We start from the raw sequence: 52,588 nt of genomic DNA, 5'->3' as shown, positions 1-52,588 counted from the left end.
TTTTGCCTCGAACAGCAGAAGCTTGCCAAAGTTGAAATTGGCGCCCGCATCCAGCGCGCGGCCGAAACGCTACATATTTGGGAACTCTTGGAGCGCCGGCCCGGTCAACTCTCGGGCGGGCAGCGCCAGCGCGTCGCTATGGGCCGTGCCATCGTACGCAATCCCAAGGTCTTTCTGTTCGACGAGCCGCTCTCCAACCTCGATGCAAAACTGCGCGTTCAGATGCGCACGGAAATCAAGCGCCTGCATCAACTCCTGCCGACGACAACAGTCTATGTCACGCATGATCAGGTGGAAGCCATGACAATGGCCGATCGGGTCGTCGTGATGAACGGTGGCGTGATCGAACAGGCGGGACCACCACAGGAGCTCTATCATCGCCCCGTCAGYCAGTTCGTCGCCGGCTTCATCGGTTCGCCTGCAATGAATTTCCTTCCGGCACAATTGGCTTCGAGCGGCAAGGGACTCGCYGTTATTCTGGAGGACGGCACTTCCCTTGCCGTTCCRGACGYGCGCGTCAACGAATATGCGCGCCATGCCGGAAAATCGGTCGTTTTCGGCATGCGGCCGGAATCGATCAGCGATCGTCAACAGCGCCCAGGTCTCGCAAACGTTGAGGCCAAGATCGATTTGGTAGAGCCACTTGGTCCGGAAACCATGGTCTATTTTTCTATTGGCGATGCCAACCTATGTGCCTGTATCGATCCGGAGTGCGGGTGTTGATTTCCGCTGAGAACTGACCCGGGCTTTGAGACATGGCTTTTGAGCCGAGGATGGAGTGAACCCTTCGGGCTGGACCACGGGACGCTTCAAACTAAGCCGCCTGCTGGGTCAGTAGTGCGAGGATATTTGCCGGGCTACATGATGTTCCGGTTGCCAGCTCCGCGATCTCATTTGAGTTTGCCAAGATCGGCCTTAAAAAGCCGGACAATCGGAGCAAGCGAGGAAGGATTTCACGGCGTAACAACCTCAAGCCCGGCAGAATCAAAGAGTTCGCTCAGCCTTTCCGGAGGCTGCCCGTCGGTAACGAGCTTTGTAAGCAGCGTCAGAGGTGCTACCTGTGCGAGTGCGCGCCGTTCAAACTTCGATTGGTCGCCAACAATGATGGCCGCGTCGGAGCGACGAATGGCAGCCTGTTTTACCGCGATCTTCTCGAGGTCGTAGTCCATGACACTGCCATCGTCGTCGAAGCCGGAATAGCCAAGAAAAGCCATGTCGAAGCGGATAGCGGAAATTCCGGAGATCGTTGCGGCGCCGGCCAGCGATCCGTCTGCGCCACGGGACCTGCCGCCGAAAACGTGAAGTTCAAGATCCGCCTCTCCTGCGAGGATCATCCCGGTCGCGAGGCTAGTGGTGAACACGCGCAGGTCCGCATGGCGGCCACGCAGGTTTCGAGCCACGGCTTCGACGGTCGAGCCGACATCGAGGAAGATCGTGGCCCCGTCGGGAATGAGCGTCGCAGCAGCCTTCCCGATCCTGGTCTTGGCGTCTGCGGCGCGTAAGCGCTTCTCGCCATAACCTAGCCGGACCTCTGCTTCGGTTGGGCCGGCTCCCCCGTGGAATCTTTGCAGGAGCCGTAACCGGTCCAGATGAATGATGTCGCGCCGGATCGATTGCATCGAAACGTCGAAACGCTGCGACAGCGCCTCGAGCGTTGCATAACCGTGTTCGCCAACAATTTTGACGATATTGGCCTGACGGGGCGTCAACTCATCGCTTTGGTGTATTTCTTCATCTGTCATAAATCTTCCCTCGGTGTCATATAGCTTACAGGACTCGTGGCTGGACGCAACTGGCGAGTGGAGCAGATCACCGGATGATGAAATTGCAGTGGATAGAGCGGGACGGACAATTGATTTGCGGAGAACGTATCTTTGACCCCTCCGGACTGGAGTGGATTTCGGGCGCGATTTCCAACCATAACGCAGAGAATGTGACGCCTTCTCAGGCGCTTCAGAGATTGGCGGTGCGCCAATCTCTGAAGCGCGTTCCGATCGGTATCATCGGCCCGAGAGAGGCAACCCCGGCACAATATGACCTTGCAGAGCAGTTGGGCGCAGCATTGGCGGATCACGGTCTGCAGCTGCTGTGCGGCGGCAAGACCGGTGTCATGGAAGCGGCTTGCAAGGGCCACGCGTCAAAGGGTGGACTGCCTATCGGCATCCTGCCGGACGAGGAATGGCAGGCCGCGAACCCTTATGTCGCTATCCCCATTGCCTCTGGTATCGGCCCGGCCCGGAACGCCATCATCGCCCGGGCTTGTCTCGCTCTGATTGCCATTGGCGGCGGTGTCGGTACGCTTTCGGAAATGGCGCTTGGCTTGCAGTTTAACCGGGTCGTCCTTGCAATGGCCGATGCTCCACCCGTCATTGGCGCGTCCGTGATCGCCACGGTGGACGAGGCACTTGAGCGAATTGCGGCGCACCTCTTCAAGATAATGTAAGATTTCTTCCATATGTCATGAATCTATTACAAGCATTGACTAAAGGAGAGCACGACCTGATCTGAACAAGAGGAAGGGGTGCCGCCTTGCCCGTCATCGCGATCGCCTATTTGATATTCCTGGCCGCCCCGGTGCTGCTGCTTGCGCTCGGTTCCTTTGGCGAAAGCTGGAGCAACACACTTCTACCGACCGGCTTTACTGGACGCTGGTACGAGGAGCTCGCCAGCGACACCAGCTTTCGGCGTGCCTTTATCACCAGTCTTCAGATCGTCGGCACGACCTGCCTTCTGAACATGCTGATCGGCTTGCCGCTCGCTTATGCCATCCAGGCCGGCGCGCGGGGCGGCGTTCGTCTGGCTGCTCGGCTCGTTACGCTGATGCCCGTTGCAGTGCCCGAGCTTGTGCTCGCATTCGGCTTCATTCTCGTCTTTTCCTCCGATGCCTTGCCGTGGCTTGGCAGTTTCTGGCTATTGGCGGCGGGCCACCTTGTCCTCACTTTGCCCTACACGGTGACCGCGCTTGTCGCCGACATGGAGCAATTGCGCCTCGACGAATACGAGCATGCGGCCGCAACGCTCGGCGCTTCCTTTTTCGAGCGTCTGCGTGACGTCACGTTTCCGCTGCTGCAAACGAGCCTGATGTCGTCGATGCTGACGGTGGCGGCTCTTTCGATCGGCGAGTTCCAACTGTCCAACCTCATCTCCGGCTTCCTGTCGCGCACATATCCGGTCGTGCTGCTGCAGGCATTCTACGGCGCAACGGGCTTTGCCTGTGCCGCGACTATCGTTCTTCTCATTCTTGCCGCCTTGGCCTCACTGACCAGCAGCCTGACGGCCCGGTTCGCCGGCTCCACCAAAGCGAGATCCGCATGACCCTCAGATACGAAAACGTGAACTATACCTATCCCGGCGCGGCGACCGGTGTCTTCGACATCTCGCTTGAGATCGGCCGCGGTGAGTTACTCGCGATCATCGGGGCCTCAGGCTCGGGCAAGTCGACCATCCTCAAGCTCCTGGCCGGGTTTGTGAAGCCCGCCAGCGGCCGCATCCTGATCGACGGCAAGGATGTCGGCGACCGGGAACCAGAGGCCCGCAGGCTTGGTGTCGTGTTCCAAAACTACGCCCTCTTCCCGCATATGCGGCTGTGGGAGAATGTCGCCTATCCGCTGAAGGTGCGCGGCATCGCGAAGGCTGACCGCCGCGCGCGGGCGGTCGACATGCTTGGCCGCGTCGGCATGGGCAATCGCACGGACGACCTGCCGACCGCATTGTCGGGCGGACAGCAGCAGCGCGTAGCGCTCGCCCGCGCCCTGGTCTTCGAACCGCAGGGTCTTCTACTCGACGAGCCGCTATCGGCACTCGACGCCGGGCTGCGCGTCGAAATGCGCGACGAGATCCTGCGTGTACAGCGCGCCTCCGGTATCGCGACGCTGCTCGTCACCCACGACCAGGAAGAGGCGCTCTCGATCGCCGACAAGGTGGTGGTGATGCGCGAAGGGCGCCTCATCCAGATCGGCAAGCCGCGCGACCTCTACGAAACGCCGGTCAATGCATATGTCGCTGCCTTCGTCGGTCAGTCCAATCTCTGGCAGGGAAAGATCGCGGCGGACGGCCTTGTCGAGACTGCCATTGGCCCGCTTGCCTGCGAGACGCGAGGCAGGTCGAACGGCGATCAGGTGACAGTCTTTGTGCGTCCGGAGCGGATCGAGCCTGTTTTCGGGTCAACCGGCGGTGGTCTTCCGGGCCAGTTTGACGGAACCATTGCAGCCGACCGCTACCTCGGTCCGATCCGGCGTATCGATTTGGCCGTGTCCGGCGGGCTCATCCGTCTTGAAACCCATCTTCGCGAGCCGGTGACCTCCGTGGCGATCCCGCCCGATGCCGTGCGTCTTCTTCCTGCCAACTGAACCTATCAACCCAGTGAGGACTTTCCATGAACAGACGGCAATTCATCAGCACCGCCGCAGCCGCCGCAATGGCGCTGGGCTTTGCTCAGACAGCTTTCGCATTCGACGGCCCTGAACTCTACTCGGGCGAGAAGGCGCTCTACGAGAACGCTCTCAAGGAAGGGCTTATCGTGTCCTTCGACACAGGCCCGACCTGGGCCAACTGGGCTGGCCAGTTCAAGGCTTTCCAGAAGCGCTACCCGGGAGTCGAAATGGTCTATAACGACCTCGGTTCGGCAGCGACCGTCGTCGCCCTCGACAAATCGCGCAACCGGCTGCAGGCCGACACCGCATATTACTTTGCCGCTTCGGCGCTCGATGCTGCCAAGACCGGTGTTGTCGAGGGCTTCAAGCCGACTAACTTCGACCGCCTGCCCGAGGCGCTGCGAGAAAAGGACGGCCGATGGTTGACGGTTCACACACTGAGCGTCGCTTTCCTCGTCAACACCAAGCTAGTGAAGAACGTGCCGCAGAGCTGGGCTGACCTTTTGAAACCCGAATACAAGAACGCGATTGTCTATCAGGATCCGCGCTCGACAGGTCAGGGACAGGTGGTCACCTTCGCCGCTACCTTTGGCAATGGCGGCAGTATGGACAATATCACCCCTGGCATCGACTATCTCGGCAAGCTGACCAAGGCCGGCAACGTGCTGCGCACCGTCGGCACCACGCCCTATGCCCAGTTCCTCAAGGGCGAGATCCCGATCTGGATCGGCTATGAGAACGATGGTCTGAAGGCGAAGTTCGTCGATGGAATGGGCGACGGCGTCGCAGTCGTTATCCCCAAGGAAGCCTCCGCCGCTGCGCCCTACGCGATTTCGCTGGTCAAGAACGGCCCCAATCCGAATGCCGGCAAACTGTGGCTGAACTTCATCATGAGCGACGAAGGCCAGAAGATCTTCGCCGAAGGCTATGTCCGCCCGGCCGTTACCGGCATTGCTCTGCCAGAGACCGTTGCGGCGAAAATGCCCACGGCGCCGCAGGTGGTTCCGCTCGATATCGCCAATGCGACCGCCAAGAAGGGCGAAATCGACGCGGGCTGGGCCAAGGCCATTCTCGGCCAGTAGGCCGCTGACACCATGGCCGTCCGCGCAGGTTATGCGTGGACGGCGCCTGTTTCTTCATCCGTTCCAACGAGAGACGATCATGAGCACCCGCGCTTCAACATCCACGCTCGCTGCCTTTGCGGCGCCGGGTATAGTCACGCTTTGCCTGTTCTTCCTCGTGCCCGTCTGCGCCGTTCTGGTTGGCGCGGTTTCGGATGGCGGCAGCGCCTTCGTGCGCCTTGCTGCCGATCCGGTCTTCTGGAACGGTCTTCGGGGCACGCTGATCCTCGGAACCGCAGCACCATTGTTTTCTCTCGCCATTGGCTTCTGCGTCGCGCTAACACTATCGCGGTTGGCGCCGGGACTGCGCACCGCCGCCCTCATCGCCATATCGCTACCGTTGACATTCTCCGGCCTGATCGTTGCCTACGGTTTCATTCTGCTTCTCGGCCGCTCCGGCTTTGTAACGCTGCTGCTTGCAGAACTTGGTCTCGATCCGGCCGTCACCGGCGCATTCATCTTCTCGCCGATCGGGCTCGGGCTTGCCTATTCCTACTATCTCGTGCCGCGCGTCGTGCTGATCGTCTTGCCTGCGATCAGCAATTTCGACCGCAACCAGCTCATTGCCGCCCGCTCGCTTGGTGCTGGCGGAACTCGCGCGCTGTTCGACGTCATGCTGCCGCAGATCATGCCGAGTTTGGTCGCCGCTTTCTGCCTGACATCCGCCGTCGCCATCGGCGCCTACGGCACGGCGCTCGCACTCGTCGGCACTCAGGTCAACATCCTGCCACTCGTCCTCTACAGCAAGGTCTCGGAGACCGGCACCGACCTTCCGGCCGCCTCGGCCGCCTCTCTTGTTCTCGTCGCGATCTGCGCGGCTGTTGTCGCGTTGGGTGAGGCGGTGGGTGGCAGGCGGAAAAGCTAAGCCTCGGTGGCTCGCTGCCCACCAGGCATGACATCACCGCCTGCGAACTACGCACCTAGCTGTTTAGTCCGGGGAATTGACGGGTTGGATCGAGCTTGAATTGTTCGGGCTCTTTTGTCCAGCATTTACAGATGTATTCGTAGGGTGTGAGGCCTTGGAGGGTCTTGAGACGGCGACCGAAATTGTATGCGGATACAAAGTCTGTGAGGCGCTTGCGAAGCTGATCATGGCTCTCGTAGTAATAGCGTTTGACCGTAGCATCCTTGATTGTCCGGTTCATTCGCTCGACCTGGCCGTTGGTCCACGAATGTTTTGGCTTGGTCGTTCGGTGTTCGATATCGGCCCTGGCGCCGGAATATTCGAAGGCATGGGCCCGGAATATCTCGCCATTTGCGATTGCTTTCTTGATAAGCGGAACGGCTGAACCGCGGCCCCCGGCGTGGTGAACTGGATGCCGTTGTCGGTGAGAACGGTATGGATCCTGTAGGGGGCAGATTCGATCAGACGTAGCAAGAACTTCCTTTACACGCGCGAAGGCAGGCAATTCGATGTACCTTGTGGCCTTACGTCGTTGCCGCGACATAACTGCGCCATCCGCCATAGTGGGTGATGTCAGTCGCGTCAGCGATGGCGGCGGCTTCGACCAGAAATCCCTTGGCCGAAGTTCCGTCGGATAGGAAGAGGGTGCCGATGCCGAGGGGTGAGGGGATGGCCGCAACAAATTGGCCGAAAGCGGCCGGCGTCATTTGCCAGATCTCGACATCGATTTGACCGCCTGTCGTCTGTTCGACGCGGAGGAGCCCTGGCTTTGCCGGTATCTGGCCCGGCAGGGCATAAAGCCGGTAGCAATCCGTTGTGCGTGCTTTCCGCACAAAGCAACTGCCAAGGGCAAGCAGTTGTGGGTTTAGCGGCATGCCGGAGAGATGAGCACCGACAACCGCGATATCGATCAGCCCGGCCTCGTCAACGCTGATCGTATCTTTCGCCTCCGGCTGCAACCATCCGGTCGCGCCGAGCGTCAAGCCGCTGCTCCCATGAATGTCGAGCGCGAGCGAGGCGGTGAGGCCGTCGCGTCCCGAAGGCGCCAGCAAAGTGATGCTGGCTGGACGACCGTCGCTGCGTGTGCCGGTTGGCACTGCGATGCCGCATAGATCGAGAAGGTTGACGAAGTTGGTGTAGGTCCCGAGACGCGAATTCTCGCGGATCGGTTCGGCCTCGAGATCCGCGCGCGTATAATGCTTTGGGGCAGTCGGCACGCAGAGGAGATCGACCGAAGCGATCAGCGGAGCGACCTTCTGTTTCAGGTCTTGCAGAGCATAGAGGCCTTTAAAGGCGTCTGCGGCCGAAAGCTGTTTGGCGCCGCCGTAGATCTTGCGCGTGACAGGGTGAAAGCTTGCCTCGTTGGCGTCGAAGAAATCCTTCACCGCGGCATAGCGTTCCGCGACCCAGGCGCCTTCATAAAGTAGCTCCGCCACTCGGTAAAAATCGCCGAAGGGAACTTCCACCAGGCGATGGCCCAGTTCCGCCAACATGCGTAAGGCGTCGTCATAGGCTGCTTCCATGACGGCGTCGCCGAAAAAGAGCCGCTCCGCCTTTGTCGGCACACCAATGGTTAAGGCCGATGGCGTTCGGCCGAAGCCATCGGTTGAGACGGCCTTCGAATAAGCGTCCGCGGCGTCATGACGGGCGGCGACCATGAAGACCCGCCAGGCATCTTCGACCGTCAGCGCGAAGATCGATACGCAATCCAGCGTGCGGCAGGCAGGGATGACGCCGCTCGTCGACAATGCGCCGAGGCTCGGTTTCATGCCGACGATATTGTTCAGGCCGGCTGGAATACGACCCGACCCGGCGGTGTCGGTGCCGAGTGCAAAGCTGACGATACCCTGCGCCGTCGCCACGGCCGAGCCGGAACTCGAGCCGCCCGGCACCAGTTCGGCATCGATGGCATTGCGCGGAACAGGATAGGGCGTGCGGACGCCGACGAGGCCGGTTGCGAATTGATCGAGATTGGTCTTGCCGATCACCAGCGCGCCGGCCTCCTTCAGCAGGCGAACGACGGTGGCGTCGGTGTCCGGCATATAGGTGTAGTCGGGGCACGCGGCAGTCGTTGGCATGCCCGCAACATCGATATTGTCCTTGACGGCAAAGGGGATGCCCCAGAGTGGTTTTTCCGTCGGATCAAAGGCCCCGAGAGCGATCGCCTGTTCAAGCAGGCTCTCCTTGTCGGCAAGGTGCAGGAAGATACCGGGATCGTCGACCTCGGCAATGCGCGCAAAGACGGCCTCTATGAGGGCAGCAACCGTGCCGCCGCTCGCATAGAAGGCATGCAGGGAGGAAATGTCGAAGGCGGGGCTGGTCACGCGGTTTCCTCTTCCAATATTCTGACGGGCCGATCCCACTGGATCAGGACGACGCAGCCCGTATCACTCCAGACCGAATGCTCGGTCCCGGCGGCATTGACGATGTAGCAGCCCTTGGCGTAGTCGCCGGCCTCATCCGATTGTATGCCGTCGAGCACGAGAATGGTCTCCAGGCCCTCGTGCCGATGGCGGGGCACAGAAGCGCCGACCTCGTATTTCAGCAGGGCGACTCCCGGTTGGTCGCCCTTGAAGGGCTGAATCCAATGGACGGTAACACCATCCCGGAACGGACCAAAGGTCAGCTCCTTCCAGCCCCCCAGCGTCAACAGTTCGCGTGTCGTTTCAGGCATGGCTGATCGTCTCCAGGATATCGTCGACATGCGCCGTCCAGCCGACGATGGCGCCTTGCGCCCGGATCATCGCGATGGCCGCGGCTTTAAACTCTGGGAAGTAGCTTTCGGTTGCTTCTTCGGCGAGCAAGCATTCATAGCCGCGATCATTGGCCTCGCGCATGGTGGTTTGCACACAGACCTCCGTGGTGACGCCGGCGAAAACGAGCTGCTTGATATCCTTATGGTTCAGGATATCGCCGAGTTCGGTGGCGTAGAAGGCGCCCTTGCCCGGTTTTTCGATGACGATCTCGCCATCGATGGGGGCGAGTTCGGGAAGGATGGCCGTGCCCGGTTCGCCGGCGATGAGAATGCGGCCCATCGGTCCCTTGTCACCGATCCTGAGCGAAGGATTGCCGCGGCTGCGCTTGGCGGGCGGCAGGTCGGAGAGGTCGGGCTTGTGGCATTCCATCGTGTGGATAACCGGCAGGCCGGCATGGCGAAAGCCGGCGATCAGCCGCTTCACGTCAGGGATTATCTTCGTGATGCGGCTGACATCATTGCCGAGACTGGCGCCGAAACCGCCGGGCTCGGCAAAATCGCGCTGCATGTCGATGACGATCAACGCTACGGCCTCGCGTTGCAACGGGAAGGGAAAAGGTTGAGCCTTGATATCTGTCATCAGTGATGCCCCGCCATATGCGCGCCAATCACGGAGATATCCGCGGTCTGCGCCGGTGTTTCGTAGACGAGCTTGCCTTCGGAGATCACCATGATGCGATCTGACATTTCCAGAAGCTCGTCCAGGTCCTCCGACAAAAGCAGCACAGCGGCTCCTGCATTGCGGGCACGCATGATACGGGCGCGGATTTCGGCAACGGCGGAAAAGTCGAGGCCGAAGCAGGGATTGGAGACGATCAGCAGATCGACCTCTCCCGTCAGCTCCCGCGCTAAGACGGCGCGCTGGACGTTGCCGCCGGAAAGCGCCGCAATCGGGGAGGAGGATGAAACTGTCTTCACCTTGAAATCGGAGATCAGCGATATCGCGCGCTTCTTCATCCGGCCCCTGTTCAGCCAGATCGCGTCGGTGCCGTTCTCCTTCAGATCGAAGGTGCGGAAGGCGAGATTTTCGCTGACGGTCATGCGTGGCGCACAGGCATTCTGCAACGGCTCTTCGGGAATGAAGCGGACGTTGTTTTTCCGTGTCTCGGCCCGTGTGGCGCCGTAGATCTCGCCGTTGACACTGACCGATCCCTCCTGGGTCGGCCGCTGCCCGGCAAGGATCTCCGTCAGTTCCTTTTGGCCATTACCGGAAATGCCAGCGATGCCGACGATCTCGCCTGAGTGGACTGTCAGCCTGTCGATTTCGATGGCTTTCAAACCGGATCGGTCGGGCGCTATGACCCGCTCGACCTGCAACACCGCTTTCGCCGTATCCGTGACGGGAACCCGCGTGTCGAGCTCAGCAAGCTTGATGTCGCCAATCATCATCGAGGCCATATCGTCTGTCGAGAGTTCTCCGACTTTACCGCCGCCAACCAGCTTGCCGCGGCGCAGGATGGAGACCGCATCGGCGAATTTCGTCACCTCATGGAATTTGTGGCTGATCATCAACACGGTCAGTTCGCCGCGCTCGGTCATGTCTCGCACAAGGCCGAGCATCTCATCGGCCTCAGCCGGTGTCAGCACCGAGGTCGGTTCGTCGAGTATGAGGAAACTGCGGCCGAGATAAAGCTGCTTGACGATTTCGAGCTTCTGCTTTTCGCCGGCGGCAAGCTCGCTGACCCGCCGATCGAGCGGGATCTTGAAGGGCATTCGTTCCATGAAGACGGCAAGCGCTTTGCGTTCCTTGGCCCAGTTGACGATAGCTGGCACTTCAGCGCGGCTGATGACAAGGTTTTCAGCACCTGTCAGCGACGGCACCAGCGTAAAATGCTGGTAAACCATGCCAAGACCGTAGGTAGCTGCATCCTTCGGGGAGGCAACCGCGACTTCGTGGCCGTCCACCGACAGCGACCCAGAGGTCTGGTGGTAGAAGCCCATGAGGCATTTCACGAGGGTCGACTTGCCGGCGCCGTTCTCGCCGAGCAGCGCGTGAAAAGTACCGGCGGGAATGCTGACGGAGACATGGTCGAGCGCCGTAAAACTGCCAAAACGCATAGTCATTTCGTGCGTCTCGATGCCGACGGCCTTGCCGGCTTGCGGAAGGGGAGTATCGCGGATGACGCTCATGGCAATTGGCTCACAAGGTTCGCGGAATTGGAGACAGAGCCGAAGACGCCGCCCTGCATCTTCACCATCTTGATGGCCGCGAGGTGATTTCCATAATCGGTCGCGCCGCAGCAGTCCTCCAGCAGCAGGCATTCAAAGCCGCGATCGTTCGCCTCGCGCATGGTGGTATGAACGCAGACGTCAGTGGTGATGCCGGTGAGAATGATGTTCTCGATGCGCTTCTGGTTGAGGATCAGCTCCAGGTCGGTAGCACAGAAGGACCCCTTGCCGGGCTTGTCGATGATCGTCTCGCCGTCCATCGGCTTCAGCTCGTCGATGATGTCCCAGCCGGGCTCGCCGCGCACGAGGATGCGACCGCAAGGGCCGGCATCGCCAATGCCGGCATTGATGCGCTTCGAACGCCACCGCTTGTTGGCGGGCAGATCGGCAAGATCGGGTCGATGACCCTCGCGTGTGTGAATGATGTGGTAGTCTTTGGCACGCATGGCGGCCAGAACCCGTTTGATCGGCTCGATCGGCGCGCGCACCAGCGACAGGTCGTAACCCATGTGATCGACATAGCCGCCGGGGCCGCAGAAGTCCGTCTGCATGTCGATGATGATGAGGGCGGTATTGCCAGGTCGCAAGGCGCCATTATAGGGCCAGACATAGGGATCGGCATCGATATAGGCCAGCGTCTGGCTTGCGGGAGCAATGGCAGGATAGTTCATGGCTGACCTTCCTATTTGGTGAGCGAAAGCGCGCCGGGAGCGCCGCTAAGCGTGCGAGTGGGCGAGGACGTGATGATCATGATGACGAGCGTCAGCACGTAGGGAGCGGCGTAGAACAGATAATATCCTTGCGTCACGCCGACGGATTGCAGCGCCGGGCCGAGCGCCCCGGCACCGCCAAAGAGAATTGCGGCCACGAAGCAGCCGATCGGGTTCCAGCGGGCGAAGATCACCAGCGCCACGGCCATCAGGCCCTGGCCTGATGAGATGCGCTCGTTCCAGGAGCCCGGATAATAAAGCGAGAGATAGGCGCCGCCGATTGCCGCCAGCGAGCCGCCGACGGCGGTTGCCAGCAGCCGGACACGGTCGGGATTGATGCCCATGGCGCGCGCCGCATCCGTGCTGTCGCCGACGACGCGCAGCATAAGGCCGATCCTGGTGTTCCCGAATGCCCACCAGAGCACGAGGGCGAGGACCGCACCGAGAATGAAAAGTATATTGATATTCAACGCCGCCTGCACCGGCTGCAGGCTCGACCAGAAACCGAAGGGGATCGCCGGCAGGTGCGGCGCGACCGGCTGGATGAAGGACTTGCCGAGAAAGAAGGCAAGGCCGAGGCCGAATTGCATCATGGCGATGCCTATGGCGATGTCGTTGACCTTCGGCCACTTGCAGATCCAGCCGTGCACCGCGCCGAAGGTCGCCCCGCTCGCCATCGCAGCCAGAACGCCGAGCCAGGCGGAGCCGCTCATCACGGCGACGGCATATGCCGTCATGGCGCCGAAGACGAGCGTGCCCTCAAGGCCGAGATTGATGCGGCCGGAACGCTCGGTGATCGTCTCGCCGAGGCTGACGAAGATGAAGGGCGTCGAGACGCGGATAGCGCCGGCAAGGATGGCAAGGGGTACGCCCCAGAGACCGATTGCTGTATCGTCCATCATGCACTCCTTTTCCAGAGATCAGGATTGAAGATCTTGAAGCGGCCATAGAAGGTTTCGCAGAAGAGGATCACGATGAAGAGCGTGCCCTGTAGGACGAGGACCGTCGCGTCGGGCAGGCCCATGCGGCGCTGGATCAGGCCGCCGGACGCATCGATACCGCCAAGAAGAATGGCGACAGGGATGATCGCCAGCGGATTGTGCCGCGCTAGAAAGGCGACGAGAATGCCGGTATAACCATAGCCGGCGGCAAGTGACGCATTGGCGCTGCCCTGGACCGCGGCGACCTCGATCATACCGGCAAGCCCGGCGAAGCTGCCGGCAATCGCCGTGAAACCGGCGATCAATTGTCCCACAGGCAAACCCTGGATCTGTGCGGCTCGAACATTGCCGCCGGCGATGCGAGCGGCGAAGCCATAGCTGGTCATCTCGAGCAATATCCACGAGACGATACAGGCGATGATACCGATAACGAGGCCCCAGTGCACATCCATGCCTGGGATGTTGCCGAGCATGTAGTCGTGCGGCAGCGGCTTGGTGGAGGGCTTGTTGAGGCTTGCCGGGTCGCGCAGCGCACCTTCGACGAACTGGTTCATCAAAGCGATTGCGATATAGGCGAGTAACAGCGAAGAGATGGTTTCGTTGACGCCGCGATAGTGGCGCAGGAATCCGGCAAGGCCGATCCAGATACCACCCATCACCATGGCGGCAACCGCCATGAGAGCAAGAACGATGATCGGCGGTAACAGGCCGACGATCGGCAGTGCGATCGCCGCTGCCGCCACGCCGCCGAGAACGACGGCGCCTTCGCCGCCGATGATGACGAGACCTAGCCTCGCCGGCAAAGCGACGCAGAGCGCGGTGAGCAGCAGCGGAGAAGCGCGGCTCAGGCTGTTTTGGATGGAAAACCAGCTGCCGAAGCCGCCGGCGTACATGAAGCGATAGAGGTCGGCCGGCGATTTGCCGACCGCCAGGATAAACAGGGAGAACAGTGCCAGGCCGACCAGGATTGCGCCAAGCGTGATCACCAGTGGCTCGGCCCGCCGCGCGATCCATTCGAGGGCGGGACGCAGCAGCATCTGTCTTTGCGCAGCGATGGACAATGCGGACTCGTTGACTTCAACCGTCATGACGCTTCTCCCTCGATGATCAGGCTGTGGAGCCGGCAACGCCTTCGACGAGATAGTTCATGCTTTCGAGTTCGATAGCGTCCTCGGCGAAGCTCTTGTCCGCAGTGATGACGACGTTGCCCTTATTGTCCTTAATCGGGCCCTTGAAGACCGAAAAGCTACCGGCCTTCATCTGAGCCAGAGTCGCCTCGAATTTCTTGCGGGATTCGTCGGAAACGCCAGGTCCGAGCGGGCTCATCTTGACGAAGCCATCCTTCAGCCCGCCGCGGACGAAATTGCCAAGCTTTTCACCGGCCTGCGCCTTCTTGACGAAGTCCGAGTAGACATTGCCCCACGCCCACTCCGCGCCGGTCAGGTACTTGGCCGGAGCAAGGGGGCTCTGGTTGGCGTGATAGCCACAGACGAAGGCACCACGACCGGCGGCGGTTTCGACGACGACCTTCGGGCTATCGACATGGCAGGTAATGACGTCGGCCCCCTGGTCGATCAGCGCGTTGGTGGCCTCGGCCTCCTTGACGGCCAGCGACCATTCGCCGGTGAAGATCACCTGGCAGGTGATGGCCGGATCGACGGAGCGGGCACCGAGCAAAAAGGCGTTGATGTTCTGTAGAACCTGCGGAATCGGCTTGGCGGCAACAAAGCCGATCTTCTTGCTCTTCGTGGCATAACCGGCAGTCACGCCGTTCAGATACTGGCCCTGGAAGATGTAGCCGAAATAGGAGCCGGTATTGGCCGGATTCTTGCCGGCCTGCCAGAGGCCGCCGCAATGGCGAAACTGGATGTTGGGATATTTGGCGGCCATGGCCAGCATATGCGGATCGAAATAGCCGAAGGAGGTCGGGAAGATCAGCGTGGCGCCGTCAAGATTGATCATCGATTCCATCGTCTTTTGAACGTCGACGGTTTCGGGGACGTTTTCCTCTTCAACAACGGTGACGCCGGGAAGTGCCTTGGCGACGGCAGCGCCTTCGGCATGGGCCTGGTTGTAGCCGTAGTCATCTTTCGGACCGACATAGATGAAGCCGACGGTAAGCGCGGTCTGTGCGTAGGCGCGAGATGCCAGAAGGCCCGGCGCGACGCTGACGAGTGCGCCTGCTGCCGATGCCTGGAGAAAGTTGCGGCGATTCATGTGAAGGAGTCTGGTCATGGGAATGCTCCTTGAGGGCGGGAGCCCGGTTCGTGAAGAGAGTTGCATGAAAGTGTATGCAATACCCATGCCAGATAGTAAGATATTGATATTATTGAATTAAGATTTTTGAGAATGTTTGGTGGCAAAAAGTGCATGCAGATTTCATTCGAGCTGTGCTCATAAGTAGGCAATGCACTTTTTTTAATCTGAATTTAGAAAGATGAATGCGTACGAGCTGTGAGCGAGAGTTTCAGCGTGAAAAAATATATTTTAAAAACAAATGATTAACTCGACAATTGACTTTATTATCGGAGTGCATACATCTGTATGCACGAACTAAGGATTCGCGTATTCCTGTGAAGCAGATCAAGCGCAAGGAAATTGTCAGGGCCGGAACGACCGTCGAACAGATGGTGCGGGCCGTTGCGGATATGATTGTAACGGGTGCGCTCCTGCCTGGGGAGAAGCTTGACGAAATAACACTCGCTAGCCGCTTCGAGGTATCGCGGACCCCGGTTCGCGAAGCGCTACGCGAACTTGGCGCGATGGGTCTTGTTGGCCGCGAACCGAATCGTAGCGCTGTCGTGACGAATGTTAGTGGTGCCTATCTGCATTCGATGTTTGAGGCGATGGCGGAGCTGGAAGCCATTTGCGCGCGCCTATCTGCGGAACGAATGACCGTTGATGAACGTCGAACGCTGGAGCTCGAACATCGCGCTTCCGCACGGCTGGTGCGTGCAGGCGCCGAGGAAGATTATGCCACATACAATGTCGAGTTTCATAACCAGCTCTATCGTGGCGCGCACAACGACCATATTTTCGAGCTGGTGACACAGACCCGCGCCCGACTTGCGCCCTTCCGTCGCGCGCAGTTCCGTCTTCCCGGGCGCCTGGCCAAATCCTTCGATGAGCACGACATCATCGTCACCGCGATTATGCGCGCGGACGCTCAGGCGGCCAGGCAGGCCGCCTATTCCCATGTCGCCAACGTCAGCGATGCCAGCGTTGTCTTTGCTGAACACCGGTAGCACCTTTTCGTCTGGACGGCGGAAAAGGCCAAGGTTTAGACTCTAGCGATCGTGGCTCGTTGGGCTATTGGAACAGCGCCTGCAGCGGATCGCAAAACTCTCCATACCTCTTTTGCATCAACGTCATAGCGTGGATCGCGCGTTCGTTTTCCTTCAAGAGCTATAATCTTAATTGATGAACGTGAGTGTTACGCGATCCATATGTCTGTCGAAAACGAGCGTGTGAATCTCTTTGGTCGACCTTTCATATCGAGGGAGGTAGCAACGATTGAAGAATTAGGAGAGCCCAGACCCTCGGCAGGGACAGGGCTGGCAAGATTGACGGTCGCCATGACCGACGAGCTTTTCAACTATACCCGTGATCGTCGGACTGAAGATTTTGTCGTCAGCCCAATTGCCGGTTAACCTGGAGGTCTTGGCTAGCACCGCACCAATGTTGCTTTCTTTCAGAATTTGTAGCTTGCGCCAACGAGGATCTTGTTCTGTGTGGCGCCAAATTTCCCGAACGCCGACCCGAAATCCTTGTTTCCGAAATCCGAATAGCGGTATTCGCCGCGAACGATAACGTTGCCGGTGACGGCGTGCTCGATGCCGCTGCCAGCCGTCCAGCCGATCAGGATGTCGTCTTTCTTGCCGACAGCAGGGACGTCAACCTTGCCGCCGGCGGCAGCGACACCGGCTGTCGCGAAGAACAGCGTTCGATCCAGGGCGTAACCGACGCGAGCGCGGCCGGACGCATCCCACTCGAGATTTGTCTCCTTCTTGTCCTTAAAGCTGTAGTTAAAATCGTTTTCGATACCGTAGACGATGTTGCCGGATTGGAAATTATATCCGGCATGAACTCCGGCCGTGCCGTCGTCGAGATTCCGGCCTGTGCCGAGACCTGTTCCCTTATTCCAGACGTAACCACCCTGCGCACCGAGATAAAAGCCAGACCAGTCATAGGCTGAATAACCCTGCTCGGCGGCTGGCGCAGAATGTTCGTAGGTGAGATCGGCTGCCAAGGCCGGGGCGGCCAGAAATGACGCCAGAGCGCCAACGACGAAGAGTTTGATATGCATAGTGGAAGTGCCTCATGTATTGCACCAACGGAAAGGCGTTCGCGTGTCGCATCGGCCCGGCTCATAAGGTGACTATGCCGTCCGCAAGATTGCTGAGTGTGCTTTCATGTTCAGTTTTGTTGCGGCGGCGAAAACCACGTCTGGGCAGCCATAGAACGCAAGGCCGGCCGGCGGCCGCCGCCAACGTTCGTCCAGAATGTCCATGTGGTACCGGCGCGCATCTGCGCTGATCTTTGTCAGTCTTGGTCATGGACCACACCGACGATCTCGCCCCCGCGCGAGACGCTCACCAGTAGATCATCGCCGTCACGCCAGGCCCTGATCAAAAAGCGCTCGCCGACATCCCTTACGTCTCTGACGCGATAGCCCCGCCGCTCAAGCAGGCGAACCGCATCGTTCGGCCCGAAGTTTGCCCGGTGCGGTGCCCATTTGCTTCGCCGGTCATGATCGCTGTTCCATCGCTGAAGGAAGTCCGCCTCTACCTGGGCATCGTCGTCATAAGATCCCGAATCCTGGCCCTTATGAATGACGACCTGTGCCCTGGCAGGCACCACAGATGAAGCCATCATGATCACGGCAGCGGCCAATGCAGCTTTGCGTAGTCTCATCGTTCGATCCTTTCCGTCGCTAAACCGGTAAACGTCCGAGGGCTCTCAGCCGTCGGTTCGCCGATCCTGGCCCGTTCCGTTTTGTTCTGTGTGCCTTTTGATTGAGAAATGTTGCGAAAAAAATGGGGGTGGGATCAGTAATGATCCGGCCTCGACCGGCTGGACGCCTTAGATGATGGCGTTGGAAGAAAAGCTGTCGATGAACGCGGCCGCGACATCGCAGGCAATCAGCATATGAAGCAAAAAAATCAGAAACGCTCGCCGGGCGGATAGGTTTGCGGCATCGCGCTCTTCGTCCTGTCCCGCGGTTCGGCCTGCGTACCTGACCGCGACTGTCGCAAGGCAGAGAATGTTGAGGATCGCGAATTGCCACGGGCTGGCGACAAGCACACACAACAAGGCGTTTCCAATCAAGCAGATCGGGAAATCCGGAGATTTGCGAGCGTGGAGGATGCGTTTGGCATCTCTCAGCGAGAAGACGGCATCTTTCAATTGCCTATTGTTCGCCATGAGTTTCTCCGGACGCAATTTCATCGCATCCATCGAAACGGATTCTCGGAGGACAGGGTGTTCTTTTGTGTTGCAGCAGATTTCATTTGATGACGAAGGTTCTGATGGTTTGAACGCAATAAGGGCTAACAAACGAAAACACGTTGCTGCGAGCGCAGCTTCAGAATTGGCGGAACCGGTACGGGATCTACCATCAACGCATGCATGGCTGCGAACTTCCGAACTCCAGCCTGATAAAGTGCTGCGAGGACCGAGCCGAGGCTGCCTTGACCGGGAAACGTTGCAAAAGCGCGGATCCCAACATTTCCCAACATTTCAGAACAGAAGATCACGACAGTTTGGCTATTCTAGCCGGAGCATTTTGTCATGTGCGACATAAAGAGCTTAGAGAGCACTATCGAAACAAGGCAGGAAACATTGCCGGCTTCATCGCGACTGTCGCTGGACGGTGATGATTGTGCCAGAGTTCTGGCGTGACACATCCGTACTCGGGTGAGATGATCGTCTTGACGGGTGCTGAGCCCTTGATCACTCGAAAACACATGATGGCCACTTGAATGTCGTTAGTTGAACGAACCGCAAGCATCCCGAATATTCTCATCGTGGAGGACGATTCCGATATCGCCGGCATGCTGGTCGACTTGATGAAGGCCAACGGCTTCGATGCGTATTCCGTTGGCAACGGCGCCGAGATGGATCGGCAGCTCAACCGCCGCAAGTTCGATCTGATCGTGCTCGACGGGATGCTGCCAGGCGAAGACGGATTTAATATCTGCATGCGGTTGCGGGCATCGAGCTCCATTCCTATGCTCATGCTCACTGCCCGCCGAGAAGATATCGACCGGATTCTCGGGCTTGAACTCGGCGCCGACGACTACGTCACCAAGCCGTTCAATTCTCGCGAACTGCTGGCCCGCATAAAAAGTATTTTGCGCCGGAGCTCTCTCTCGCAGCGGAGGGAAGACGTTTCCGCGACAATGACGTTCTCCGGGTGGCGGATTGATGGGAACAGCCGACAACTGTTCGATGCGGACGGCGACGAAGTCTCGATGACCACGGCCGAGTTCGATCTGCTTTGGGCGTTCTGTTGCAATCCCAATAAGGTTCTGACACGCGAACAGCTCTTGTCGATGACCCATGCCGGCTCAGCAGGCCCGATCGAGCGCAGCATAGATCCTCACATCAGCCGCATCCGCCAGAAAATCGAACCCAATCTCAAGGAGCCTGCCTTCATCAAGACAGTGCGCCTCGGCGGTTATTTGTTTGCAGCCACCGTCCGGAGGCTTCCGTGAACAGTCTTCGTACCGCTTCCATCCGGGCACAGATCCTTGTCCTGGCGATCCTCCTGACGCTCCTGGTGTCGGTTATCGCTGCGACTACGGAGCCCTTCATCTTTGGCCGACACGACCAGGGAATAAGGATTGGCCTGCTGGCCGGACATATCGAGCGCGTTGTCGATGAATTCACGCAGGCCCATTCTGCCGATGCCACTGCGAACGTGTCGCGCCTGGCTGAGCAACTGGGCCTTTCGGTGGAGGTTCTGTCTGCGAAAAATCTTCCGGCCGGCGGTTTGACCGTGGCGAGTGCCACCAACGTCTTGCAGGGGGTTCGAAGCGCGCTGGAGGATGGCTTCCTCTATACTGTTGGTCATCTGCCGGATAAGGAAGACAGATCGCGACCGCTAATCGTGAAGATCGATGAGGATAGGGCTCTCCTTTTCCACCTGCCGACGTTTCCTCGGTATTTGTGGTTCTTCCCTGCCGTCGCAAGCGGGATCCTCAAGATCGTTCTTCCTCTGATTATTCTCGCTTATGTGAGCAGTTGGTTGATCACGAAGCCACTCATTCGCTTCGCGGCCGATGCCAAGAGGGCTAGCACCGATGATGGTCTGGAAATGCCGTTCACGGTGACAGGCTCTTCGGAACTGAGAAGCCTCGCAACCTCTCTCAACGTCATGCGCGGCAGGATCTTGGAGATGGCCGAAGCGCGAACCAGAATGCTGAGCGGCATGAGCCATGATTTGCGCACGCCGCTCACGAGGTTGCGCATGCGAGCGGAGCGTTGCGAGCCCGCTGAACTGCAGAAGAAAATGATCGAAGACCTGAGGGTTCTGGATTCGATGATTGACGAAGCTCTCGCATTTCTTTCAAACACAGCCTATTCGGCGCCTTCCCGCAAGGTCGATCTTTCCAGCCTGCTCCAGACGATCGCGACCGATTTCTGCGAAACCGGCGCCAATGTCAGCTTTTCCGGGCCTCGCCGCCTCAAATACGTTTGTCGCCCGCAGGCGATCACTCGCGCGATCTCCAATCTGGTCGAGAATGCGTCTCGCTACGCCACGAAGGTTGATATCGAGCTCAGAGAGGCGGCGGACGGCAGCGTCTCAATCCGCGTTAGCGACAATGGGCCGGGCCTCAGCGACGATCTCAAGGTCAAGGTCTTGCAGCCCTTCTTCAAGGTCGAAACCGCGCGGACCACCGGGACGGGAGGCGGTTTTGGTCTCGGCCTCCCGACCGCCGAAGGAATCATCCGGAAAGGGCATGGCGGAAGTCTCGTGCTCCTGGATGGAAAGCCCAAAGGGCTCGTTGCGGAGATCCGGCTTCCGCCGCGTGGTACGACAGAAAGCCGGGGCCTGACGGCAATCAGCAGTGCCGGCGGCATGCGCAATATCTCCTAACATTAAAGCAAACACTGCAACGCGCGGCCCGATAGAACTCGCTTCCGGTGACGTCCGATACCGTGGAGCCTGATTTGAACAAAACCCATTACGCCAGTATCCTCGCCTCTTTCGCCGTTGTGGTTCTCGCTGGATGCACGACCGCGGATCCGACCGTATATGCGGGTCTTTCATCAGCCGCCGAACTTCGGCCCAACCCTCAGGACAAGACGGGTCGGGTCCCCTATACATATCGGGGCGATGTCAACTGGCAGCGATACGGCAAAATGATGGTAGATCCCGTAACAATCTATAGCGGTAGAGATAACCAGTTCGTCAAACTCGAAGAGGCGGACAAGTTCGAGCTTGCCAGCTACATGCATAATGAATTCACTGAGAAGCTGAGGTCTCGCTTTGCGATCGCCAATACGCCGGGACCCGGAACCCTGAGGCTTCGCCTGACCCTGACAGGCGCCAGAAAAACGACAGCTGTCCTCGGCCCGCTCTCCCACATTGACATAGCAGGCGGCGTTTACAACACCGTGCAGGCAACACGTGGCGGCGAGGGGAGTATGACCGGTTCGGTAAGTTATGCGGTTGAGGTTTACGACACGCAGACCAATCAACTGCTCTATGCCTATATCACCAAGCAGTATCCGAATGCGTTGAATGTTGGCGCCACATTATCTGCGTTGGAAGCATCGAAAGCCGGTATCCGCAAGGGCGCTGACGCTCTGCTTGGCGAGTTGAAATGATACTGACGTCGCCGGTGTGGCGGTCTATCAATCGGCGTCGTAACGGGGTTCTGACTCATATGTGGAACGTATATGGACCCCGCCGTTATCAGAACAGGAATGACGGCATTCGCCAAACGGAGAAGTTCAAGCGCACGCTTCGTTTCGCGTTTGTGATTGTCCTTTGGCATTGGTAGTGGGAAATAAACGCGATGCCCTACACTGCGCAGCGTTGCTTCACTTTCGGCGCTGCACAGCCCAAGCCGGCTCGGACAGACGTTCCGCCAAAAAATCCGCCAATGCCTCGACCTTCGCCGGCCGCGCACGGGCTGAAGGCGTAACGAAGTAAAGCGCGCCTTTTGGGAGCGTCCAGTCCGTCAGGATCGCTTCCATGCGGCCGTCGGTGAGATATTCCGCCGCGATGAACTCCGGCAGTTCGGCGATGCCGATGCCATCTAGTACCGTCGGTATCAGCGCATCGACATTGGTGACGCGCAATGGCCCCGTTGGCGTAACGGTCTCTTCCTCCCCCGCCGCGTTGCTGAAGCGCCAAATATCCTGGCGGGGGCGGTAGGCATAGCCGAGGCAGTGATGGCCGTCGAGTTCGCGGGGATGCGTCGGGCGGCCATGCTCCGCGAGATAGGCCGGCGACGCGACGATAAAGGGCGCGACCGGGCATAGTTTCCTGGCGACGAGCGAGGAATCCGGCAGAACGGCGATGCGCAAGGCGGCGTCGAAGCCGTTTCCGACGAGGTCGACCACGGCATCGCTCAAGTGCAGGTCGACCGCCACCTCCGGATAGAGCCGGAAGAAGGACGGCAGAATTGGCGCGACCCAGCGCAAGCCGAACGACATCGGCACAGCGAGACGAATGAGCCCGCGTGGCCGGCTGGAAAGTTCGCGCGCTGCGTTTTCTACATCCTCCGCTTCGCAATAGATCCGTGTCGCCCGTTCAGCCAAGGTATGCCCGAAATCCGTCAACGCCAGTTGGCGGGACGTGCGATTGAACAGCCGGGCGCCGAGGCGCTCCTCGAGCCGGGTGACGCCACGCGAGACGGTCGCGACCGAAACGCCCATGGTGCGGGCGGCGGCGGCGAAGGATCGCTCCTCCGCTACCTTGGCGAACATCGCCAGTCCCTCGAAATCCGGCATCCTCGACATTGACAATCCTGCAACGATAGTTTGCAGTCATTTCTATTTTAGAAATTGAGACATGTCGATACCTCTGTTGGCGACAGAAACGCCAACGGAGATCATCAGATGGCACAGAAACTCGAAGGTAAGGTCGCGGTCGTCACCGGCGCGACCACAGGTATCGGTCTCGCAACCGCCAAGCAATTCGCGGCGGAAGGCGCGCATGTCTTCATCACCGGCCGGCGCAAAGCCGAACTTGACGCGGCGGTTGCGGCGATCGGCCCAAACGCCACCGGCGTGCAAGCAGACTCTGCCAAGCTCGCCGATCTCGACGCGTTGTTCGAGGCGGTGAAGACCGCAAAGGGCCGCATCGACGTGCTCTTCGTGGCGGCCGGCGGCGGCGCAATGCTGCCGCTCGGGGCGATCACCGAGGAGCATTACGAGGACACCTTCGGCCGCAATGTGAAGGGCCTGATCTTCACCGTGCAGAAGGCATTGCCGCTGCTGGTCGATGGCGCCTCGGTGATCCTGACCGGTTCGACCACCGGAATCACGGGCACCGCGAATTTCAGCGTTTACAGTGCCTCGAAGGCCGCGGTGCGCAATCTCGCGCGGAGCTGGATTCTCGATCTCAAGGAGCGCCGCATCCGGGTCAACGTCGTCAGCCCCGGTCCGACGCGGACGCCGGGTCTCGTCAACCTGGCCGGTCCCGACGAGGCAAACCAGAAGGGTCTGCTCGACTATCTGGCGACCCAGGTGCCCGCCGGCCGGGTCGGTGAGCCCGAGGAGATCGCCAAGGCGGCCGTCTTCCTCGCTTCGGACGATTCGAGCTTCGTCACCGGCGCGGAACTCTTCGTCGATGGCGGTACGGCGCAGGTCTAAGCCGCAACACCAGGAAAGCGGCCAGCCTCGGCGGCTGGCCGCCTTTCACAGAAAATGTCGTACGCAGCGAGAACACCGTGAGCAGCATTGAAGAACAAGCCGTGACTGGCGGCCGGAGGCTGGGTCTTGCGCTCACGGTCCTCGCCTGCGCCCAACTCGTCACGGCGCTGGATTTCAACATCGTCTATGTGGCGTTGCCGGAGATCGGGATGCGGCTCGGCTTCTCGCCGCAGTCTCTGCAATGGGTATTCAGCGCCTATTCGGTGATGTTCGGCGGCTTCCTGCTGCTGGGCGGTTGCGCGGCGGACCTGTTCAGGCGGCGACGAATGTTCATCCTCGGACTGGCGCTCTATGCGTCGTCGTCGCTGCTCGGCGGCCTCGCGCAATCGCCGCTCGCCATCGTTGCGGCGCGCGCCATTCAAGGCCTGGGGGGTGCCGTTCTCTTTCCGGCCACCGTCTCGCTGATCAACACGCTGTTCGAAGAAGGGCCGAAGCGCAACCGCGCGCTCGGCCTGTGGAGCCTTGCCGGCTCAAGCGGCCTGACGCTCGGCTCTCTTGTCGGTGGCGTTCTGGTCGGGACGCTAGGGTGGCCGTCCGTCTTCTTCGTCAACGTGCCGATCGCTCTCGCCGTGGCCCTGGGAGCGCTCAAGGCCATCCCACGCGACGAACCTGTCTCCAAGCACGAGGGCTTCGACCTGCCCGGGGCCGTGACCTCAACGGCTGGCATCACGCTGCTTGTCCTCACGTTGGTTCAGGCCCCGCAATGGGGATGGGCGTCCCGGCCGGTCCTATTTAGCGCGGCCGCCGCGATCGTCCTCCTCGTCCTGATCGAAGCGCGCAGTGCCAGTCCCATCATGCCGCTTCGGCTGGTCATGCGCGGCGGACTGGCGACGGCCATGGCGCTGACCTTCCTGTTCATGGGCACCTTCATGGTGCTGCCCTATTTCACGACGGAGCTATTCCAGCGCGTCTATCGGTTCAGCCCGCTCCTGACCGGCTTCGCCTTCCTGGTTCCCTGCGCCGCGACCCGCTGGCCTGAACGGGAAACCGTCACCGACTGGTCCCAGGGCGTTCCTCTAGCGAAGCTTCAAGCGCTCGTGAACTATTGGCGAAGCGGGTATGACCTCAACCGGGTTGAGAAGAGGCTGAATTCCTTTCCTCAATTTCGCACCCGCATAGACGGTCTCGGCGTCCACTTCCTGCATGTTCGCTCGAAGCACGAGAATGCCTTGCCGATCCTCCTCACGCACGGCTGGTCAGGCTCGGTCGTCGAGTTCCTCAAGGTCATTGGGCCGCTGACCGATCCGACGGCGCATGGCGGCAAGGCCGAGGACGCCTTCCATGTCGTCGTGCCCCCGCTGCCGGGCTTCGGCTTCTCCGACAAGCTGATCGACAAGGGCTGGAACCTCGTGCGTATCGCCCAGGCCTGGGTGACGCTCATGCATCGGCTCGGCTATTCGAAATGGGTGGCGCAAGGCGGCGATTGGGGCGCGAGAGTTACTACGGTCCTCGGCCACATGAGGCCCGCAGGGCTCGCAGGCATTCATCTGAACTGGCCGTTCGTTTTTCCCGAGAAGATTCCGACCGAGGAGCTTTCGACAGACGAACAGCGCGCGGTGGCTGCCGCCGGATCGGCGGTCGCCAAGCTTGCGATGACCTTGGCGCTGCGCAAGGGGCTGTCCGTTGTCGGCGTCGTTCGAACGCACGCAAGCGCGGTTTCCCTGCGGTCGTCCTTCCCGGATGCCGCCATCGTGACGACGGAAGATCACGATTGGCGCGATCGGGTTCGTTCCGCCGCTGCGGGAAAGCCGGCACGCGCGGTGCTCGATCCGGTCGGCGGTCCTCTCGCCAGCGACCTCATCGCGTTGCTTGCCGATGGCGGTTCGTTCATCGGTTATGGCGACCTGTCCGGTCACCCCATCAGCATCCCACCGCTCTCCTTTCCCGCGCGCGGTCTGACCATGAAAGGTGTCTCGGTCGGACGTTGGGCCGGTTTGCCGGAGGCTGTCCGGACTGCGGATATCAGGACGGCGATAGAATTGGCGCGCACCACACCGGATCTGTGTCCCGTCGCTGCCGAATATGACCTCACCCAGATCACGGACGCTGTTGTCCATGCCGAACAACCGGCAAGAACCGGCATCGTGCTGCTGACGTCGATTCAGAGCAATCAAAGGACTGAAAGATTATGAGTATTGGCATCATTGGTGCAGCAAACGTCGCCCATGTTTTCGCTCGCCATCTCTTGAAGGCGAAGATTGCAGTCACCCTGAGCAATAGCCGGGGACCGGATTCCCTGGCGTCTCCTGTGGCGGAGCTTGGTGCAGGCGCTATCGCCTCATCGGAGGTCTCGTCGTTTCAATGGAATGACGGGTCCGAGAGGTCGAGTCCACCAAAGACGATGTATTGTGCGCTGAGACGGGCGGCAAAATTACTCACTTAGACAGGCCGGTCCTTCAGCCGATCGATTTCGAACTGGCGCGTGGTGGCGTAGCTCCCGCAAAACCTTCGCCATGACCGCATTCGCGCAGTGGTCTATGATGAGGTTGTGCAGACTATCATCCGATATCCAATGAGCATCGGTGTAGTAGGCCGTCGCACCGAGAAGATCATGGATATCACGCCTAACGACAATCATTTGTCGTCGCGGGATGTTAGGGATTGCCAACACGGCTGCTTCGGGCTCGATCAAAAGTCTTAATCGCAGGCTTTGTAAATATTCGCCGATATCGACGTGGCGAACAACGTAGTTGCGGCCATCTGCCTTACACACCGAGCCCTTGCCTTCCAATCGTTGCAGGGCTTCGCGCAAAGGGGTCCGGGAAATATCCAGGGCCTCTGCAAGTTCGCCTCGACGATGACCTGGCCACCTTTCAGTCGGCGATGGCGGACCATTATTTTGGGCGCGCGATGGACTGGTCTTCCAATATGACGCCCCTGTGGTGCAAGCTCTTCCCGCAATTTTACCGCATGTAGCTGTTCTTTAATGCAGGTGTTGCGTGCGTAACGCTTTTGCAACGCAMCTCATCAATCGAAATGTGTCAATCTCTCCCTATCAAATTAGTTTGTTGAGCTTTTCAGGGTGACCAATTTTGAAGAACAGGAACGTCAGGGCGAGATCTTGGCGCTTGTCAGARTGATGCACGATGYCGGTGRTGTCGCCAGTGAGCTCGACACACCGCAGGTGGCGTCTCYTATAAAGGCAGCACAAGCTGCTCTTCTTTCGGTTCTAGAGGTCGAGTTCCCGATGCTCTCAAGTGTGCATTYGCACGGGGTTGCCAGCATTCTCGCCACGGGGAAGATGATGGAAAGGTTGAAACGCCWCGCACAAGGCGATTTGTCGCAAAGCGAGCTCGAAGTCATAAAGCGAGTATTTGACTTAGCTACGACGCAGAGCTGGTTCGATGATACTCAATACAGCCGASAGGGTTTTGCTGCCGCGCTGGTCGACTTGTTTCGATGCGGAATGGTAAATCCGACCCAGCTGGAAAGGATCGCAATGTTTTGGGCATTGAGCGACTTTTCCCAGAGCATGTCGAATGCCCAACGAGCTAAACTGAGATCACTCTACGGCCGATGCGAGGTCGAGCGGTAAGTGTAGCTATTGAGAGAATGCGCACCGTCGCGATGTGTCGGTCTCGTTGGCTGGAGGCGTCGGTGGCCGGTCCTTCTACCGCGATGCTGCATGGTGGAATGACGACCATGGCGCCAGCGCTGTGGTTGGCGACGGCGTCGTAGGCACAATCGGCGGTGAATTGGCTGATCGGACTGTCGATCTGGTCCAGTAGTCGCTTCACCTGTGAGGCGTCGCCGGTATCCTGGTCTGTCATGACGTGAGCGATGATCTCGCCGCTGTAGGCATCCAGCGTCAGATGCAGTTTGCGCCAACTGCGACGCGACCTGGCACCATGCTTTTCTTCCAGCCACTGGCCAGCGCCGTAGATCTCGGGCCCGGTACTGTCGAGGAGGCCGTGCGCAGGTCCTTCTTCTGCCCGCCCTTGCCGTCTCTCAGACAATCGACCTGTCCGTGCCCGTCGGCTCAGCGTCGTGTGATCGGGTACGGCAAGGTCCAATTCCATCAGACCCAGCACCGATGCCAGCAAGCCATCTGTCTGACGCAGCCGCAGGCCGGACACCACGCCCAGCGTTAGAGCAGTCTCGATGCCCTGATCGGAATAGCGCGGTTGGCCGCGGCGGGTCGCGCGCTTCGGCGCCTGTCACTGCGACAAAGCTTCCGCGCTCATCCACAGCGTCAGGCTGCCTCGCCGGCGAAGGTCAGCCTCATACTCCGCCCAATTCGTCACCTTGAACTTCATCTTGCCGACATGATGACGGCGGACAGTATCGTGTTTGAAAGGCATAGCGGTGACTGGGCGTTGCTTCGATCGCCGCTCCGTAAAGCATAACCGCTAAACGATCGGTGCACCAATGCCGTCTCTAACGACATGTATCGACATAAGTCGCCCCGAGCACGGCCGCCTCGCCGACAGTCTCCCTAGGGCGGCCTGAACCAATCTCCCCTGGCGCTTTCTCAATTTGCTGGATCGGTTCGCGAACCAGGGCGCGCTTGGTTTCGTCAAGCGGCCGTTGCTGGCACTATTTCTCGATGTTGTGTGAATGCAGGAGGGTTTCTCGCCTTACAGTTTGGCTACGCCACCATATATTATAGAACATGGATATTCAGCGATCTATAGCGCCGCACTTGAGACCTTGGCGTCGCATGTCGTCCGTTCTCGCTTTGGTGCTGGCTTTGGTATCCGCATTAGGCCTGACCGCCTTGCCGACCCAGGCGGTGGAGCGCGTGGCTATCGTTGTGAAGATCAATGGCGCCATCGGCCCGGCAATGGCCGACTATGTGAGTCGCGGCCTTGAACGGGCCGGCGAACGCGGCGTGGGCCTGGTCGTGCTGCAGATCGATACTCCAGGCGGTCTCGACACGTCGATGCGAGACATTATCCGGGCAATCCTCGCCTCGCGCGTGCCTGTGGCGGGATTTGTCGCACCGAGCGGGGCAAGGGCCGCCAGCGCCGGCACCTATATTCTTTACGCCTGCCATATCGCGGCGATGGCGCCTGGCACCAATCTCGGCGCGGCAACTCCGATTGCAATCACCGGCGGACCTTTCGGTGGCGGCGCGGAACCCGACAAAGGCACCTCGAATGCTCCGGATAGCACGCGAGGGCAGTCTCCCCGCGATCCAGGCGAAGCGAAGGCGGTCAACGATGCGGTGGCCTATATTCGCGGCCTTGCCGAGTTGCGCAATCGCAACGCCGACTGGGCAGAACGGGCCGTGCGCGAAGCTGCAAGCCTTTCATCGAGCGCTGCCGTGCACGAGCACGTAGTCGATTTCACCGCAGCGACGATCGAGGATCTTCTCAAGCAGGCGCAGGGGCGCACGGTTCGGGTTGGCCAGACGGATGTGCAGCTCGATACGGCGGGTCTTGCCGTCGAGGAATTCGAGCCGGACTGGCGGACGCGTGTGCTTTCCGTGATCACCGATCCGAATATCGCGCTCATCCTCATGATGGTCGGCATCTACGGGCTGATCTTCGAATTTCTCACCCCGGGAACATTCGTTCCCGGGACCATCGGCGGCATCTGCCTGCTGCTTGGGCTCTATGCCCTGGCATTGTTGCCGGTGAGCTACGCCGGCATCGGACTGCTCATCCTCGGCATCGGGCTAACTGTGGCTGAGGCACACTCTCCAACCTTCGGCGCACTCGGCATTGGCGGCGGGGTCGCGCTGGTGCTCGGCGCAGCCATTCTGTTCGATACTGAAATACCCGGCCTGCAGGTGTCCTGGACCGCATTGGGCAGCCTTGCCGCCGCCAGCCTTCTTTTCAGCCTGCTCATTGCCCGTGTCGCATTCATCTCGCGCTGGCGGCAAGTCGTCACCGGCTCGGAGCAGATGATTGGTATCTCGGGCACGGTTGAAAGCTGGACAGACACGTCGGGTTACGTCATCGCGCATGGCGAGCGCTGGAAGGCAGCGTCTACCGAGACGTTCAGCCCGGGCGACGATGTCAAGGTAATCGGGCGAAGCGGGCTGACGCTGGAAGTCAAACGGCGCTCATAGGAGGCCTAACGGTCTTCGGAAACAGGAGGAAAAGTCATGGGTGTGTTCGCAGATCTCGCCTCATATCTTGTGGCCGTCATTGTCTTGCTGATCATCATCGCCGCGGCGATCAAGATCCTGCGAGAATACGAGCGCGGCGTCGTTTTCACGCTTGGCCGCTTCACTGGTATCAAGGGACCAGGATTGATCCTGCTCATTCCTTACGTCCAGCAAATGATACGGGTCGACCTGCGCACGCGGGTACTCGACGTACCCAGCCAGGATGTCATCTCGCATGACAACGTCTCGGTCCGTGTCAGTGCGGTCATCTATTTCAGGGTCATCGATCCTGAAAAGTCGACGATCCAGGTCGCAGACTTCATGATGGCGACAAGTCAGCTTGCCCAAACGACGTTGCGCTCGGTGCTTGGCAAGCACGACCTCGACGAGATGTTGGCTGAGCGCGACAGGCTCAATGAAGATATCCAAAAAATCCTCGACATTCAAACAGACGCCTGGGGCATCAAGGTCGCCAATGTTGAGATCAAGCATGTCGACATCAACGAATCCATGATCCGCGCAATTGCGCGCCAGGCCGAAGCCGAACGCGAGCGTCGCGCTAAGGTCATCAATGCCGAGGGCGAGCAACAGGCGGCTGCCAAACTGCTCGAAGCGGCGGAAATCCTGGCCAGGCGACCGGAGGCAATGCAGCTTCGCTATTTGAGCACGTTAAACGTTATCGCCAACGAAAAGACGTCGACGATCCTGTTTCCCTTCCCGATGGAATTCGCCAGTCTCCTTTCTGCCAAGATGGAACAACCGACGAAGTAGTCGAATGCTGGAGTCTCATTCTACGATTGCTCACAGCCGTCGTCCGCGACTGCGCCAGCGTGTGAATCGGCGCTAAAGGGGTAGCCCATGGTCCATTGGCAATAAGTGTGATCCACATGATGCGCAAACGGCAGGCGAGGTTTGCCTATAATCCGCGTCCCTCGATCGCAGAGCAGTTCGAAATCCTTGCAGCATGAACATTGGCGCGAAGGCGTCCCGTTGTAGCCAAAAGCACGATTTGCGACAGGACCAACGAGTCTTGCGACGAGAATTGCCGAGCGATTTCAGCCTTGCTCGATCCGGGCTGCAAAGTCAGGACTCCGCGACATTGAGCTATCATCCTCGTGCACGCAGGGCCGCTGTCAAAGGCAGCCGCGTGGCTGAAAAGGCGGGGAAGGCACCCCCCACAACACCAATTGCCAACCCCAGAAGGCCGGCTGTCAGCAGCACGCTCTCGTCTATGGTGAGTTGGAAAGACATGCTGGCATTGTTCGCACCGATGGTGCTCGCCTGCCAGCCGTTGAATACAAGCCATGAGGCAGCGAGGCCGAAGATCACGCCGGTTGCCGCCAGCGCAACGGCCTCCGCCCACGTTGCGATGAAGGCTGACAGGCGACTGAAGCCCAAGGCACGTACCGTGGCGATCTCGACGGTCCGGTCAGACACCGAACTCATCATCGTATTCAGTGCGCCTGCCGTTGCGCCGAGTGCCATCAGCAGCGCCAGCGGCCATCCGAACATGCGAATGAGATTTGCCATGCCGGAAGACTGGGCAGCATATAAGTCGGCTTCGGTGACAGCGTTCAAAGGGGTGGTTGAGATGCTCTCCAGAGCCGTCTTCAGCTTGTCGATTGCGCCAGGCGCTTCAAGTCGAAGGCGAAGGCTCTGGACTTCTCCCAGCCGATCAAAGGCAGAGCGAACGGTATCGAGATCAGCCCATATTTCGGACTCGAACGCATTGCCTCCCGACGAAAAATGTCCGACCACCGTCCAATTCACCGGACCGAGTCGCATCTGTTGTCCAATTGCAAGCGCAGGAAATTCTGCCGCCAGCCGTTCGCCGACCACCACTTCTCGCGCACCCGGCCTGACAAAGCGTCCGGCTGTCAGAATGACCCCATCACGCAAGGAAGGACCTGCTGCGTCCATGCCTCGCAGAGCCAGCATCTTTGCGGCTTCGGCCCGACTGTTCAGCACCTCGACAGGAACCACGATTTCACGTGATGCTGCGAAGTTGCCCACCGTATCGCGTGCCACGCCGATATCGCCTCGCATTGCCTCAATGGTCCGGACGACATCCGCCGGAACATCGGAACCATTCTCCTGATTGGTGCCGCCACCCAGGATTACCGCCACTGTCGGAGAGCCGGCACTTTTCAGCGCCTTTTCAAATCCCGCTGCCATTGACAGGAAGCCGGCGAGCACACAGACGACGAGTGCCACGGAAAGGACCATGGAAGTTGCGATCGCAAATCGGCGCCGCAGGCTCAGGATGTTCGCCTTGGTCATCACGAGCGTCTGTTTAAATTGGGAGGACATCTGGTTATCTCGCTCTGAAGGCTGCAGTAATCGGTGCGCGCATGGCATTGACGGCCGGTATCAGGCCGGTGACAAGCCCCAGCGCGACGATGAATGAGACGGCCCTGGCGAGCACGGCCGTGGAGAGAGCAAGCCCTAGCGCTGGTCCGGCCAGAACGGTGGCAATCTTCGCCAGGATGAGACCAAGAGCGCCGCCGACTGCGAAAATAAGAAGCGTCTCACCGAGAACGAGGGTAAGGATTTGCCCTGGCGAGAAGCCCAGCGTCTTCAGTACTCCGATCTCAAAGGTGCGTTCGCGCACCGCAAAGACCATGGTGTTGATGACGATCATCAGCAACGTCACAAAGGCTGCGCCTACGACCAGATTGATGATCAGCCCGACATCCGCGTATTGGCGCAGGAACGCTTCCAGAAATTGCTTTTCTGATTGTGTGCGTGTCGGGCTTGCCGAATTGGCGAACAGGGCATCGATGCGTGCCGCAAGGACGCCGGGAGACATGCCGTCCGCCGGACGCACGATGAAGGCATCCACCGTATCCTCGCCGCGAGCCCGGCCTGCGTTGATGTAATCGTAGTTGGCGAGCATGAAATAGGTGTCGGTGCTGGCGCTCTCGCCTTCGAATATACCCGCAACTTCGAACCGCCAGTCACGACTCCCGTCTTTTCGTGCTGTCTGGAAAGCCGTGACCGTTATGCGCTGTCCGACCGACCACCCTTGCGCTTGCGCCAGTGCCCGACCGACCAGCGACCGGTCTCGCGTTTTACTGAGAGCTGAAACCAGCTCCGGCGTCAGCCCCAGTTCCCTACCATTAACGTTTGCTATCAGCTTGGGATCAACCGCACTCACGGCCACCGCGTTTTTCTCGACATTCACGTAGCCCCGCATCCGTGTCATATAGGCGGCCGTCTTCACTCCTGGCTCCGAGGCAACGCGGGACATATAGGCCATCGGCAGAGGCTGCGTTCGTCCTGCCGCATTCATTACCCCGAGAAGATCGTCGCTGGCGCCTGCCGAGCCTTGCGAGCCATTCAGAAAGCTTGCAGTCAATCCGTAGATCAGGAAGGCGACCGTCACGCAGAAAATCAACAGAAGGGTACGCAACGGCTTTCGCCAGGCGTTTCGTTTGGCAAGATGGAGCAAGCTCATCACACGGCCCTCTTCTCTTCGACGAAACAACCTTTGTCCAGATGCAGGGTCCGGCGCGCGTGAAGAGCTGCCTGTGGATCGTGGGTCACCATCACAATCGTCTTTCCAAGCTCCCGGTTAAGAAGACGAAGCATATCGAGAACATCGTCTGCGGACTTGCGGTCGAGATCGCCCGTGGGCTCGTCGCAGAGCAACAGATCGGGATCGGCTGCGATTGCGCGTGCTATGCCGACACGCTGCTGCTGCCCCCCGGACATCAGCGCCGGATATTGTTTCTCACGCCCAGCGAGGTCGACCAACTCAAGAACCTTGCGGACGCGAACGCGCCGCTCTTTAGCGGAAATCGGCTTGAGCAGGAGCGGCAGCTCGACATTCTCTGCTGCATTGAGCATCGGCAGCAGGTTATAGAACTGGAAGACAATGCCCATGTTGTGCGCTCGCCATGCCGATCGCGCCGTCTCCCCCATTCGGTCAAGCCTGGAGCGGCCGATGTTGATCTCGCCCGCATCGGGGCTTTCGACGCCAGCCAGCATGTTGAGCAGTGTCGATTTGCCCGATCCAGATGGCCCCATAATGGCAACGAAATCGCCGCGGGGAATTTCCAGATCGAGATCGGCGAAGATCGGGATATCTTCTCCTCCGATCCTGTATCCCTTCCGCACGTCTTTCAGAATGATATATGGCTCTTCCGCAGGACGATCGTTCATGGCTGGGCTTCTCCGATTTGAGCTTGGGATTCAGGGACAGGGATGCGGATGCGCGCCGCCATGTTTGGCCGTATGCCGGCGGGCGGGTTGATGAGTGAGAGCCGAAGTCCAATCGTGCCCTTTTCGGCCGATGCAATCGGCGCCACCCGCTGGATTTCGATGCCAAAGGGCCGGTCGGGAAAGCCGTCGAGCACCGCCTCGCCAATCAAGCCAGGTCGCAGCAGGGAAATATTTGTTTCGGCTATATCGGCATCTATCACCATGCTGGTGGTATCGGCGAGTGCCAGAAGGCTTTGACTTTCCCGAACGCTATCAGCGCGAGCCAGAACGGTGTCGCCAATATGAGCGTTGAGCCGCGTCACTGTCCCATCAAAGGGAGCACGAATGGTCAACTCGTCCATCTGCTCCTGGGCCACGCGGATTGTAATATCCGCTCGAACAACGTCCTGGCGGCACTGCTCGACATTGTTTAGGGCCTGCTTCCAGACCGTTTCGGCATCTTCCAAGTCTTTTCTGGACGCTGCATCTCGCTGCGTCAGAGCTTCGGTACGTCGAAACGAGGCCGTAGCCTGCGCTAGAGTGATTTCCCGGGCAGCAAGTACCAGACCGGCTGAAACCTTGGCCGCCTCTGCTTGCTCAAGGGCCAGACGGGCGCTGGCGTCTTCCATGACCGCGAGTATCTGGCCGGCCTTGACGCGATCGCCGACTTCGGCAGCTATTCCCGTAATCTTGCCCTCATACTTGGAGAAGACGGCGGTTAAGTGTGGGGCGACGACATAGCCCGAGCCGGTAATGTCGCGCGCGGCTGGTTGAGATGGTCTCGAAATTGGCGGCAGCTCGCCACTCTTGTCCGCGTTGTCGTGGAGCGGGATTGCCTGGGTCAGTTTGGCCGGTTCAGCCTGACCCAGAAGTCCGTTCTTTATGCCGCTCAACGAGTTCGGCGAGACGAGTATGATGACGGCGGAAATTGCTGCGACGAGCAGCACGCCTGTGACCCAGCGCATGCGCTTTCTGCCTGGTTCCGATGCCTCTGCCAGCGGCTCCAGTGTCAGGGACTTGAGCGTTTCGGCAAGTTTGCGGTCGTGTTCGGTGAGCGTGTTCATGTCGCGACAAAGCTCGCTTCATGTCCCTAACTCGACCTCAAACATGATCCAGATCGTACTGGATCACGATTCCGTACGTCAAAACGGCTTGCTCAGGCCCGCTTTGCGCGGCTTTGTCGCCACTCAACAGGGGTCATGTCCGTGACGCGGCGGAATTCGCGATTGAAGTTGGATTTGGTCTGGAAACCCACTTCAAGCATGACCTCTGTTACGGACCTTTCCGTTTCGGTCAGCAGCCGGCATGCCTCCGCAACACGAAACTCGTTGACATATTGCGAGACGTTTTTGCCTGTCGCGCGGTTGATCGCTGTGGAAATTTGCCGCGCTGGAATAATGGCTTTGCGCGCCAGTCGATCGAGGTTGAGGTCCGGATCGCGGTACGAACGCTTTGTCTCCATGAGCACCTGTACAGCGGCAAGTGTCTCTTTGTCACCCACGTCGTCGATGTTCGGGGTGACGGTCTCGATCTCGGTAGGCTCGCTACCCTGGACCGCGACAGCAGCAGCGATCGACAGGATGATCAGCGCTATGAGGTTGCCGATCGCCACCATGACAGGGGCGTGCCTGCCTTGCGTCCAGGAAAAATCGAGAAATACAAACAGATCGAGCGCCGCCGATAGCAACAAAGCCAATGCTGCAAAGACAAGCGCCCGATAGACCGGAGCTGCACTTTCGAACGGGGTACGTCTCAAAGCGTCTGGTCCCGAACGCATGAGATGCAGGATCGCCCCAGCGTAGCCTATGAAGATCGCCGGTAGAAGGACATCAACTGCGCCCCGCCATTCGGCCATCAGCAAGACGATAGCAATAGCAACGGCAGGAATTGCGTGCAGACCCAGGGATAGACGCCGAGAAGAGCCATTTTTTCGCACCAGCTTTGCTACGCCGCAATAGACGAGCGGCGGCACCAGCGCTGCGCCTACCGGTGCGATATACATCACTTCAAGAATGCCGTAGCCCCACCGCAACCCTGAGAGGAATGCCTGGAATGAACTCAAAAGGATCAGCGCAAGGAAAGGGACATTACGCGAATTGTTATCGTCACCCGCCCTTAACACTGTGACGAACAGGATAAGGAGCAGCAGGGCAACGACGAAAGAAAGTGGAATAAAGGGCATCAGGGTTGGGTATCGGAAAAAGAGTGAAGCGATAAGACGATCTTGCTCGTATAAATACCATGCGCGACCTGAAACGCGTTTTAGAACCTGTGCTGTCGCGAAAGTCCCAATAAAATTGGACTTCTGCGTCTGTGTTTTGCAACGAACATTATTGCAGCGATGCGCGGGCAGCGATTTTCCCGAAATTAATTCGGTTGTCCAGATTGAGGTTGAACCGGTCGTAGGGATTGACGTGAGCATAAATTAGCGGGGTGAGACCGCGATAGTCTTCCGGTGTATGGGCTTGCCTGATGGCGAAAGAGGCACTAGCGCAATATCTGAAGAAATATAACGCTAGTGCGAATATGTCAGTTCTCCTCATCACAAACGGCCCTTTGCGCTTCCAATCGCCGAACAGCGTCTGGAAGATCGGCCAGTCACTTCGTTAGCATCCGCCAGGACGCAGCGATTGAAGATCTGGGAACTGTTTAGTCCCTGAGTGTGATGGTGCATCATTGATCCTTAGTCGTCGGGAAGAGGATGCATTATGGGAAGTATTCTTCACGGCAGCGTCCGCACGACGCCGCGTCTTGGAGCCGAGCAGGGTCTGCCGTGCAAGCCTGAAGGTGCGGCAGACAGAGGCTGTGCTGGCGCCGTTGGTCACAGCTCGACGTCCACGCTGGGGAGAGGTCAAGCTTGCGGTACCGGCGGCGCCGGCGTTAGGCCGTGTCGGAGCATAGTTTCCATCATTTTTGCGCGATCGGGCGGACCATCAACGGCCGCATTGAGCGCGGCAAACGCCTCGCGGAAATATTCCGGGCCTGATCGCCGCCGGCGTCACCACGCAGAGCACTTTGGCGGCGTCGGGACCGTTGTTGTCGATGCTGAAGACGCTGGAAGGGATGGGCTATATCACTCGAAGCGCCGCGCCCGACGATGGCGGTGGGACGATCGTCCACTTCAGCGACCGCGGGCGCGCTGCCTACCGGAAGATGGCCGACATCCTGCAAGACATCGAGCGAGAATGGGCCGAGGAGCTCGGCGAAAAACGCTTTTCCGAGCTGAAAACGCTGCTCGGCGATCTCTGGGACACACCGCTTGTTCGCTGAGATGCCGAGGGAGGGCAGGAACGCGACAGATCACCGGTGATGTGCGCTGGCTCGCGCCGCTGCTTGGCGGCTAGTTGCTTCTATTGGTCTTCATGAAAATTAAGCCTTACGTCTTTCTGGATTACAATTTCGTATGCGGTAACATAGTCGAAAAGAGTATTAATAAAGGAAAATATCAAGTTTCCGTAGGATTTAATGACGTATATTCCGAAGCCTGTCCAGAGAGTATACATGTAGCGCTTTAATATCCTCATTGGAGAGGATCGGTCTATGAGAGACGTTTCAATCCGCTCGCGGATGGTTTCATCTGCATTTTGGCTTGTTACATGGACCCTTCCGGCGATTGCCTTCCATGCTTCACCGATTTATTCGGCTGAACACAAAATGGAACTCGCTCAGAATGACATCGTCATCGTTTTTCTCGATCCAGACTCTTTTCCCAAAGCCCCCTCGAAGACAGCAGCGTCTCAATCCCCCAAGACTTCTCACCGCAAGAGTTACTTCACCGTCGAGTGTCGCGAGAATTTTGAGGAGGTAGAGGGGAGGGGAGGGCCAAAGCATAGATTTTCGGCAACCAGAAAGTACACGATCGATACAAAACAACGCGTCTGGAATGAGCCTGGTGGCGAACTCAAAAAACTGAAAGTCGAAGGGGACGAACTGGTTCTTGTCGATCATGGATTGGCGCATAAAAGACACTTCCACGAGGCACTCAATCGTGCGACGGGAAAATACTTGCTATATTCGAACCATATGAACGTGGTCCTGGTCGGCCATGGGGCATGCGATAAAGTCGATTTGGTACCTTTTACGCTCGATAAACTTTAAGCGGGGTGAACCCTTTGAGGAAGCCAGTGTCGTGCATCACGCATCGCGCTCGCACCGTTAATCACTGAGCAGTTCGAGATTCTCGCTGCCCGAAAAGTCCACCGCAAATCAACCGCAAATCAATCGTGTCCTTGTGCTGATCGCCGGGTCATATGTTTGATCCCTATCAAAGAGCTAAGATTTGTATGGCAGCATAGGCAGTCCGACTATGATAGCGAGCTTGGCGCGGCGGAAGATGGGATGCGCTGGCTGCCTCGGACCGGGTACGCGACCGGTATGTTCCTTATCGGTCTAGCAATGCTTACGAATGCCAAGCGGTGCTGAAAATGCCAGGCGTGCAGTGTCCGTGGCCCTCTCCCTATCAATCAGACGCATGCGACAACGAACGTTCGGTCGAGATTGAATGCCTAAGGAGGATTGGTTAGTGCGGAAGGTGCACAGAATTTAGTCCTATTTGGCAACTGGAAAACTGCCGTACTGGTAGTAGATTTTTGATCCCAGGCGCGAATGTGGAGGGGAGATGCGGCTAAGAGCGCCGGTGCGCTCGTCGGTGAAAATAAGCCGGGATAGGCGGTTCGACTCCGCGGCCGCAACCTCACCTCTCGATGTCAGATAAGCCCGCCGCTTTCTCGATTCTCTGTGTATTCTTGAATAGGTGTTGCGAATGTCGATGGGGAGAATTTTCGGAGCCGCTTCACTCGCTGAATGGAAGGAAATGCCGACGAGTTCCCTCCGGAAAGGCGCTCAAGGCTGGTCGCTGGTCAATGGATGTTTCCTCAACGGTAGGCCAATTTTTCCCAGGAAGGGGTTCCATCCATGGGATGCCAGAATAGCCCAGGCCGTCGCTCCGATATGAGGTAGGTGGTAATATTTGAAGTCGGCAGACGTTTGGTCCGGACCGACCTTCAAGCCGGTCGACAGCTCAGGGCCGACGGTTGCGTATACCAAGCCGTCGGGTCCGATCTGCGATGCAATTGTAGCGAAGAGTGTCTCCGCGCGCACCTCTCTGCCGGCTAGATGGAATACCAGAGCCGCTTGGGCCGTGCCTTCAAGCCATACGCCGTCCCTATCTTCATTGAAGTCGTAGCCGCCCGCTACCTGGTAACGACGATCAATCCAATCAAAGATCTTTTCAGTCCGGCCACGGAATTCAGGGATAGCGATAACGGGCCATAATTCCGCGTCGATTCCGGACTGGTTTAGATTAGGTGCATTGCTTCCGGGAAGGCTGCCGACATGGAAAAAACCTACGTTCGCATCCCACATGTCGTCCAGAAATCCGCCTGCCAAATCTCGCATCCTCTGCCAATCGCCTACCGCGCCGCTCCTGGTCAACCAGTCGGCTGCGGCATAGACATCGAGGTTCTGTTCGGTCGACTTCCACTCCAGTTTTTGCTGGGATGTTTCGTTGCCAAACACACCACCGGTATAACCTGGGCCGCTTGTCGCAGCTGCGTTGAGGTCGATCCAGCGCATGACCCTGGCGGCAGCATCGAGATACCGCTGATCACCAATTCGGTCGTAAGCGGTCAGCAGCGCCAACGCAGCCCAGGCGACGTTTCCCGTCGCACTTCCAACCTGATAGTCGTCCTCGATCCATGAGTTGCTGGCAGCATCCCAGAACCCGGGCAGCAAAATGGCCTCCTTGCCGATCGTGACGGTGCCAGACCGATAAGCGTTGCGCACCCGGCCATCGCGGTAGGTGCGGTCACGATAGACCGCGAGCACAAGAGCATCTGCCACTTGGGTCGCCTTCTCGTTTTCACCACAGGCAAAAAGGGCGATTGCGGCCAGCGCATTGTCGTAGGTAAATCCAGCGTTGCGAAGCATCGGATCGAGACGTGTTCCTTTGTCCGCCTGGTAAAAGCTTTGGACGACAAACGGCGAGCCCGCCTCACCGTTCACCTTTTTCGACAACCCTTCGCAGAGCTTCAGCCCGAGCGCTGATCGCTCGAGGCCGAACGCCTCGCCGTTCATGGCGATCAAACACAAGATTCCAAGTACAAGGGACCAAAGGACCCGTACTCGAACAGCAATCGCGTGATGGATTGTTGGCATTGTCATGGATCGCCATTAACTGAAGGCTCTGGCGAGCAGCGCTTGCATCGACCTGCGCAAATCACCTTTCTCGGCAACGTTTTTGGGCGCGTTTCGGAATATCAGTCTAAGGATGCCGCGATGTTGATCTTCCGAGGGATCCAGCCTCAGTTTTCTCGCTGCAACCGTTAATTGATCCGGATGAATGCGGACCCAGCCGACTTCAGGGACGAAAAGCGCGTTAGGAACGACCGAGTGGCAGCTTGGAAGAGCTGCCAACAAGGCACTTTGCGTGGAAAGCCCGACGATGCGGGCAGGTGCCGTTTCGCCACCGCAGTTCAGCTGGCCGTTTAGCCCGATTGCAATCAGTTCCTCCTGGTCCATGCGCGGCAGTTCGATGCAGCATAACAGACTGGTAAACGCGATGATCATCGCCACGGCTGACCAAATGAGGTTGAGGCAGTCTCGTGCGGAGAATTCGACGGGCGCGTCCCATCCGTAGACGACGACCACCACCGAAATGGCTGACGCGGCCGCAACCAATGCAAAGAACGACGCCGTCGGGCCGTGTATCCGGATTTGGGATCTATCGCCCCCTTTCTCCGTGACCTTGAACGGGCGTCCGAACGGTTTGCGTATGGCTTGAAAGAGCGTGATCGTAATTGGTACGGCGGTCAGTGCGTGGGTTACCTCCGTGAACAGAGGGAGCGTGCGTTTCTCCGATATCCAGGAAGAGTAGACCCAGAACAGGGCGAGAGACGACAGGCCGAGCTTCATGAACATAAGCTCATCCGCCTGCAAGGCGGGGATGCCGGTCAACCAGTAGATCGAAGGAGCAAGCAGCAGGCATAGAATGAATGGTTTAGATAGCCAGCAGAAAAGGCCGTGCAGATAATGCAGTCTTTGGACAATGGTGAAGTTGCCGCGCCAGAGAGGGCCATCGCGCAAAAGACCGATTTGTATCGTACCGAGGCACCAACGCGTTCGCTGGGTCATATATTCCGATAAGCCTTCGGCTGAAAGGCCAACGCTCAACTTTTCATTGAGCCATCTCGTGACATAGCCACGTTCCATGAGGCGGTATGTCAGCAGCATGTCTTCCGAAAGCGCATCATGAGGAAAGCCGCCGATCTCGTTTACCGCAGCGCGGCGGACGACGAAACTCGTACCGACGCAAAAGGCGCAGCCGACGGCGTCCTTCGCAGGCTGAAAGACGTCGAAAAAAATACGTTGATCGTCCACAAACGAGCCGCTGATGCCGAGGTTGTGCTGTATCGGATCGCTATTGAAATAGAATTGCGGTGTCTGGACGACAGCTATCTTGGAATCAGCGAAAAGGCCGATAACCCGGTTTAGGAAATCTGCTTGCGGGGCAAAATCCGCATCGAGGACCATGATGAACTCGGATAGTTCGGGAAGGTCGTTGGTATGGTAAAGCGCATTGTTTAGATTGCCGGCTTTCGCATGCAAATTGTCTGAGCGCGTAAGATAGTAGACGCCCACCATCTCGCAATACTGCCGGACGAAGGCTCTTCTGGTATCATCGCATACAAAGACGCGCAATCGTGGATACTTCATCGACTGCGCGGAAATTATGGACTTCTCAAGCACATTGATAGGCTCATTGTAGGTGCAAATGAAAATGTCGACCAAAGGCGGGTTTTCGGAGGACATGCACTCGAGTGCGGCACGATCTGCCAAGGATGACCAGTCAGTTGATCTCATTAGGATCAATACGGATCCGATGGCATAAAGCACCGAGATCAGCTCGAACGCAAAATAGATGTAGTTCCATATGGATTCGAATGACAGGTCCAACGGTGGAAGTGTATCCAAGGCACGCCATACAATATATGTTCCAAGAGACATCAACATGATTATGCCAAACGCAAATCGATCGAACGATCTCTTGGGGTCTGCGACAAATGCGAACAGTATCGCACAGGCAGCAATCGCTAGATCGAACCAAAGAACCGTCTGCACGTCGCCATCGGAATTGAAGTACATGCAACCCTCCTGAGACCATCGATTGGTGCGATGCGTGCGCGGATAGAAAAACGTCCGCACGTGTGTCAGGAACGAGCCCGTCTCGGGTTCAAGGACGTGTCAAATGCCACCGGCGCATGGCGATCGGTTCGACCTGGCGAGGTGACTGTTGAGTTAGCCAGATCATCCGCCGGATGAGCTTGCCGCGACCCGTAGCCGAATGCTTCAAGAAGTCGATCGCTGGAACTTGCAATCAGATTCCAGGTCATCCACCCGGCTGCCGGAACACTGTGCGCGGATGTGACTGCAAAGCTTGCCAGCGACGTCGCCGCTTCTCCAGCATAGCCGCGCGTCTTTTCCAGCCACGGCTGCGGGAGGCTGACGTTGACCCATGTGCCGACCGGGCAGACACCATTCGTGGAAAGGCTCGACTGCCAAGTCTGTTCCAGACGGATATAAGCATACAGTTCACGCCGCTCCGTTGGCGGGAAGGGCACTGCGTAATCCAGATCGACGCGATCAGTCGTCCTTGGTATCAGTCGCAACACAGTGCCGTCCGCCTCAGCGGACCAATGTTCAGCATTGACCTTGACCTTTGAGCCTACGGCAAGCGCTTGCGCCTGCCGCTCGGAAAAGATTGCCACAACAAATGCATCGCGGCAGTCGAGCGCTTCCGCCAGAGTATCGCCGGCGACGACTTCCCGGCCGGTGGCAGCGATTGGCTTGAAGAGTTCGGTGCCCGCCGGGATGGAAAGATCGGCATGTGTCAGTCTTTCGATACGCGAGCCCTCGGCCAAAACAAGCGTTTGAAGTTCACTCCTGCGGGACCGCATCGTGGTCATTTGAGTCTTGATCTGAAGCAGATCAGCCGAGCGGGATCTTATTTCCTGCTGCAGGTTTTGCAGGGATTGGAGATCCGAGCCGACATAAACCCCGTCGCGCGCAAAGTTCAACTCTTCATTTAATTTGTCGACGGCAAGCTGCGCTGCCTGGAGCTTGGTCTCTTCCAGGTGGATCGTGTCCGAAACCTCATCGGCATTGCCTGCGGCTACTCCCCGCGCGATCAGCCGCAATTTCCTCTGTGCATCGGATTTTGCGATCCGTGTCGAATAGGTCACCATCTGCAAAGCGGCTTCGGCAGCCTTGAGGTCGGCACTCGTGCGCACAAGCAGCGCTGCCTGCTGTTTGGAGAGATCGTCGCGAAGATTCAGGATGCGCCCGCTGTAATCGTCCACGATAGAGTTCTTTTGCAGTAATTCGTTGTCAAGTGCGGCCAATTGGACCTTCAATCCAATGAGCGTGGAATTGTCGACCTTATCATTATCGACTGACGCCTTGCCGGTTTGGTCAGAGATTTTGACGATTCCGTTGATCGGTGTCGTTATAGGAACAAGCGGGGCATTAATCAGTGCACGGGCGGTATTTGAAGTAAATACCGGCGGAAGCACAGAAGAGGAGAAGACCGTTGCCAGTACACCAAGGACGGCATACGAGGCGAGCCTGACAGAGCCGGCACCAGTGTTGTCTTTAGATCTGCTGTGGAAAAACATAGCATCTACACTCCTATTTTGCCTAGCATTTCCCTCCCTCAAGATACGACAAGCTTCACATCAAGTTTTTTTCCATGCAACAGCACTAAGATTGTATTAATATTTCCCTGTAGTTGCCCAAAATATTAGCTACTGCTTCAGATTGCCATTTTCTCTTCCGAGAACTTAAAATCGCCTGTCTAAATTTCAATCAAACCTATCCGATTGCGATGCAAACGCCGTCGCAGTAGTCATGTTGGTATGTCCGTCTTTACTGGTTCTAAGATTCGAAAAATTGTGCGCACAACTTTCGCGCTTATTATTGATACTGAAACAGATCTTTCCTAGTTCGATCGGAGTGGGAAATTAAATTAGGATATATGCTGCATCGGCGATGCATGTTTTCATTTTTCTTGAGTAGTGAAATGAGGCCACCCCTTAACCTCACGACGGATCCATGACGCTCATTGTTTCCGGAGCCGATTGTGCGGTGGTCAGTAGCGATTTGATCGACTGCACGGCTTGAACAGGATGGGATGGCGCGCCAATCTGCGGCCCGCCCCATATCCAAGAAGGCTATCAAAATTTCCGATGACTAGTTTGCGGGAGGTTATCGGCCAGAGGTAGGCTGGCCGCAATGACAATCAGCAGTCAATTTCTGCCAAGCTTCTGTTCCTGCGTTTTGAGGAGCAACTATGTGACCGTCGGAGCTCGACCCGCCGCTAATGCCTTTCAACAAAAGTCCATCTGCGAGGTTCGGTTAGGGGAAATGCTATGCAACTGAGGATCATTTGTGAAATTCCCGTCCATCCCCGTCGAAGCCGCAGTGTTTTGCCGTACGCCGCAGCTTCCCTATAGTACGATGCGGCAGCGGAGGCATCCTGCCGCCGGTTCGAACCCTTTCAAGAGCAGCATATCGCGCTTCTCCTTCGAAATATTCGCTACGCGCCGCTCTCTTGCCGCGGTGGTGATCTCTCGGGTGGCCAGCAGCAGCAATTGGCCATTGGACGGGCCATGGTGACTTGGCCGAAGATCCTGGTGCTGGACGAACCGACCGAGGGCATCCAGCCCTCGATCATCAAGGACATCGGCCGGGCGATCCGCTATCTCAGGGATTCCACCGGCATGGCGATCCTGCTGGTCGAGCAATATCTCGATTTCTGCCGCGAGCTTGCGGATTATGTTTACATCATGGATCGCGGCGAGATCGTGCATGAGGGGCTGGCGGAGACGCTGGATACGCCGGAGGCCCGCAAGCATCTGACCGTCTGAGCGGGTAATATGGCGATGTAAAGGTAGGTCGAAAGGGCCGGCTTCGGCAAGATAACCTCGGCTCAGGCTGCCGTTTCGATCGCGACGTTCCTAAGAGCGAGGTTTGTCAGTGGCGATGCGCTTCGGCACGCTTTCCTGCTTCGTTAAACGTAGGACCGTCTCACAGGAAGCAATAGTGCCTTGTTCCACCGGCTTGGGTTCCTGCCTAAGCAACGTGCCGATCTCCCGCCACTGAGCCGGTGGGGCTGCCTATATGGCGATCGTCTCATCGCTCGAACGCTTCTCTCAAGTCGAAGCTCTTGCGCTCGCGCAAATCGAGATCGGCCTCAATATGCTCGATATGATGAAGCATCAGGTCGCAGGCCGTATCGACGTCCTTGCGCCCCAAGGCGGTGATAATGTCGGCATGTTCCGAATGGCCGCAACTGGAGGCGCTCGATTGCCCGTAGAGTGCGATCACCAATGACGAGCGAGCGACAAGCTCCTCCATAAAACGCTGCATGATGAGATTGCCGGAGATTGACGCAAGCATCAAATGGAAATCGCCCGAAGCCTTGATCTCGGCTCGGCGAGCAGACTGACCGCGCTCGCCTATCAAGCGCCCTTCTTCCAGAAGAAGTTGCCCGAGCTGCTTGAGCTGAGCCGCGGTGATCCGCTCAGCCGCCGATTTCAATATGCCGGGCTCGACCAGACGACGCGCGGCGAATATCTGCCGGGCCTCCTCAGGCGATGGGTAGGCGACGAAAGCGCCTCTGTTCCGTTCGACGTTCACGAGGCCCTCATAGGCAAGGGCCTGCAAGGCGGCGCGCGCTAAAGTTCGGCTGACGTTGAACAGGCCGCCGACATCGCTTTCGGACAGCTTCGTGCCTGGTGCGAGCCTGCGTTCGACGATGGCGTCGCGTATGGCATCGCGGATCTGTTGCGTACCGGTATCCGTGGGATCGCTGGGCGTCAGAAGCATATCTGCTGAAGAATTCATGATTCTTATCCGGGTGGTTGGCGCAAATGATAGCCCGGTTTTGCGCTGATGTTAAACGAAATCCGAGGCAAAGACGCCGTTATATTGCATACAATAATATGCACTCATCGAGCACAATAGCCTATTTTATAAGCAAGAATCCATTTGCCTCCTAATGGGCATGAAACTCCGGTACCTGAAGAAAACATAGAAATTGCAGGTAGTTAGTGCACCGCAGCAAAACTGGCACGATTGATGCAATGTCTTTCTCAAACCAAAGGGGAAGATGATGTCGAAAGCGGCAGAGATCGATATAGTGTCCGTTTCGAAGGTCTACGGCACGACCACGGCTGTTCATGCAATCAGCCTGAAGATACCCGCGGGCTCCTATTGCTGTTTCCTCGGGCCCTCCGGCTGCGGCAAGACTTCGACACTGCGCATGATCGCCGGCCATGAAGGTATTTCCTCCGGTGACATTCGCCTCGGAAATACCGTAGTAACGGATTTTCCGGCTGCCAGACGCGGTACGGCGATGATGTTCCAGTCCTATGCGCTGTTTCCGCACCTCGACCTCATCGACAATGTTGCCTTCAGCCTGAAGATGAAAGGGGTCGCCAAAGAGGAGCGTCGCGCCAAGGCGCTTGAAATGCTCAAGCTCATGCAGATGGAGGCGTATGCGACCCGGCGCCCGGCGCAGCTTTCGGGTGGCCAACAGCAGCGCGTGGCGCTCGCGCGCGCCCTGATCACTGATCCCGAGGCTTTGCTGCTCGACGAGCCATTGTCTGCACTCGATCCGTTTCTGAAGATCCGGATGCGCGCCGAGTTGAAGAAGCTGCAGAAGACGCTGGGCATCACTTTCGTCCATGTGACGCACAGCCAGGAAGAGGCGATGGCGCTTGCCGATATCATCGTCATCATGAATGACGGCCGCATCGAGCAGGCCGCGTCGCCGCGCGAGGTTTTCGAGCATCCTGCGACGGCCTTCGTCGCGCGTTTCATGGGCGACCATAACGTCTTGTCCGGCCGCGTCACGTCAAGCGGGGACGGCGTCATCACCATGACCGTGCCGGAGGGGCAAGGCTTTTCCGTAAAGGGGGCAGGCCGCCAGACCGGTGCGGCTGCCGATATCGCTATCCGCACCGATCGCGTTCGCCTTTCGCAATCCACCGATAGGGGTCTCGGTTTCAACGGCGTCGTCTCCAACATCGAATATCGCGGCGCGACGCTGAAGATCACCGTCATCGGTGCCGGCAGCGACGATTTCACCTTGATCGCAAGCAATGACGATGAGGCCGTCAAATCCATCACGGTCGGCGACGCCGTCTCGCTGAGTTGGGCTCAGGAGGACGCAATCCTTCTTGGCCGTATGTCCGCATGAAAATCCGAAGCATCAAAAAAGGGGAACTGACATGACGACTGAAACGAAGACTACCAAGACAACGAAAGGCATTTCCCGCCGCTCGCTGCTGAAGACCGGCGCCGCCGCTCTCGGTGCCGTGGCTGGCTCCGGGGTCATCACCGGCTTTCCGACCATCTGGGCCAAATCCAACATAACGCTGCGCCAGTTCGGCACCGGCGTTTCGAACATCAATGCGATCGCGGAGAAGTGCAAGGCCGATCTCGGCATCACGCTCGAGATGACTGCGACCGATTCCGACGCCGCCGCTCAACGCGCCGTCACGCAGCCGAACAGCTACGACATCGCCGACATCGAGTACTGGATCGCCAAGAAGGTCTTCCCGACCGGCGTCATGCAGCCGATGGACGTCAAGAAGCTCAAATATTACGACAAGATCGTGCCGCTCTTCATCAATGGCAAGCTGAAGCCCGATAGCGTCATCGCGCAGGGCACTGCGCCGCATACGGTCGGTTTCGTCGAAGCACAGGGCTCCAAGAAATTCGCCAAGGAGCCGACACAGTGGATGACGATGGTTCCGACCATCTATAACGCCGACACCCTCGGCATTCGCCCCGATCTTACCGGCCGTCCGATTAGCAGCTGGGCTGACATTCTAGATCCGGCCTTCAAGGGCAAGACGGCGATCCTCAACATCCCGTCGATCGGCATCATGGATGCCGCTATGATCATGGAAGCCGCCGGCAAGATCAAATATGCCGACAAGGGCAACATGACGAAGGCGGAAATCGACAAGACGATCGAGTTCCTGATCAAGACCAAGGGCGACGGCCAGTTCCGCGCTTTCTGGAAGTCCTTCGACGAAAGCGTCAACCTGATGGCATCGGGCGAGGTGGTCATCCAGTCCATGTGGTCGCCGGCGGTTGCCGCCGTTCGTTCCAAGGGTATTGCCTGCACCTTCCAGCCGCTCAAGGAAGGCTATCGCGCATGGGGCGGCGGCCTTGGTCTTGCCTCGCACCTCAAGGGCGCTGAGCTCGACGCCGCCTATGAGTACATCAACTGGTACACCTCCGGCTGGGTCGGCGGCTACCTCAACCGTCAGGGCTACTATTCCGCCTGCATGGACACGGCCAAGCAATTCATGTCGGCCGATGAATGGGGCTACTGGATCGAGGGCAAGCCGGCGCAAGGCGAGATCCTCTCTCCGGAAGGCAAGGTCATGGAAAAGGCCGGCGCCGTTCGCGATGGCGGCTCCTTCGAGGCCCGTATGGGTGCCGTCGCCTGCTGGAATTCGGTCATGGACGAGGACCGCTACATGGTCCGCCGCTGGAACGAGTTCATCGCCGCCTGAGCCGAAGATCTTTGATTACCTCTCCCTGCCCTTGCAGGGGGAGGCATTCCCAAACGGAGAGCCGAACCATGGCGACGATCGCGTCCTCGGATACAGCAGAGACAACTCGGGAAAACCGGCGCGGATTTGGCGTGCCTGCCTGGGCTGTTGCCTATCTGCAGGCAACGCCGCTGTTTCTCATCCTCGGCTTCTTCTTCCTGCTGCCGATTGCCATGATCGGCGTCGTCAGCTTCTGGGACTATGATTTCGCCGGCCTCTATCCGGCCTTCCTGACTGCGAATTACACCGACACGCTCGGCTCCTGGGTGACGTGGAAGACCTATCTAAACACGTTGAAATTCACCGCTATCGTCTGGACGCTGACGCTGTTTATCGGTTTCTGGGTCGCCTATTTCCTGGCCTTTCACATCAGGCGCACGGCGACGCAGATGATCCTCTTTCTCGTCTGTACCGTGCCGTTCATGACATCCAATATCATCCGCATGATATCGTGGATTCCGGTGCTCGGCCGCAACGGGCTGGTCAATTCGACATTAATCGACATGGGCCTGATCCCGCGGCCGATCGAGTGGCTGCTTTATTCCGACTTTGCCGTCGTGCTCGCCATGGTGCATCTCTACACGCTCTTCATGGTGACACCGATCTTCAACACGCTGATGCGCATCGACCGCTCGCTGTTCGAGGCAGCCCGCGATGCCGGCGCCAGCGGGTGGCAGGTGCTGTGGAACGTGATTATCCCGCTTGCAAAACCCGGCATGGCGATCGGCAGCATCTTCGTCGTCACGCTCGTCATGGCCGACTTTTCCACTGTGCAGATCATGTCCGGCGGTCAGAGCGCGTCGATCGCCCTGATGATGAAGAACCAGATGTCGCTGCTGCAATATCCGGCTGCAGCCGCCAATGCAGTCGTGCTGCTCGTCGTCGTGCTGCTGATGGTCGCCGCCATCCTGCGCATCGTCGATATCCGCAAGGAGCTTTGATATGAGCCGCGAAAAGCGTAGCCTGGAATTCTATGTTCTGGCGATCTTCTTCACCATTTTCGTGTTGTTTCTCTACGGCCCGCTATCGGCTGTTATCATCCTGTCCTTCCAGGGGCCGGACGGCGGTCTGACTTTCCCGTTGAATGGCGTCTCGCTGCATTGGTTTGCCAATCTTTTCGAGAAGCAGGCGGTCGGCGATTTCGGAGCTTCGTTCCAACGCTCCCTGATACTCGGGGTGATGGTCATGATCGTGACCGTCGTCGTGTCGCTGCTGGCCGGTCTTGCCTTTCGCCGCCGTTTCCGCGGCTCAACATTTCTGTTCTATGCCACGGTCGCGAGCCTGGTCGTGCCCTCCATCATCATTTCGCTCGGGATCGGCGTGGTCTTCCAGCAGGGCGGAATCGCGCCGGCCTGGTATTCCTCGGCTTTCGGCGCGCATTTGACCTGGACCTTGCCCTTCGGCGTGCTGATCATGTTTGCCGTCTTCAACCGGTTTTCGCCGGCCTATGAGGAGGCCGCACGCGATCTCGGCGCCAGCTCCTGGCAAACCTTCTGCCATGTCGTGCTGCCGATGATCGCGCCGAGCCTGATCGGCGTTGGCCTCTTCGGCTTCACGCTGTCCTATGACGAATTCGCCCGTACCCTGATGACGTCTGGCACCTACAATACCCTGCCGCTCGAAATTTACGGCATGACGACGAATGTCACGACGCCGGTGCTCTATGCGCTCGGGACGGTGACGACGCTCTTTTCCTTCACAATCATCCTCCTGGCGCTTGCAGTCATGACCATGCTCGGCCGCCGCCAAGCCAAGAAAAGTTGAGATCATGCGCCTGCTGCTCATCAATCCGAACACGACCGTTTCCATGACGGAAAAGGCGGCAATAGCCGCGCGCGCCGTGGCAAGCGCCGGCACGCAGATCATTGCCGCCACCTCGCAGATGGGGCCGGCTTCGATCGAGGGCTATTACGATGGAGCAATAGCCGTACCCGGCATGCTGCGCGAACTGAAGGAAAGACAGGCGGCGGGCTACGATGCAGCGATCATCTGCTGCTTCGACGACACCGGCCTCGAAGCAGCACGTATGTTTTGCGATGTGCCCGTCATCGGCCTCTGCGAAGCGGCCGTCGCAACGGCCGGCTTCCTGGCGCAGCGCTTTAGCGTGGTGACGACGCTTGAGCGCTCGCGCATCTTGATCGACAATCTCGTCCAGCGCTACGGCATGGGCGGTCGAGCCAAGGTTCGCGCCTGCGATATTCCTGTCCTCGAACTCGAGGACTCGTCTTCCGGCGCGATTGGAAAGCTGCGGGCGGAAATCGAACGGGCGCTTGCCGAAGATGGAGCGGAAGCCATCGTGCTCGGCTGCGCCGGCATGGCGGATCTCGCAAGGGAGCTGCAATCGATCTATGGCGTCCCGGTCGTGGATGGTGTCGCAGCAGCAGTCAAGCAGGCCGAGGCTTTGGTGTCCCTAGGCCTATCCACCAGCAAGCGAAGCTCATATGCCTCGCCATTGCCCAAGCCTTTTGCTGGTGCAATGCAGGATTTTGCGCCCGCGCCTGTCCCGGCCTAACTTGCTCATGGTCGTTGGCGGGCACACATAGGCAAGATGCCGGTGTGCAACAGTCGGTGCGGAAAGCGGGGACGAAAGCCCAGCTTAGATAGATACTTTCGAAAGCCGCATAATAGGCATATGCCCGCCGACGAGGTAATCGCAGGGTCCGTCGTCCAAATAGTTCTACCTGGCAAATTGGGATAGTCGGCTGAAGGCGTCGAGGTCATTCGAGGGGCTGCCGACTGACGTCGCTTCAAATTGGTAGGCTGCGTTTCAAAGCCACCGATATAAGCAGGCGCCAGCTGTTCAATCCCGGCATTTGATGGATTGGGTTTAACCTGAATCTTTTGGCTCGAATGTCCACTGTCTGCGGATGAACTCGCAGGGCGTGAGGCCCTTGCGTGTCTTCAATCTTCGCCCGAAGTTGTAGGCGCCGATGAAGTTGGCTTAGTTCGTATACTTCTTATATGGGAATTTACTCAGTCCAAGGCTGGCGCGATCCTTTCTGTAGATAGCGATTTGAAGGAGGACGTCACTGTGCCTGTTGATATCGAACTTTTCGAAACGTCAGCCGGGAACCATATGGTCTCTTCGGGTATGATCCCGCTAATCCATGCATCGGTCGCCGCGACGAGACACAAGTCCGAAAACGTACTGCGTTTAAAAGCTGATGGCAGATCAACCGATGATATAGCAAGAGAGGCTGGCGTCAGTCGATCGACAGTGACCAGAATTTTGCGCTATGTCGAAAGAGCGGCCGCCAGTTAGCTGAGGTTTGGCCTAGCGGAAGGTGGCTGAAGGTCTCAAGGGCGTTTGAGGGGGCCGTCTCTAGTTCCATCAAAGCGGTCTTGCAGAGGCTACGTCGTGTCTTCGCGCGAAGCATCCATATGCTCTTCGTAGCGACCTCCAATGGTCGCAGGCACGCCAATGGCGCGCCACATCTTGATCCGTCAGATTATGCCAAATACGAGCACTGGCTGTTCAAGGGCGGGATCGGCGACAACCCGGCGCAGGAAGCGCGAAAGGAATTAATTCGCCGGGGCCGTGATCGACGTCGATCAGCTTTGAGGATCACCACCTAAGCTCAGGACTTCTTAATTTGGCGTGAGATGTGATTCTCATGTCCGTTTTCAAGAGTTTGGGCATAGGTTTTCGCGTCGCCTTTTTCAGCGTCGACGAGGGACAAATATGCTGCCTATTGCAGGACGCGGCGGCATTGAGACGACGGTTGATCAGACTCTGATGCGCGGGTTGAATACCGCAGGACCGTGGTTCGTCTCGGGCCTTCCTCTGTCTCACATGGCGCGTGTTGCCGTTTCAGGCTCGCAGAATCACAACGAGGGTTG

General features: G+C 58.4%; 44 protein-coding genes and 7 pseudogenes. 25 read left to right on the top strand and 26 right to left on the bottom strand.

What is annotated here, in order from left to right; genetic code table 11:
• Positions 1-717 (top strand): annotated as a pseudogene (locus tag QD409_RS27745) (ABC transporter ATP-binding protein); the annotation flags it as partial.
• A gap of 236 nt (positions 718-953) precedes the next feature.
• Here QD409_RS27745 and QD409_RS27740 read toward each other — a convergent pair.
• Entirely contained in the window at positions 954-1,742 is a 789-nt protein-coding gene (locus QD409_RS27740; protein WP_092852973.1) for a DeoR/GlpR family DNA-binding transcription regulator, read from the bottom strand.
• A 74-nt stretch (positions 1,743-1,816) separates the two neighbouring features.
• On the opposite strand from QD409_RS27740, the gene QD409_RS27735 reads away from it, so the two are divergent.
• The 5 genes from QD409_RS27735 to QD409_RS27715 all read left to right on the top strand — a co-directional run bounded on the left by QD409_RS27735 (position 1,817) and on the right by QD409_RS27715 (position 6,359).
• Positions 1,817-2,443 carry a TIGR00725 family protein gene (locus tag QD409_RS27735; RefSeq protein ID WP_430764180.1) on the top strand — a complete coding sequence of 209 codons (627 nt, stop codon included), beginning with the start codon at positions 1,817-1,819 and terminating at the stop codon, positions 2,441-2,443.
• A gap of 86 nt (positions 2,444-2,529) precedes the next feature.
• Positions 2,530-3,315, top strand: coding sequence for an ABC transporter permease (locus QD409_RS27730; protein ID WP_092852969.1), 786 nt, complete (start codon positions 2,530-2,532; stop codon positions 3,313-3,315).
• The gene (locus tag QD409_RS27725) at positions 3,312-4,349 is read left to right on the top strand and encodes an ABC transporter ATP-binding protein (RefSeq protein ID WP_092852967.1); all 1,038 of its coding nucleotides are present in this window, start codon (positions 3,312-3,314) and stop codon (positions 4,347-4,349) included. Before QD409_RS27730 ends, QD409_RS27725 begins: the two co-directional genes overlap by 4 nt.
• Positions 4,350-4,375: 26 nt before the next feature.
• Positions 4,376-5,455 (top strand): extracellular solute-binding protein, encoded by a 1,080-nt coding sequence (locus QD409_RS27720; RefSeq protein ID WP_430764179.1) that lies wholly within the window; start codon positions 4,376-4,378, stop codon positions 5,453-5,455.
• Between the two features lie 79 nt (positions 5,456-5,534).
• Positions 5,535-6,359: an ABC transporter permease gene (locus tag QD409_RS27715; protein ID WP_139115090.1), complete on the top strand. Its 825-nt coding sequence runs from the start codon at positions 5,535-5,537 to the stop codon at positions 6,357-6,359.
• A 55-nt stretch (positions 6,360-6,414) separates the two neighbouring features.
• On the opposite strand, the pseudogene QD409_RS27710 reads toward QD409_RS27715, so the two are convergent.
• The 9 genes and pseudogenes from QD409_RS27710 to QD409_RS27670 form a co-directional block, all read right to left on the bottom strand.
• A pseudogene (locus tag QD409_RS27710) lies at positions 6,415-6,878 on the bottom strand (integrase core domain-containing protein); the annotation flags it as partial.
• A gap of 44 nt (positions 6,879-6,922) precedes the next feature.
• Positions 6,923-8,722 (bottom strand): allophanate hydrolase, encoded by a 1,800-nt coding sequence (atzF, locus tag QD409_RS27705; RefSeq protein WP_430764178.1) that lies wholly within the window; start codon positions 8,720-8,722, stop codon positions 6,923-6,925.
• The gene (locus tag QD409_RS27700; protein ID WP_092852961.1) at positions 8,719-9,072 is read right to left on the bottom strand and encodes a cupin domain-containing protein; all 354 of its coding nucleotides are present in this window, start codon (positions 9,070-9,072) and stop codon (positions 8,719-8,721) included. Before QD409_RS27700 ends, atzF begins: the two co-directional genes overlap by 4 nt.
• A complete protein-coding gene (locus tag QD409_RS27695) occupies positions 9,065-9,733 on the bottom strand; it encodes a cysteine hydrolase family protein (protein WP_430764177.1) in 669 nt (222 codons plus the stop codon). The genes QD409_RS27700 and QD409_RS27695 overlap by 8 nt, the downstream gene beginning before the upstream one ends.
• On the bottom strand, positions 9,733-11,283 hold the full coding sequence (locus tag QD409_RS27690) for an ABC transporter ATP-binding protein (protein ID WP_430764176.1): 1,551 nt from the start codon (positions 11,281-11,283) through the stop codon (positions 9,733-9,735). Before QD409_RS27690 ends, QD409_RS27695 begins: the two co-directional genes overlap by 1 nt.
• Positions 11,280-11,993 carry a biuret amidohydrolase gene (biuH, locus tag QD409_RS27685; protein ID WP_430764175.1) on the bottom strand — a complete coding sequence of 238 codons (714 nt, stop codon included), beginning with the start codon at positions 11,991-11,993 and terminating at the stop codon, positions 11,280-11,282. The genes QD409_RS27690 and biuH overlap by 4 nt, the downstream gene beginning before the upstream one ends.
• An 11-nt stretch (positions 11,994-12,004) precedes the next feature.
• Positions 12,005-12,931, bottom strand: coding sequence for an ABC transporter permease (locus QD409_RS27680; protein ID WP_430764174.1), 927 nt, complete (start codon positions 12,929-12,931; stop codon positions 12,005-12,007).
• Positions 12,931-14,061 carry an ABC transporter permease gene (locus QD409_RS27675; protein WP_430764173.1) on the bottom strand — a complete coding sequence of 377 codons (1,131 nt, stop codon included), beginning with the start codon at positions 14,059-14,061 and terminating at the stop codon, positions 12,931-12,933. Before QD409_RS27675 ends, QD409_RS27680 begins: the two co-directional genes overlap by 1 nt.
• A 19-nt stretch (positions 14,062-14,080) precedes the next feature.
• Positions 14,081-15,208 (bottom strand): BMP family ABC transporter substrate-binding protein, encoded by a 1,128-nt coding sequence (locus QD409_RS27670; protein WP_430764172.1) that lies wholly within the window; start codon positions 15,206-15,208, stop codon positions 14,081-14,083.
• 338 nt (positions 15,209-15,546) lie between these two features.
• Here QD409_RS27670 and QD409_RS27665 point away from each other — a divergent pair, with 338 nt between their 5' ends.
• Positions 15,547-16,218 carry a GntR family transcriptional regulator gene (locus tag QD409_RS27665; protein ID WP_092852949.1) on the top strand — a complete coding sequence of 224 codons (672 nt, stop codon included), beginning with the start codon at positions 15,547-15,549 and terminating at the stop codon, positions 16,216-16,218.
• Between the two features lie 446 nt (positions 16,219-16,664).
• Here QD409_RS27665 and QD409_RS27660 read toward each other — a convergent pair whose 3' ends face one another.
• From QD409_RS27660 to QD409_RS27650, 3 genes are all read right to left on the bottom strand, one after another.
• On the bottom strand, positions 16,665-17,279 hold the full coding sequence (locus QD409_RS27660; protein ID WP_430764171.1) for an outer membrane protein: 615 nt from the start codon (positions 17,277-17,279) through the stop codon (positions 16,665-16,667).
• 236 nt (positions 17,280-17,515) lie between these two features.
• A complete protein-coding gene (locus QD409_RS27655) occupies positions 17,516-17,887 on the bottom strand; it encodes a hypothetical protein (protein ID WP_430764170.1) in 372 nt (123 codons plus the stop codon).
• Positions 17,888-18,055: 168 nt separating this feature from the next.
• Positions 18,056-18,529, bottom strand: a complete 474-nt coding sequence (locus QD409_RS27650; RefSeq protein ID WP_430764169.1) for a hypothetical protein — start codon at positions 18,527-18,529, stop codon at positions 18,056-18,058.
• Between the two features lie 425 nt (positions 18,530-18,954).
• Between QD409_RS27650 and QD409_RS27645 the strand changes: the two genes are divergently transcribed.
• The 3 genes from QD409_RS27645 (at position 18,955) to QD409_RS27635 (ending at position 21,808) form a co-directional block, all read left to right on the top strand.
• A complete protein-coding gene (locus QD409_RS27645; protein WP_430764168.1) occupies positions 18,955-19,689 on the top strand; it encodes a response regulator in 735 nt (244 codons plus the stop codon).
• Complete coding sequence (locus QD409_RS27640; protein WP_430764167.1) at positions 19,686-21,074, top strand: ATP-binding protein; 1,389 nt, start codon at positions 19,686-19,688, stop codon at positions 21,072-21,074. The genes QD409_RS27645 and QD409_RS27640 overlap by 4 nt, the downstream gene beginning before the upstream one ends.
• A 74-nt stretch (positions 21,075-21,148) precedes the next feature.
• Complete coding sequence (locus QD409_RS27635; RefSeq protein WP_430764166.1) at positions 21,149-21,808, top strand: DUF3313 domain-containing protein; 660 nt, start codon at positions 21,149-21,151, stop codon at positions 21,806-21,808.
• A 216-nt stretch (positions 21,809-22,024) separates the two neighbouring features.
• Here the strand turns inward: QD409_RS27635 and QD409_RS27630 are convergent, their stop codons facing one another.
• The gene (locus tag QD409_RS27630; RefSeq protein ID WP_092852935.1) at positions 22,025-22,948 is read right to left on the bottom strand and encodes a LysR family transcriptional regulator; all 924 of its coding nucleotides are present in this window, start codon (positions 22,946-22,948) and stop codon (positions 22,025-22,027) included.
• A gap of 99 nt (positions 22,949-23,047) precedes the next feature.
• Here QD409_RS27630 and QD409_RS27625 point away from each other — a divergent pair, with 99 nt between their 5' ends.
• The 3 genes from QD409_RS27625 to QD409_RS27615 all read left to right on the top strand — a co-directional run bounded on the left by QD409_RS27625 (position 23,048) and on the right by QD409_RS27615 (position 26,246).
• Positions 23,048-23,803, top strand: coding sequence for an SDR family oxidoreductase (locus QD409_RS27625; RefSeq protein ID WP_430764165.1), 756 nt, complete (start codon positions 23,048-23,050; stop codon positions 23,801-23,803).
• A gap of 77 nt (positions 23,804-23,880) precedes the next feature.
• Positions 23,881-25,995, top strand: a complete 2,115-nt coding sequence (locus QD409_RS27620; protein ID WP_430764164.1) for an MFS transporter — start codon at positions 23,881-23,883, stop codon at positions 25,993-25,995.
• Positions 25,992-26,246, top strand: a complete 255-nt coding sequence (locus QD409_RS27615) for an NAD(P)-binding domain-containing protein (RefSeq protein ID WP_430764163.1) — start codon at positions 25,992-25,994, stop codon at positions 26,244-26,246. The genes QD409_RS27620 and QD409_RS27615 overlap by 4 nt, the downstream gene beginning before the upstream one ends.
• Before the next feature lie 5 nt (positions 26,247-26,251).
• Here QD409_RS27615 and QD409_RS27610 read toward each other — a convergent pair.
• Positions 26,252-26,701: pseudogene (locus QD409_RS27610) on the bottom strand (GntR family transcriptional regulator); the annotation flags it as partial.
• Between the two features lie 713 nt (positions 26,702-27,414).
• Positions 27,415-28,164, bottom strand: a pseudogene (locus QD409_RS27605) (IS5 family transposase); the annotation flags it as partial.
• A gap of 359 nt (positions 28,165-28,523) precedes the next feature.
• Between QD409_RS27605 and QD409_RS27600 the strand changes: the two are divergent.
• The 3 genes and pseudogenes from QD409_RS27600 to QD409_RS27590 all read left to right on the top strand — a co-directional run.
• On the top strand, positions 28,524-29,879 hold the full coding sequence (locus QD409_RS27600; protein ID WP_092852929.1) for an NfeD family protein: 1,356 nt from the start codon (positions 28,524-28,526) through the stop codon (positions 29,877-29,879).
• A gap of 36 nt (positions 29,880-29,915) precedes the next feature.
• On the top strand, positions 29,916-30,689 hold the full coding sequence (locus QD409_RS27595) for a slipin family protein (RefSeq protein ID WP_092852927.1): 774 nt from the start codon (positions 29,916-29,918) through the stop codon (positions 30,687-30,689).
• 101 nt (positions 30,690-30,790) lie between these two features.
• Positions 30,791-30,886 (top strand): annotated as a pseudogene (locus tag QD409_RS27590) (IS6 family transposase); the annotation flags it as partial.
• 139 nt (positions 30,887-31,025) lie between these two features.
• Here the strand turns inward: QD409_RS27590 and QD409_RS27585 are convergent.
• The 5 genes from QD409_RS27585 to QD409_RS27565 all read right to left on the bottom strand — a co-directional run bounded on the left by QD409_RS27585 (position 31,026) and on the right by QD409_RS27565 (position 36,303).
• Entirely contained in the window at positions 31,026-32,228 is a 1,203-nt protein-coding gene (locus QD409_RS27585) for an ABC transporter permease (protein ID WP_430764162.1), read from the bottom strand.
• Between the two features lie 4 nt (positions 32,229-32,232).
• On the bottom strand, positions 32,233-33,375 hold the full coding sequence (locus QD409_RS27580) for an ABC transporter permease (RefSeq protein ID WP_430764161.1): 1,143 nt from the start codon (positions 33,373-33,375) through the stop codon (positions 32,233-32,235).
• Positions 33,375-34,082 carry an ABC transporter ATP-binding protein gene (locus QD409_RS27575; RefSeq protein WP_430764160.1) on the bottom strand — a complete coding sequence of 236 codons (708 nt, stop codon included), beginning with the start codon at positions 34,080-34,082 and terminating at the stop codon, positions 33,375-33,377. The genes QD409_RS27580 and QD409_RS27575 overlap by 1 nt, the downstream gene beginning before the upstream one ends.
• Positions 34,079-35,068, bottom strand: a complete 990-nt coding sequence (locus tag QD409_RS27570; RefSeq protein WP_430764159.1) for an efflux RND transporter periplasmic adaptor subunit — start codon at positions 35,066-35,068, stop codon at positions 34,079-34,081. Before QD409_RS27570 ends, QD409_RS27575 begins: the two co-directional genes overlap by 4 nt.
• 209 nt (positions 35,069-35,277) lie before the next feature.
• The gene (locus QD409_RS27565) at positions 35,278-36,303 is read right to left on the bottom strand and encodes a helix-turn-helix domain-containing protein (protein WP_430764181.1); all 1,026 of its coding nucleotides are present in this window, start codon (positions 36,301-36,303) and stop codon (positions 35,278-35,280) included.
• Between the two features lie 860 nt (positions 36,304-37,163).
• On the opposite strand from QD409_RS27565, the gene QD409_RS27560 reads away from it, so the two are divergent.
• Both QD409_RS27560 and QD409_RS27555 read left to right on the top strand, forming a co-directional pair.
• Complete coding sequence (locus QD409_RS27560) at positions 37,164-37,391, top strand: MarR family winged helix-turn-helix transcriptional regulator (RefSeq protein ID WP_430764158.1); 228 nt, start codon at positions 37,164-37,166, stop codon at positions 37,389-37,391.
• A 270-nt stretch (positions 37,392-37,661) separates the two neighbouring features.
• Complete coding sequence (locus QD409_RS27555) at positions 37,662-38,219, top strand: hypothetical protein (RefSeq protein ID WP_430764157.1); 558 nt, start codon at positions 37,662-37,664, stop codon at positions 38,217-38,219.
• A gap of 744 nt (positions 38,220-38,963) precedes the next feature.
• On the opposite strand, the gene QD409_RS27550 is transcribed toward QD409_RS27555, so the two are convergent.
• From QD409_RS27550 to QD409_RS27540, 3 genes are all read right to left on the bottom strand, one after another.
• Positions 38,964-40,196, bottom strand: a complete 1,233-nt coding sequence (locus QD409_RS27550) for a hypothetical protein (protein WP_245298098.1) — start codon at positions 40,194-40,196, stop codon at positions 38,964-38,966.
• Between the two features lie 96 nt (positions 40,197-40,292).
• Positions 40,293-42,263 (bottom strand): glycosyltransferase family 2 protein, encoded by a 1,971-nt coding sequence (locus QD409_RS27545; protein WP_092852905.1) that lies wholly within the window; start codon positions 42,261-42,263, stop codon positions 40,293-40,295.
• A 65-nt stretch (positions 42,264-42,328) separates the two neighbouring features.
• Entirely contained in the window at positions 42,329-43,792 is a 1,464-nt protein-coding gene (locus tag QD409_RS27540) for an HlyD family secretion protein (RefSeq protein ID WP_245298094.1), read from the bottom strand.
• An 867-nt stretch (positions 43,793-44,659) separates the two neighbouring features.
• Here QD409_RS27540 and QD409_RS27535 point away from each other — a divergent pair.
• Positions 44,660-45,043: pseudogene (locus QD409_RS27535) on the top strand (ATP-binding cassette domain-containing protein); the annotation flags it as partial.
• Between the two features lie 265 nt (positions 45,044-45,308).
• Here QD409_RS27535 and QD409_RS27530 read toward each other — a convergent pair.
• Entirely contained in the window at positions 45,309-46,022 is a 714-nt protein-coding gene (locus QD409_RS27530) for a GntR family transcriptional regulator (protein ID WP_092852903.1), read from the bottom strand.
• 268 nt (positions 46,023-46,290) lie between these two features.
• Between QD409_RS27530 and QD409_RS27525 the strand changes: the two genes are divergently transcribed.
• The 5 genes from QD409_RS27525 to QD409_RS27505 all read left to right on the top strand — a co-directional run bounded on the left by QD409_RS27525 (position 46,291) and on the right by QD409_RS27505 (position 51,260).
• Entirely contained in the window at positions 46,291-47,379 is a 1,089-nt protein-coding gene (locus QD409_RS27525; RefSeq protein WP_092852901.1) for an ABC transporter ATP-binding protein, read from the top strand.
• 31 nt (positions 47,380-47,410) lie between these two features.
• Positions 47,411-48,709 carry an ABC transporter substrate-binding protein gene (locus QD409_RS27520; protein WP_092852899.1) on the top strand — a complete coding sequence of 433 codons (1,299 nt, stop codon included), beginning with the start codon at positions 47,411-47,413 and terminating at the stop codon, positions 48,707-48,709.
• Positions 48,710-48,777: 68 nt separating this feature from the next.
• Positions 48,778-49,689, top strand: coding sequence for an ABC transporter permease (locus QD409_RS27515; RefSeq protein WP_092852897.1), 912 nt, complete (start codon positions 48,778-48,780; stop codon positions 49,687-49,689).
• A gap of 1 nt (position 49,690) precedes the next feature.
• Positions 49,691-50,512, top strand: a complete 822-nt coding sequence (locus tag QD409_RS27510) for an ABC transporter permease (RefSeq protein WP_092852895.1) — start codon at positions 49,691-49,693, stop codon at positions 50,510-50,512.
• 4 nt (positions 50,513-50,516) lie between these two features.
• Positions 50,517-51,260: an aspartate/glutamate racemase family protein gene (locus tag QD409_RS27505; RefSeq protein ID WP_430764156.1), complete on the top strand. Its 744-nt coding sequence runs from the start codon at positions 50,517-50,519 to the stop codon at positions 51,258-51,260.
• A 235-nt stretch (positions 51,261-51,495) separates the two neighbouring features.
• Here QD409_RS27505 and QD409_RS27500 read toward each other — a convergent pair.
• Positions 51,496-51,689 (bottom strand): annotated as a pseudogene (locus QD409_RS27500) (hypothetical protein); the annotation flags it as partial.
• A gap of 135 nt (positions 51,690-51,824) precedes the next feature.
• On the opposite strand from QD409_RS27500, the gene QD409_RS27495 reads away from it, so the two are divergent.
• Positions 51,825-52,010: a helix-turn-helix domain-containing protein gene (locus tag QD409_RS27495; protein ID WP_425348554.1), complete on the top strand. Its 186-nt coding sequence runs from the start codon at positions 51,825-51,827 to the stop codon at positions 52,008-52,010.
• The last annotated feature ends 578 nt before the right edge of the window (positions 52,011-52,588 follow it).

It is taken from the genome of Rhizobium sp. BR 315, assembly GCF_050577975.1.
In the GTDB taxonomy this organism is placed as follows: Bacteria; Pseudomonadota; Alphaproteobacteria; order Rhizobiales; family Rhizobiaceae; genus Rhizobium; species Rhizobium miluonense.
This window is presented reverse-complemented; position numbering and strand designations above follow the sequence as displayed.

Bases quoted from the DNA above. Each gene is read 5' to 3' on its own strand.
- QD409_RS27525 (WP_092852901.1), top strand. From the start codon at position 46,291: ATGTCGAAAGCGGCAGAGATCGATATAGTGTCCGTTTCGAAGGTCTAC.
- QD409_RS27555 (WP_430764157.1), top strand. From the start codon at position 37,662: ATGAGAGACGTTTCAATCCGCTCGCGGATGGTTTCATCTGCATTTTGG.
- QD409_RS27660 (WP_430764171.1), bottom strand. From the start codon at position 17,279: ATGCATATCAAACTCTTCGTCGTTGGCGCTCTGGCGTCATTTCTGGCC.
- QD409_RS27680 (WP_430764174.1), bottom strand. From the start codon at position 12,931: ATGGACGATACAGCAATCGGTCTCTGGGGCGTACCCCTTGCCATCCTT.
- QD409_RS27675 (WP_430764173.1), bottom strand. From the start codon at position 14,061: ATGACGGTTGAAGTCAACGAGTCCGCATTGTCCATCGCTGCGCAAAGA.
- QD409_RS27625 (WP_430764165.1), top strand. From the start codon at position 23,048: ATGGCACAGAAACTCGAAGGTAAGGTCGCGGTCGTCACCGGCGCGACC.
- QD409_RS27580 (WP_430764161.1), bottom strand. From the start codon at position 33,375: ATGAGCTTGCTCCATCTTGCCAAACGAAACGCCTGGCGAAAGCCGTTG.
- QD409_RS27505 (WP_430764156.1), top strand. From the start codon at position 50,517: ATGCGCCTGCTGCTCATCAATCCGAACACGACCGTTTCCATGACGGAA.
- QD409_RS27520 (WP_092852899.1), top strand. From the start codon at position 47,411: ATGACGACTGAAACGAAGACTACCAAGACAACGAAAGGCATTTCCCGC.
- QD409_RS27690 (WP_430764176.1), bottom strand. From the start codon at position 11,283: ATGAGCGTCATCCGCGATACTCCCCTTCCGCAAGCCGGCAAGGCCGTC.
- QD409_RS27695 (WP_430764177.1), bottom strand. From the start codon at position 9,733: ATGACAGATATCAAGGCTCAACCTTTTCCCTTCCCGTTGCAACGCGAG.
- biuH (WP_430764175.1), bottom strand. From the start codon at position 11,993: ATGAACTATCCTGCCATTGCTCCCGCAAGCCAGACGCTGGCCTATATC.
- QD409_RS27575 (WP_430764160.1), bottom strand. From the start codon at position 34,082: ATGAACGATCGTCCTGCGGAAGAGCCATATATCATTCTGAAAGACGTG.
- QD409_RS27545 (WP_092852905.1), bottom strand. From the start codon at position 42,263: ATGTACTTCAATTCCGATGGCGACGTGCAGACGGTTCTTTGGTTCGAT.
- QD409_RS27700 (WP_092852961.1), bottom strand. From the start codon at position 9,072: ATGCCTGAAACGACACGCGAACTGTTGACGCTGGGGGGCTGGAAGGAG.
- QD409_RS27655 (WP_430764170.1), bottom strand. From the start codon at position 17,887: ATGAGACTACGCAAAGCTGCATTGGCCGCTGCCGTGATCATGATGGCT.
- QD409_RS27645 (WP_430764168.1), top strand. From the start codon at position 18,955: ATGTCGTTAGTTGAACGAACCGCAAGCATCCCGAATATTCTCATCGTG.
- QD409_RS27530 (WP_092852903.1), bottom strand. From the start codon at position 46,022: ATGAATTCTTCAGCAGATATGCTTCTGACGCCCAGCGATCCCACGGAT.
- QD409_RS27720 (WP_430764179.1), top strand. From the start codon at position 4,376: ATGAACAGACGGCAATTCATCAGCACCGCCGCAGCCGCCGCAATGGCG.
- QD409_RS27565 (WP_430764181.1), bottom strand. From the start codon at position 36,303: ATGCCCTTTATTCCACTTTCTTTCGTCGTTGCCCTGCTGCTCCTTATC.
- QD409_RS27540 (WP_245298094.1), bottom strand. From the start codon at position 43,792: ATGTTTTTCCACAGCAGATCTAAAGACAACACTGGTGCCGGCTCTGTC.
- QD409_RS27515 (WP_092852897.1), top strand. From the start codon at position 48,778: ATGGCGACGATCGCGTCCTCGGATACAGCAGAGACAACTCGGGAAAAC.
- QD409_RS27630 (WP_092852935.1), bottom strand. From the start codon at position 22,948: ATGTCGAGGATGCCGGATTTCGAGGGACTGGCGATGTTCGCCAAGGTA.
- QD409_RS27560 (WP_430764158.1), top strand. From the start codon at position 37,164: ATGCTGAAGACGCTGGAAGGGATGGGCTATATCACTCGAAGCGCCGCG.
- QD409_RS27585 (WP_430764162.1), bottom strand. From the start codon at position 32,228: ATGTCCTCCCAATTTAAACAGACGCTCGTGATGACCAAGGCGAACATC.
- QD409_RS27495 (WP_425348554.1), top strand. From the start codon at position 51,825: ATGGTCTCTTCGGGTATGATCCCGCTAATCCATGCATCGGTCGCCGCG.
- QD409_RS27725 (WP_092852967.1), top strand. From the start codon at position 3,312: ATGACCCTCAGATACGAAAACGTGAACTATACCTATCCCGGCGCGGCG.
- QD409_RS27740 (WP_092852973.1), bottom strand. From the start codon at position 1,742: ATGACAGATGAAGAAATACACCAAAGCGATGAGTTGACGCCCCGTCAG.
- QD409_RS27510 (WP_092852895.1), top strand. From the start codon at position 49,691: ATGAGCCGCGAAAAGCGTAGCCTGGAATTCTATGTTCTGGCGATCTTC.
- QD409_RS27595 (WP_092852927.1), top strand. From the start codon at position 29,916: ATGGGTGTGTTCGCAGATCTCGCCTCATATCTTGTGGCCGTCATTGTC.
- QD409_RS27735 (WP_430764180.1), top strand. From the start codon at position 1,817: ATGATGAAATTGCAGTGGATAGAGCGGGACGGACAATTGATTTGCGGA.
- QD409_RS27715 (WP_139115090.1), top strand. From the start codon at position 5,535: ATGAGCACCCGCGCTTCAACATCCACGCTCGCTGCCTTTGCGGCGCCG.
- QD409_RS27600 (WP_092852929.1), top strand. From the start codon at position 28,524: ATGTCGTCCGTTCTCGCTTTGGTGCTGGCTTTGGTATCCGCATTAGGC.
- QD409_RS27550 (WP_245298098.1), bottom strand. From the start codon at position 40,196: ATGAACGGCGAGGCGTTCGGCCTCGAGCGATCAGCGCTCGGGCTGAAG.
- QD409_RS27670 (WP_430764172.1), bottom strand. From the start codon at position 15,208: ATGACCAGACTCCTTCACATGAATCGCCGCAACTTTCTCCAGGCATCG.
- QD409_RS27615 (WP_430764163.1), top strand. From the start codon at position 25,992: ATGAGTATTGGCATCATTGGTGCAGCAAACGTCGCCCATGTTTTCGCT.